At 60.1% G+C, this 46,808-nt stretch carries 48 protein-coding genes; 23 read left to right on the forward strand and 25 right to left on the reverse strand.

What is annotated here, in order from left to right; genetic code table 11:
* Nucleotides 1-127: 127 nt before the first annotated feature.
* Nucleotides 128-1,450, reverse strand: coding sequence for a putative porin (locus QLG12_RS05945; RefSeq protein WP_011332954.1), 1,323 nt, complete (start codon nt 1,448-1,450; stop codon nt 128-130).
* A 283-nt stretch (nt 1,451-1,733) separates the two neighbouring features.
* Between QLG12_RS05945 and QLG12_RS05950 the strand changes: the two genes are divergently transcribed.
* On the forward strand, nt 1,734-2,858 hold the full coding sequence (locus QLG12_RS05950; RefSeq protein ID WP_197871755.1) for a GNAT family N-acetyltransferase: 1,125 nt from the start codon (nt 1,734-1,736) through the stop codon (nt 2,856-2,858).
* A 15-nt stretch (nt 2,859-2,873) separates the two neighbouring features.
* On the opposite strand, the gene aqpZ is transcribed toward QLG12_RS05950, so the two are convergent.
* The 5 genes from aqpZ to QLG12_RS05975 all read right to left on the reverse strand — a co-directional run bounded on the left by aqpZ (nt 2,874) and on the right by QLG12_RS05975 (nt 7,986).
* Nucleotides 2,874-3,569: an aquaporin Z gene (aqpZ, locus tag QLG12_RS05955; RefSeq protein WP_197871753.1), complete on the reverse strand. Its 696-nt coding sequence runs from the start codon at nt 3,567-3,569 to the stop codon at nt 2,874-2,876.
* Between the two features lie 188 nt (nt 3,570-3,757).
* Nucleotides 3,758-5,590, reverse strand: coding sequence for an ABC transporter ATP-binding protein (locus QLG12_RS05960; RefSeq protein ID WP_085655495.1), 1,833 nt, complete (start codon nt 5,588-5,590; stop codon nt 3,758-3,760).
* Between the two features lie 87 nt (nt 5,591-5,677).
* Entirely contained in the window at nt 5,678-6,241 is a 564-nt protein-coding gene (locus QLG12_RS05965; protein WP_064383181.1) for a peptidylprolyl isomerase, read from the reverse strand.
* A 3-nt stretch (nt 6,242-6,244) separates the two neighbouring features.
* A complete protein-coding gene (locus QLG12_RS05970; protein ID WP_197871751.1) occupies nt 6,245-7,048 on the reverse strand; it encodes an alpha/beta hydrolase in 804 nt (267 codons plus the stop codon).
* 14 nt (nt 7,049-7,062) lie between these two features.
* Nucleotides 7,063-7,986: a LysR family transcriptional regulator gene (locus QLG12_RS05975; protein ID WP_011332960.1), complete on the reverse strand. Its 924-nt coding sequence runs from the start codon at nt 7,984-7,986 to the stop codon at nt 7,063-7,065.
* Between the two features lie 49 nt (nt 7,987-8,035).
* Between QLG12_RS05975 and QLG12_RS05980 the strand changes: the two genes are divergently transcribed.
* From QLG12_RS05980 to QLG12_RS06015, 8 genes are all read left to right on the forward strand, one after another.
* A complete protein-coding gene (locus QLG12_RS05980) occupies nt 8,036-8,350 on the forward strand; it encodes a hypothetical protein (protein WP_011332961.1) in 315 nt (104 codons plus the stop codon).
* Nucleotides 8,351-8,509: 159 nt separating this feature from the next.
* On the forward strand, nt 8,510-9,109 hold the full coding sequence (locus tag QLG12_RS05985; RefSeq protein WP_011332962.1) for an FMN-dependent NADH-azoreductase: 600 nt from the start codon (nt 8,510-8,512) through the stop codon (nt 9,107-9,109).
* 212 nt (nt 9,110-9,321) lie between these two features.
* Entirely contained in the window at nt 9,322-10,188 is an 867-nt protein-coding gene (locus QLG12_RS05990; RefSeq protein ID WP_282474120.1) for a carboxylate/amino acid/amine transporter, read from the forward strand.
* Nucleotides 10,189-10,286: 98 nt separating this feature from the next.
* The gene (locus tag QLG12_RS05995; protein ID WP_282474121.1) at nt 10,287-12,866 is read left to right on the forward strand and encodes an S-type pyocin domain-containing protein; all 2,580 of its coding nucleotides are present in this window, start codon (nt 10,287-10,289) and stop codon (nt 12,864-12,866) included.
* Nucleotides 12,866-13,333, forward strand: a complete 468-nt coding sequence (locus tag QLG12_RS06000; RefSeq protein WP_192560049.1) for a DUF6392 family protein — start codon at nt 12,866-12,868, stop codon at nt 13,331-13,333. Before QLG12_RS05995 ends, QLG12_RS06000 begins: the two co-directional genes overlap by 1 nt.
* A 40-nt stretch (nt 13,334-13,373) precedes the next feature.
* Nucleotides 13,374-13,649 carry a bacteriocin immunity protein gene (locus QLG12_RS06005; protein ID WP_197871745.1) on the forward strand — a complete coding sequence of 92 codons (276 nt, stop codon included), beginning with the start codon at nt 13,374-13,376 and terminating at the stop codon, nt 13,647-13,649.
* A gap of 25 nt (nt 13,650-13,674) precedes the next feature.
* On the forward strand, nt 13,675-13,950 hold the full coding sequence (locus QLG12_RS06010; protein ID WP_192560051.1) for a bacteriocin immunity protein: 276 nt from the start codon (nt 13,675-13,677) through the stop codon (nt 13,948-13,950).
* A gap of 83 nt (nt 13,951-14,033) precedes the next feature.
* Nucleotides 14,034-15,608: a bacteriocin immunity protein gene (locus QLG12_RS06015; RefSeq protein WP_282474122.1), complete on the forward strand. Its 1,575-nt coding sequence runs from the start codon at nt 14,034-14,036 to the stop codon at nt 15,606-15,608.
* Here QLG12_RS06015 and QLG12_RS06020 read toward each other — a convergent pair.
* Nucleotides 15,568-16,458, reverse strand: coding sequence for a LysR family transcriptional regulator (locus QLG12_RS06020; RefSeq protein WP_197871741.1), 891 nt, complete (start codon nt 16,456-16,458; stop codon nt 15,568-15,570). The genes QLG12_RS06015 and QLG12_RS06020 overlap by 41 nt on opposite strands.
* A gap of 169 nt (nt 16,459-16,627) precedes the next feature.
* Here QLG12_RS06020 and QLG12_RS06025 point away from each other — a divergent pair, with 169 nt between their 5' ends.
* Entirely contained in the window at nt 16,628-17,269 is a 642-nt protein-coding gene (locus tag QLG12_RS06025) for a hydrolase (protein ID WP_007956548.1), read from the forward strand.
* Between the two features lie 64 nt (nt 17,270-17,333).
* On the opposite strand, the gene QLG12_RS06030 is transcribed toward QLG12_RS06025, so the two are convergent.
* Nucleotides 17,334-18,632, reverse strand: coding sequence for a mechanosensitive ion channel family protein (locus QLG12_RS06030; RefSeq protein WP_011332965.1), 1,299 nt, complete (start codon nt 18,630-18,632; stop codon nt 17,334-17,336).
* A 191-nt stretch (nt 18,633-18,823) separates the two neighbouring features.
* On the opposite strand from QLG12_RS06030, the gene QLG12_RS06035 reads away from it, so the two are divergent.
* The gene (locus QLG12_RS06035; protein ID WP_011332966.1) at nt 18,824-20,164 is read left to right on the forward strand and encodes a DEAD/DEAH box helicase; all 1,341 of its coding nucleotides are present in this window, start codon (nt 18,824-18,826) and stop codon (nt 20,162-20,164) included.
* A gap of 62 nt (nt 20,165-20,226) precedes the next feature.
* On the opposite strand, the gene QLG12_RS06040 is transcribed toward QLG12_RS06035, so the two are convergent.
* The 3 genes from QLG12_RS06040 to QLG12_RS06050 form a co-directional block, all read right to left on the reverse strand.
* Entirely contained in the window at nt 20,227-20,826 is a 600-nt protein-coding gene (locus tag QLG12_RS06040) for a hypothetical protein (RefSeq protein ID WP_282474123.1), read from the reverse strand.
* Entirely contained in the window at nt 20,823-21,422 is a 600-nt protein-coding gene (locus QLG12_RS06045; protein ID WP_236193889.1) for a papain-like cysteine protease family protein, read from the reverse strand. The genes QLG12_RS06040 and QLG12_RS06045 overlap by 4 nt, the downstream gene beginning before the upstream one ends.
* A gap of 250 nt (nt 21,423-21,672) precedes the next feature.
* Nucleotides 21,673-21,948 (reverse strand): hypothetical protein, encoded by a 276-nt coding sequence (locus QLG12_RS06050; RefSeq protein WP_007956561.1) that lies wholly within the window; start codon nt 21,946-21,948, stop codon nt 21,673-21,675.
* 164 nt (nt 21,949-22,112) lie between these two features.
* On the opposite strand from QLG12_RS06050, the gene QLG12_RS06055 reads away from it, so the two are divergent.
* The 3 genes from QLG12_RS06055 (at nt 22,113) to QLG12_RS06065 (ending at nt 23,402) form a co-directional block, all read left to right on the forward strand.
* On the forward strand, nt 22,113-22,541 hold the full coding sequence (locus QLG12_RS06055) for an Sbal_3080 family lipoprotein (RefSeq protein WP_197871735.1): 429 nt from the start codon (nt 22,113-22,115) through the stop codon (nt 22,539-22,541).
* On the forward strand, nt 22,538-22,969 hold the full coding sequence (locus QLG12_RS06060) for a DUF2846 domain-containing protein (protein ID WP_232253993.1): 432 nt from the start codon (nt 22,538-22,540) through the stop codon (nt 22,967-22,969). Before QLG12_RS06055 ends, QLG12_RS06060 begins: the two co-directional genes overlap by 4 nt.
* 79 nt (nt 22,970-23,048) lie before the next feature.
* Nucleotides 23,049-23,402, forward strand: a complete 354-nt coding sequence (locus QLG12_RS06065; protein WP_197871733.1) for a hypothetical protein — start codon at nt 23,049-23,051, stop codon at nt 23,400-23,402.
* Nucleotides 23,403-23,505: 103 nt separating this feature from the next.
* On the opposite strand, the gene QLG12_RS06070 is transcribed toward QLG12_RS06065, so the two are convergent.
* Entirely contained in the window at nt 23,506-24,240 is a 735-nt protein-coding gene (locus QLG12_RS06070) for a thioredoxin family protein (RefSeq protein WP_282474124.1), read from the reverse strand.
* Between the two features lie 177 nt (nt 24,241-24,417).
* Here QLG12_RS06070 and QLG12_RS06075 point away from each other — a divergent pair, with 177 nt between their 5' ends.
* Complete coding sequence (locus QLG12_RS06075; protein WP_197871729.1) at nt 24,418-24,810, forward strand: transcriptional regulator; 393 nt, start codon at nt 24,418-24,420, stop codon at nt 24,808-24,810.
* 62 nt (nt 24,811-24,872) lie between these two features.
* Here QLG12_RS06075 and QLG12_RS06080 read toward each other — a convergent pair whose 3' ends face one another.
* From QLG12_RS06080 to QLG12_RS06090, 3 genes are all read right to left on the reverse strand, one after another.
* Nucleotides 24,873-25,742: a DUF6279 family lipoprotein gene (locus tag QLG12_RS06080; protein WP_236193880.1), complete on the reverse strand. Its 870-nt coding sequence runs from the start codon at nt 25,740-25,742 to the stop codon at nt 24,873-24,875.
* A gap of 77 nt (nt 25,743-25,819) precedes the next feature.
* Complete coding sequence (locus QLG12_RS06085) at nt 25,820-26,536, reverse strand: TorF family putative porin (RefSeq protein ID WP_197871725.1); 717 nt, start codon at nt 26,534-26,536, stop codon at nt 25,820-25,822.
* 215 nt (nt 26,537-26,751) lie between these two features.
* Nucleotides 26,752-26,940, reverse strand: coding sequence for a hypothetical protein (locus QLG12_RS06090; RefSeq protein WP_016985943.1), 189 nt, complete (start codon nt 26,938-26,940; stop codon nt 26,752-26,754).
* Between the two features lie 351 nt (nt 26,941-27,291).
* Between QLG12_RS06090 and QLG12_RS06095 the strand changes: the two genes are divergently transcribed.
* From QLG12_RS06095 to QLG12_RS06105, 3 genes are all read left to right on the forward strand, one after another.
* A complete protein-coding gene (locus QLG12_RS06095; RefSeq protein ID WP_197871723.1) occupies nt 27,292-28,128 on the forward strand; it encodes a S1-like domain-containing RNA-binding protein in 837 nt (278 codons plus the stop codon).
* A 45-nt stretch (nt 28,129-28,173) separates the two neighbouring features.
* A complete protein-coding gene (locus QLG12_RS06100; protein WP_197871757.1) occupies nt 28,174-28,578 on the forward strand; it encodes a DUF2177 family protein in 405 nt (134 codons plus the stop codon).
* A gap of 295 nt (nt 28,579-28,873) precedes the next feature.
* Nucleotides 28,874-29,806: a DMT family transporter gene (locus tag QLG12_RS06105; RefSeq protein ID WP_282474125.1), complete on the forward strand. Its 933-nt coding sequence runs from the start codon at nt 28,874-28,876 to the stop codon at nt 29,804-29,806.
* Here the strand turns inward: QLG12_RS06105 and QLG12_RS06110 are convergent.
* The gene (locus QLG12_RS06110) at nt 29,751-30,932 is read right to left on the reverse strand and encodes an MFS transporter (protein WP_282474126.1); all 1,182 of its coding nucleotides are present in this window, start codon (nt 30,930-30,932) and stop codon (nt 29,751-29,753) included. The genes QLG12_RS06105 and QLG12_RS06110 overlap by 56 nt on opposite strands.
* A gap of 104 nt (nt 30,933-31,036) precedes the next feature.
* Here QLG12_RS06110 and QLG12_RS06115 point away from each other — a divergent pair, with 104 nt between their 5' ends.
* A complete protein-coding gene (locus tag QLG12_RS06115; protein ID WP_282474127.1) occupies nt 31,037-31,930 on the forward strand; it encodes a LysR family transcriptional regulator in 894 nt (297 codons plus the stop codon).
* Nucleotides 31,931-32,072: 142 nt separating this feature from the next.
* Entirely contained in the window at nt 32,073-32,201 is a 129-nt protein-coding gene (locus QLG12_RS06120) for a PA1414 family protein (RefSeq protein WP_003184145.1), read from the forward strand.
* 94 nt (nt 32,202-32,295) lie between these two features.
* On the opposite strand, the gene QLG12_RS06125 is transcribed toward QLG12_RS06120, so the two are convergent.
* The 6 genes from QLG12_RS06125 to speB all read right to left on the reverse strand — a co-directional run bounded on the left by QLG12_RS06125 (nt 32,296) and on the right by speB (nt 37,808).
* Complete coding sequence (locus QLG12_RS06125) at nt 32,296-32,544, reverse strand: phosphopantetheine-containing protein (RefSeq protein ID WP_039772540.1); 249 nt, start codon at nt 32,542-32,544, stop codon at nt 32,296-32,298.
* A 45-nt stretch (nt 32,545-32,589) separates the two neighbouring features.
* Nucleotides 32,590-33,315 carry an MBL fold metallo-hydrolase gene (locus QLG12_RS06130; RefSeq protein ID WP_197871717.1) on the reverse strand — a complete coding sequence of 242 codons (726 nt, stop codon included), beginning with the start codon at nt 33,313-33,315 and terminating at the stop codon, nt 32,590-32,592.
* 84 nt (nt 33,316-33,399) lie between these two features.
* Nucleotides 33,400-34,779: a sodium:solute symporter gene (locus QLG12_RS06135; RefSeq protein ID WP_197871715.1), complete on the reverse strand. Its 1,380-nt coding sequence runs from the start codon at nt 34,777-34,779 to the stop codon at nt 33,400-33,402.
* Between the two features lie 79 nt (nt 34,780-34,858).
* Nucleotides 34,859-36,370, reverse strand: coding sequence for a cytosine permease (locus tag QLG12_RS06140; protein WP_108560181.1), 1,512 nt, complete (start codon nt 36,368-36,370; stop codon nt 34,859-34,861).
* 54 nt (nt 36,371-36,424) lie between these two features.
* Complete coding sequence (locus tag QLG12_RS06145) at nt 36,425-36,847, reverse strand: nuclear transport factor 2 family protein (protein WP_085683062.1); 423 nt, start codon at nt 36,845-36,847, stop codon at nt 36,425-36,427.
* 10 nt (nt 36,848-36,857) lie between these two features.
* A complete protein-coding gene (gene speB, locus QLG12_RS06150; RefSeq protein ID WP_282474128.1) occupies nt 36,858-37,808 on the reverse strand; it encodes an agmatinase in 951 nt (316 codons plus the stop codon).
* 430 nt (nt 37,809-38,238) lie between these two features.
* Here speB and QLG12_RS06155 point away from each other — a divergent pair, with 430 nt between their 5' ends.
* A complete protein-coding gene (locus tag QLG12_RS06155) occupies nt 38,239-39,132 on the forward strand; it encodes a LysR family transcriptional regulator (RefSeq protein ID WP_039772530.1) in 894 nt (297 codons plus the stop codon).
* Nucleotides 39,133-39,136: 4 nt separating this feature from the next.
* On the forward strand, nt 39,137-39,733 hold the full coding sequence (locus QLG12_RS06160; protein ID WP_282474129.1) for a DTW domain-containing protein: 597 nt from the start codon (nt 39,137-39,139) through the stop codon (nt 39,731-39,733).
* Between the two features lie 160 nt (nt 39,734-39,893).
* Here QLG12_RS06160 and QLG12_RS06165 read toward each other — a convergent pair whose 3' ends face one another.
* Genes QLG12_RS06165 through QLG12_RS06175 form a run of 3 tightly spaced genes read right to left on the reverse strand, consistent with a single transcriptional unit; the run spans nt 39,894 to nt 44,817 of the window.
* Nucleotides 39,894-41,255 carry an HlyD family type I secretion periplasmic adaptor subunit gene (locus QLG12_RS06165; protein ID WP_011332984.1) on the reverse strand — a complete coding sequence of 454 codons (1,362 nt, stop codon included), beginning with the start codon at nt 41,253-41,255 and terminating at the stop codon, nt 39,894-39,896.
* A 10-nt stretch (nt 41,256-41,265) separates the two neighbouring features.
* Entirely contained in the window at nt 41,266-43,425 is a 2,160-nt protein-coding gene (locus tag QLG12_RS06170; protein WP_197871711.1) for a type I secretion system permease/ATPase, read from the reverse strand.
* A gap of 33 nt (nt 43,426-43,458) precedes the next feature.
* On the reverse strand, nt 43,459-44,817 hold the full coding sequence (locus QLG12_RS06175; RefSeq protein ID WP_282474130.1) for a TolC family outer membrane protein: 1,359 nt from the start codon (nt 44,815-44,817) through the stop codon (nt 43,459-43,461).
* A 531-nt stretch (nt 44,818-45,348) separates the two neighbouring features.
* Here QLG12_RS06175 and QLG12_RS06180 point away from each other — a divergent pair.
* Nucleotides 45,349-46,808 (forward strand): retention module-containing protein (locus QLG12_RS06180; protein ID WP_282474131.1); only part of this gene is annotated, 1,460 nt, incomplete at its 3' end.

Genomic DNA, 46,808 nt, shown 5'->3' on the forward strand with positions numbered 1-46,808 from the left:
GAACGGATGATGGGGATCGCTGCGGCCGCGCCAGTCTGTTGAACAAAAGCAGCTTCAAGCTGCGAGCCTCAAGCTGCAAGTGAGGCATTCACTTGCAGCTTGAAACTTGCCGCTTGTCGCTGATTTTTTAGAACTTCGCTTCCGCGTCCAGCTGCAGGGTGTTGGTGTCTGCATCACGCTGGGTACGGCTGGAGAAGTCGGCCTTGGTCAGGAAGTAAGTCGCGCCAATGGCGAAGTTCTTGTCGATGTCGTAACCGACCTTGAACTTGTGGCCACGGGAACCGGTGGTGCCGTTGGCGAAGTCCGAATCGGTGAAGGCGCCGACCACAGCGTTGCGCTGAACATCACGATAGTTGTAGTCGAGGTTCAGGCCGAAGACTTTCGACTTGGCACCCACCAGCCATGCGGTGTCCTGATCGGTCACTGCATCGTTGTTCTTCACGTACTGACCGTAGAACGACAGCGGCATTGGCAGGCCGCCGATGTCGACCTGGCTGAAGCCTTCGTACAGACGGAATTCGTTGTTCGCCGAGTTGCCGTTGACGGCCAGGGCGCACGGCGTGGAGGTGCCGGTGCAACGGCTGTCTTCGTCGTTCTGGTAAGCGTAGACGCTGCCGCCCAGGGTCAGTTTCAGGTTGTCGGTGATGGCGAAGCGGCTGCCCAACTGGCCGGCGGTCAGACGCAGGTCATGACGGAATTGCACGCCGTCGCCGTCGACGTTGTCCTTGAGATTGTAGTTACCCAGGCTACCGAACAGCTCGACGCTGCTGCCCAATGGATACTTGTAGGTAACGGCCAGACCTTCCGGGTTGATGTCGCTGTCCCAGATCACGTCGCCCATGCTCACCCACGGTTGCAGCATCTTGCCGCCGATGATGTGCAGGTTCTTGATCTGATCCGGGTGGTAGTCGATATAGCCCAGGTCGAGCCAGATTTGCTTCTTGTCGAAGTAGTTGTCCTGGTCCTGGTTGGTCGAACGGGCGTCGTCGCCGCCGCCGGTGGCGATACGGATGCCGGTGTCGACTTGCGGGTTGATCTCGGTGTACGCACCCAGACGGGCACGGATGCGCTGGCGATCCTTGTCGCGGCCGCCGTTATTCGGTTCGCCATCGATCTTGATGGTTTCCTGACGGATACGCACATCGCCCTTGAACTGGGTCTTGGCGGCCCAGGCCAGTTTCTGGTCGAAACTGCTGAGCTCGTTGGTTTTCTTCGCGGTCGCCGCGATTTGCTCGTTGGTCTCTTGCTGCGCCTGCTGCGCGATTTGCTGAGCCTTCTGATCCTTGGCCAGTTCAGTTTGCAGCTCAACGTACTGCGCCTGGGAAATCGAACCGTTGGCCTTGAGCATGTCGAGCAGTTTGGCGTCGACTGCGGCACTGGCCGGTACACTCATGGCCAGCAACAGGCCACCGCACAGGGCCGCCGCAGTTTTCGTGGAAGCAAGACGCATAGCAATCTCCGAAGATGAAAAGGGGATGGCTGAACCATCCTGGGCACAACCGACGGTTTGACGGTCGGAAAACAGTGTCCGGGGTAGAACCCGGCGCTCTAAAAACAGGCGCCAGTATCGCGATGGTTTATGACAGAGCAGTGGCACGATGATGGCAGGTTGATGACGATACAAAATGGCCGTGAACTATTGATCCAGAGCGCTGTCGCGCAATCTGACGTGGGCAACGCCCGGCCGATCAGCGATACTCGCCGGGCGTTCACGCCCGAAAGTGGAGAGGAAAATGCCGCTGCAACGTCTGCACAAACTGTCGGAAATTCCAGCGTCCGACTGGGATGTTCTGGTCCCGCAAAACCAGCCGTTTCTGCGCCATGCGTTTCTTTCTGCGCTGGAGGACAGCGGCAGCGTCGGCCCGCACACCGGTTGGCAAGCGGAGCATTTGCTGCACGTCGAAGCGGGGCGGGTGATCGCGGCGTTGCCCGGTTATCGCAAATGGCATTCCTACGGCGAATACGTGTTCGACCACGGCTGGGCCGATGCCTGCGCCCGGGCCGGCATCGATTACTACCCCAAATTCTTGAGCGCGGTGCCCTTCAGTCCGGTCAGCGGCCCACGGTTGCTGGCAGCGAATGTCGAGGACGGATTCGAACTGCTCAAGAGCCTGCCGGGGTATCTGGAAATCGAAGCGCTCTCCAGCGCCCACATCAATTTCACCGACGCGTTCACCGATGCCGCCATGGCCGAGCAACCGGGCTGGCTGCAACGCATCGGCTGTCAGTACCACTGGCAGAATCGCGGCTACCGCGACTTTCAGGACTTCCTCGACGTGCTCGCCTCACGCAAGCGCAAACAGATGCGCAAGGAGCGCGAGCAAGTGGCGGGGCAGGGCTTCGAGTTCGAATGGCTGGAAGGCCGCGAGCTGGACGAGGCGCAGTGGGATTTTGTCTACGCCTGTTACGCCAATACCTACGCGGTACGCCGGCAGGCGCCGTACCTGACGCGGGAATTCTTCAGCCTGCTGGCCGAGCGCATGCCGGAATCGATTCGCGTGGTCCTGGCCCGGCAGGGCTCACGGCCGGTGGCGATGGCGTTCAGCCTGGTGGGCGGCGACAGTTTTTACGGACGCTATTGGGGATGCCTGGCCGAGTTCGACCGGCTGCACTTCGAGACCTGTTTCTATCAGGGCATGGACTATGCGATTGCCAATGGATTTCAACGTTTCGATGCCGGTGCCCAGGGTGAGCACAAACTGATTCGCGGCTTCGAACCGGTGATCACCCATTCCTGGCATTACCTGCGCCATCCCGGTTTGAAAGCCGCGGTCAAAGACTTTCTGCACCAGGAGCGCGCCGGTGTACTGGCCTATGCCGAAGAGGCGAGGAGCGCCTTGCCGTATCGGCAAGCCTGATCCTCGCCGGCTCCTTCAGCTGTCTTCGTTGCCCAGCCAGCGATAGAGCACGCCGCCGACCACCGCTCCCAGCAGCGGCGCGACCCAGAACATCCACAACTGGGCGATGGCCCAGCCGCCGACCATCAGCGCCGGGCCTGTGCTGCGGGCCGGGTTGACCGAGGTGTTGGTGACCGGGATCGAGATCAGGTGAATCAGCGTCAGGGCCAGGCCGATGGCGATCGGTGCCAGACCTGCCGGGGCGCGTTTGTCGGTGGCGCCGAGGATGATCACCACGAACATGGCGGTCATCACCAGCTCGGTGACGAAGCCGGATGCCATCGAGTATTTGCCCGGCGAGTGTTCGCCATAACCGTTGGAGGCAAGGCCTGCGGCGATGTCGAAACCTTCCTTGCCGCTGGCGATGTGGTAGAGCAGGGCCGCAGCCAGAATCCCGCCGATTACCTGGGCGATGACGTAGGCAGGCAGTTCCTTGGCCGGGAACCGACCGCCGACGACCAGACCGACCGACACGGCCGGGTTGAGGTGACAGCCGCTGATGTGGCCGATGGCAAACGCCATGGTCAGCACCGTCAGACCAAACGCCAGGGCGACCCCCAGCACGCCGATACCCACAGGTGAAGACGCGGCGATGACCGCACTGCCGCACCCGCCCAACACCAACCAGAACGTACCCAACAACTCAGTGACTGAACGTTTGAACAGAGACATGACAGAGTCCTTGATAGGCGTGCTATCGAGACTGCATCCAGTGGTGCGTCCCTGCAGACTTACGACAGGTTCCGTTCCGGAGCCTTCGCTGATTACAGCAGGGTTTCAGGGGATTTCCAGCAGGCGATAAAAAACCGCCAGAGCCCGTGGTTAAAGGGCTCTGGCGGTTTTTGTGTTTTGACGCAGGATCAATCGATGCCGACAAACCCTCCGGTCTGGTGCGCCCACAACCGCGCATACAATCCGCCGTGGGCCAGCAGTTCGGCATGGTTGCCGCTTTCGGCGATCTTGCCGTTTTCCAGCACCACCAGCCGGTCCATGCGGGCAATGGTCGAGAGGCGGTGGGCGATGGCGATCACGGTCTTGCCCTGCATCAGGGTTTCCAGGCTTTCCTGGATCGCCGCTTCGACTTCAGAGTCCAGCGCCGAGGTCGCTTCGTCCATGATCAGGATCGGCGCGTCCTTGAGCAGCACCCTTGCAATGGCGATCCGCTGACGCTGACCGCCGGACAGTTTCACCCCGCGTTCGCCGACATGCGCATCGAATCCAGTGCGTCCTTCGGCGTCCGACAGCAGCGGAATGAACTCATCGGCACGGGCCTTGCGCACCGCTTCCCAGAGTTCGGCGTCGGTGGCGTCGGGCTTGCCGTACAGCAAGTTGTCGCGGATCGAACGGTGCAGCAGCGAAGTGTCCTGGGTGATCATGCCGATCCGCGCGCGCAGGCTTTCCTGACCGACTTCGGCGATGTTCTGGCCGTCGATCAGGATCCGCCCGCCTTCGACGTCGTACAGGCGCAACAGCAGGTTGACCAGGGTCGATTTGCCGGCGCCGGAGGGGCCGATCAGACCGATTTTCTCGCCGGGTTTGATGGTCAGGTTGAGGTCGCCGATGATGCCTTTCTTCTTGCCGTAGTGAAAATCCACATGCTCGAAACGCACTTCACCACGGGCCACGGCCAGTGGTTTGGCTTGCTCCCGATCGGTGACGCTGACCGGTTGCGAGATGGTCTGCAGACCGTCCTGGACCATGCCGATGTTTTCGAAAATGCCGGTGACCACCCACATGATCCAGCCGGACATGTTGACGATGCGAATCACCAGACCTGTGGCCAGGGCGATGGCGCCGACGCTGATCAGCGATTGCGTCCACAGCCACAGGGCCAGCGCGGTGGTGCCGACGATCAACAGGCCGTTCATGGTGGTGATGGCCACGTCCATGCTGGTGACCACGCGGCCGGCCAGTTGGGCTTTTTCGGTCTGTTCCTGGATCGCTTCGCGGGCGTAGTGCTGCTCGAAGTTGGTGTGGGCGAACAGCTTCAGGGTGGCGATGTTGGTGTAGCCGTCGACAATCCGGCCCATCAGTTTCGAGCGCGCGTCGGAGGCTTCCACCGAACGGTCCTTGACCCGTGGCACGAAGTAATAGAGCGCGCCGATGTAGGCGGCGATCCACGTCAGCAACGGGATCATCAGGCGCCAGTCGGCCTCGGCGAACAGCACCAGCGAACTGATCGCGTAGATCAGCACATGCCACAACGCGTCCACCGCCTGCACGGCGGAATCGCGCAGCGAGTTGCCGGTCTGCATGATGCGCTGGGCGATGCGCCCGGCGAAGTCGTTCTGGAAGAAGTTCAAGCTCTGCTTGAGCACGTAACTGTGGTTCTGCCAGCGAATCAGGCTGGTCATGCTCGGGCTAAGGGTCTGGTGTACCAGCATGTCGTGCAGCGCCAGAAACAGCGGGCGCAGCAGTAACGCTACCACCGCCATCCACGCCAGTTCGACGCCGTGCACCTTGAAGAAGTCGACGTTCGGCGTGCCCTGGGCGAGGTCGATGATGCGGCTCAGATAACTGAACAGCGCCACTTCGATCAGGGCTCCAAACAGGCCGACGATCAGCAGGGCGACGAAACTCGGCCAGACCTGCTTCAGGTAATAGGTGTAGAAGGGCAGAACGCGGTCCGGCGGAGAGGCCGTCGGAGCATCGCGGAATATGTCGATCAGTTGTTCGAAACGGCGATAGAGCATCAGATAACCGCCCGGAGCACGGGCTCTCCTTTTATCAGTGTGAGCGGCGTGACATCAGCCAGCGCCGCTCGATATGCCCTGTAAAGCTTAGTCGATGCGCTTGGCCGACTTGATGATCACAGGGTCGATCGGCACGTTTTGCATGCCCTGTTTGGTGGTGGTCTGGGAGTTGACGATGATGTCGACTACGTCCATCCCCTTGACCACTTTGGCGAACACCGCATAACCGGCGTCGCGGCCCGGATCGAGGAAGGCGTTGTCGGCCACGTTGATGAAGAACTGGCTGGTGGCCGAATCCGGGTTGGAGGTACGGGCCATCGACAGGGTGCCGCGAACGTTATGCAGGCCGTTGCTGGCCTCGTTCTTGATCGGGGCCTTGGTGTCTTTCTGTTGCATCTGCTGGGTAAAGCCGCCGCCCTGGGCCATGAAACCCGGGATCACGCGGTGAAAAATCGTGTTGTTGTAAAAGCCGCTGTCGACGTACTCGAGGAAGTTCTTGGTACTGATCGGCGCCTTGACCGGGTCCAGCTCGATTTCGATCTGGCCGTTGGTGGTGTCCAGCAGCACGTGCGGCGCTTTTGCCGGCGTGGCAGCCATCAGGTTGGCGGCGAACAGCACGGTGCCGGCGGCGAGGGCGAGTTTTTTCAGCATGGGTCAGTGATCCTGAGGGTGATTATCGGCTGTGGCGAGGAACTCCAGCAGCGTTTGATTGAAGCGTTCGGGCTGGTCGAGCGGGGTGGCGTGGCGTGAATCGGCGATCACCACCAGCCGCGCATCGGGCAGCAGTCTGACATAGGTTTCTTTCAGCGAAACGGGGGTGTAGTCCCGGTCGGCGCTGACGACGAGGGTTGGACAGGTGATCCGGGAAAGGTGTTCCTGAACCCCCCAGCCAACAATCGCATCGAAGCTGGCGAGATAAGCACGTTTGTCGTTTTTTGCCCAGCGCTCTGCCATCTTCTGGCACAAATCCGCCTGCTCCGGTTTGGGGAAAAGCCTGGCGCCAAGGGCCTTGCCGATGGTGGCGAGGCTGAGCAGGCGCATCAGGCTCCAGCGCTTGAACCACTGCCAGTAATCGTCGCGGCTGCGCAACTTGACCTCGGGGGCACTGTTGACGATGGTCAGGCTTTTGAGCATCCGCGGCTGATCGACAGCGAACTGGAAGCCGATCATGCCGCCCATGGACAGCCCGACGTAGTGCACCGGGCCGAGTTTCAAATGCTCGATCAGGGCGACAATGTCGGCACTGAAGCCGGCGATGCTGTAGCGCTCGCGGGGTTTGTCGGAGCGGCCGTGACCGCGCACGTCCGGGACGATCACCCGGTAATGCGCGGCCAGCGCGGGAATCTGCATTTCCCAGTCCAGCGTGCTGGAGCCCAGACCGTGAACCAGCAGCAACGGATCGCCGTGGCCATATTCCTCGTAGTGCAGGTTGCAACCTTCATGCTCGAAATACGCCATCGGTGAACTCCGTGTCAGGCTTGTTCGGGGGCGGCGAACGGTGCGTCCAGCGGCAGGGTGTCGAAGGTGCGCAGCAGTTCGATCAGGATTTGCGTGGCTGGGCCCAAGGGTTTGTCCTTGTTCGAATACAGATAGAAACTGGAGTTGCGGTTGCCGCCTCTGTCCAACGGTAGCAGTTTGAGTGAGCCGTCTTTCAGTTCCCGCTCGATCATGTGGCGTGGCAGCCAGGCGAATCCCAGGCCGCTGCTGACGAACGTCGCGGCCGTGGCGAGGCTGCCGACGGTCCAGCGCTGTTCGGCGCCGAGCCAGCCGACGTCCCGGGGTTGCTGGCGGCCGGAGTCGCGGATCACCACTTGCATCTGGGTTTCCAGGTCCTGAAAGCTCAGCTCGCGGTTGAGCCGGTGCAGCGCATGGTCAGGATGGGCGACGGCGACAAATTCGACATCGCTCAATTCCGCGCCGAGGTAACCGGGAATGCTCAGACCGGTGATGGCCAGATCGGCCACACCTTCGAGCAGCACTTCTTCGACGCCCGACAGCACTTCCTCACGCAGACGCACGCGGCAGCCACGGCTCTGCGGCATGAAAGCGGTCAATGCGCGCACGATACGGGCGCTGGGGTAGGCGGCGTCCACCACCAACCGCACTTCAGCTTCCCAACCCTGCTCCATGTGATGGGCAAGGTCTTCCAGCTGGCTGGCCTGTTTCACCAGCTGTCGCGAGCGGCGCAGCAGCACGCCGCCGGCTTCGGTCAGTACAGCCTTGCGCCCGTCGATGCGCAACAGCGGCACGCCGAGCTGATCCTGCATGCGGGCGACGGTGTAGCTCACCGACGATTGCGAGCGGTGCAGGGCCTCGGCGGCCTGGGCGAATCCGCCGTGGTCGACCACGGCCTGCAACGTTCGCCATTGATCAAGGGTCACGCGGGGCGCTTTCATCAATAGCTCCTCTTGTCCTAAGCTGGCGGTCCCTCATGGAGACTGCCGAATGAAAAAATTCTGTTGTGTGTTGCTGGCGCTGCTTCCGCTGACTGCGTTCGCGTACCCGATCGATGTGGAGAAAGATCTCAACGGCCTCAAGATCGACTACAACGCGTTCGACACCGATAACGACATCGGCTCCATCCAGGTCAACAACTACGGCGACGTCGACGCGACCTGCAAGGTGGTGTTCACCAACGGCCCGGAAGCGCCGCGTACCCGCAACATCGAAGTGGCTGCGGGAAAGCATAAGAACGCCACGGCCAAGTTCACCCGGACCATCATCAAGCTGCGCATCAAGCTGAGCTGCACCCCGAAATAGCGTCAAGGGCCTGTGGGAGCGGGCCCCCACAGGATAAGGCTTGCATCTAAACGAATTTTTCGATGCTTTGCAGCAATTATTTGCGCTTTTTCATCGATACGGCACTGTTTAACCTTCACTCCATCGACTTACAACATTCTCGGATGGAGGCTACACAACATGTCCCGCGTTCTGATCATCGAAAGCAGCGCCCGCCAGCAAGACTCGGTTTCCCGTCAACTGACCCAGACCTTTATCAGTCAATGGAAAGCAGCGCATCCGGCCGATCAGATCACCGTACGTGACCTCGCCGTGAACCCGGTGCCGCACCTGGACATTAACCTGCTGGGCGGCTGGATGAAGTCCGCCGAGCAGCGCAACGACAGCGAGCAGGCCTCGCTGGACCGTTCCAACGAATTGACCGATGAATTGCTGGCCGCCGACGTGCTGGTGATGGCCGCCCCGATGTACAACTTCGCCATTCCGAGCACCCTGAAGGCCTGGCTCGACCACGTACTGCGTGCCGGCGTGACCTTCAAATACACCGAAACCGGCCCGCAAGGCCTGCTCAGCGGCAAGCGTGCCTACGTGCTGACCGCTCGCGGCGGCATCTATGCCGGTGGCCCGGCGGATCATCAGGAACCGTACCTGCGTCAGGTGATGGGCTTCATCGGCATTAATGACGTGACCTTTATCCACGCCGAAGGCATGAACCTGGGCGGCGACTTCCAGGAGAAAGGCCTCAACCAGGCCAACGCCAAACTGTCCCAGGTCGCTTGATATGTTAATCGCCAGATAATCGCCGATTGTTCTAGTGACCTGGCGCAACCCCTTCAAGGCTCTACGCGCATCGAACCTCCCTTTGCACTTGTTGCTCCTGAGTGCTGTAGCCCGATTGAACGCTTTAGCGAGATCGGGCTTTTTTTTGCCCGGGATTTAGCGATGGCCGGCAAAAAACGCTATCGTCGCCGCCATTCGAAATCGAGGCGAGCATGGGCTATCTACTTTTTGTCACGCTGATCCAGGCGTTTTCCTTCAGTCTGATCGGCGAATACCTGGCCGGTCATGTCGACAGCTACTTCGCGGTGCTGGTGCGTGTGGTGCTGGCCGGGCTGGTGTTTATCCCGCTGACCCGCTGGCGTTCGGTGGAACCGGCGTTCATGCGCGGAATGCTGCTGATCGGCGCGTTGCAGTTCGGCGTGACCTACGTCTGCCTGTATCTGAGCTTCCGGGTGCTGACGGTGCCGGAAGTGCTGCTGTTCACGATCCTTACGCCACTGCACGTGACGCTGATCGAAGATGCGCTCAGCCGACGCTTCAACCCGTGGGCGCTGATCGCGGCACTGGTGGCGGTCGCAGGCGCGGCGGTGATTCGCTACGACCGGATCAACCCGGACTTCTTCATGGGCTTTTTGCTGCTGCAACTGGCCAACTTCACCTACGCCGCCGGGCAGGTGCTGTACAAGCATCTGGTGGCGAAACACCCGAGCGATCTGCCGCATTACCGGCGCTTCGGTTTCTTCTACCTCGGTGCACTGGCGGTGGCGCTGCCGGCGTTCCTGCTGTTCGGTAAATCCAACTTCCTGCCGGAAGCGCCGCTGCAATGGGGCGTGCTGGTGTTCCTCGGCCTGGTCTCGACCGCACTCGGTCTGTACTGGTGGAACAAGGGCGCGTGCCTGGTCAACGGCGGCACCCTGGCGGTGATGAACAACCTGCACGTGCCGGTGGGGCTGCTGCTGAACCTGCTGATCTGGAATCAGCATGAAGAACTCGGGCGGTTGTTCCTCGGTGGCAGCGTGATTCTGGCGGCGGTGTGGATCAGCCGGTTGGGGATTCGCAAGCCGCAGGCTATTGGCTGAATCGTCCATCAACCCCTTATTTCCACCGCGATAACTATGTACCGCACCTGACTACCGCTTGATCGACACGCTGTGCCTTACAGACAAGGAGTGACTGTATGGCACAGAACAATTTCAACGATGGAACGTCGGGAAGCGTCGTCATCCGAACCGGGCCGCCCGCTTCGGGTGGCGGATCGGGCGGTGGTTTTGGGGGCGGTGGCGGGGTATCGGGCGGCTTCGGCAAGGTCAGCAAGAGCAAGCAAAAGGCTCGGGCGCGGGCCAAAGCGGCACACCGGCAAAAACAACAGCAAGAACAAGCTCAAGCGGCGGCTCAGGCACAAGAAGCAGCAGCACAGGCACAGGCCGCTGCCACGCAGGCTCAGGAACAGGCGCGTCATCAAGCGCTGATGCAGTTCCTGGCGGGATTGGCGCAGCGACATGACGCCATCAGGGCCGAGGTCGATCGTCGCTTTGCCGAAAGAGCCAGGCAACTTGCGCCGCTTCTGGATCAGGAGATTTTGGCGGCGCGCAGGGCCCCTGACAGCCGCTACAGCGAGCGCTGGCAGCTTTACCTGATCACGAAGGAAAAAGGCGAAATCGACGGGCTGCTCGCTCGTAAATCCGCAGATCTCAATTTAAAGAACGCGGCAGCCCTTTCCTTTGATGGTCATGACCCGCTGACGCGCTCGTCCCATGACTATCTGACTCGAATCGCCCAGTTTGGCCAAGCGCTTGATGACGGCCACCGGATCTGGGAAACCGCGTACAACGCCGCTCATGAAGCGCAATTATTGACCTCGCAGATCCATACCCTGCGGGAAAAGTCTGCTGCGCTAGCCAGGCATCATGCCGAGCAGACCGTGGTCTGGCGTGCGAGGGAAGCGGTTTGGGAGGCTCAGCGTCAATACGCTGCGCAGCGCGAGGCACGGGTTCGATTCAAGCAACAGGCTGATGAAGATGCTCGGGTCAGTCGCACCCGGCAGGCCAACACGCTGACCGTCCCGCTGTCGTCGATGACGCACGGCGCGATGGTGTTGACGCGTTCCGGGGCACTCGTTGCCCAGCAAGCGGGTGCACTCATCGAGGCAGGTGTACGGCAAGCGATCAAACACCTTCCCCTCGCCATGCTGGTTCCCCATCCCTCCACGGTGTTGATCGGCGGGTTGGTGTATTCGCCAACGCTGGGCGATGGAGAACTGACACCGGAGCAGCGACGACGATTGTTTCAGTCTGTCGCCGTGCCTGCCCAAGCGCTGGGGCTTTCTGATGAGCGGGCGCTGCGCTCGATCGCCGATTCCGGCGGCTCGGTGGACATGCCTTATCGGCTCAAACCCGATGCCGTACCACAAGGCACCGCCGTCATTGCGGTCACCACCGGCAAGGAGATCAGCGCCAGTGTGCCGGTCATCAACGCGGTGCCTGATCCGCTGACGGGAAACTACACCGCAGAAGTCCCCGGTTCACCGCCCCGGCACCTGCAGTTCACGTCCGATGCGAGCATCACCAAAGAGGTTCCGAGCCAGGGCCGGATAGCATTGCTGCCACCGGTTGTTCAGGACTTGCCGAAGGGCGCCGACCTGCGCATTCAGGACTGCATCATCTGCGTGCCGGGTTCGGCGCCGATGTACCTGTCCTTCAACCTGCCACCGTTGGGCGCGGGTGTCGTCACCGGTAACGGTCAACCCGCGACGGCTGACTGGTGGAACACGGCCATCCGCAGCACCGGTGCAGCCATTCCCAGTCAGATGGGCGACCAGTTGCGCGGGAGGGAGGTTCAGTCGTTCGGCACGTTTGAGCAAGTGTTGTGGCAAACACTCGGCGAGCATTCCGCGTTGACCAGCCAATTCGACAAGGTCAACAAAAAACGCGTCGAGCAAGGTTTCGCCCCTTATGCGCCGAAAAGCACATGGGTGGGCGAGCGCCGCGAGTTCGAACTGCGCTTTCAGGATGATGCATCAGTCGGCGAGAACCCGTTCAACCTCGACCGGATCAGCATCGTCGCGCCGCAAAGTGCCCACGGACGACGTGGCGTTCTACCCGCCGTCCAGCCTTGGCCGATTCCTCCAGTGGGCATTGGAACCTGGATCCCGTTGGTGCCGCCGGGCAGCGAACTCCTCGGACCGACCACCACACCGATTTCCCCCTCGACACCCACGGCTTATCCCGGCAACCCGCTCATCCCGATCCTACCGGCAAACGAGACGTTTCCGGCTGTTGATGAAGGGCAGGCGGGTGCGAGTATTCCGGGGTTCCCGGGGGATATGGAGCTGCCGTCGCCGGATCTGGTGTTTGCCGGGCCGCCAGTTGAGCCGCTGGAGGTGGGGCCCTATAACGAACTCAGTGGGCGAAGCAGGGGGGATGGGTTGGATATTGACCATATTCCTTCGCAGAAGGCGTTGGAGTTGTACCTGCGGAATAATTTTCCCCATATGACGCCGCGTGAGCGTCGAAATTTTCTTCAACGGGCTCCTAGCATTGCCATACCGTTCAATGTGCATAGAAAATTTAGTGAAACCTACGGAGGGCGTAATACATCTTCAAAACAAGGGCAAGATGCGATCGATATAGAGAGTTCAGTCGATCAGAATTTTGATGCGATAAAAACTGGATTGTTGGAAGCAGGGTTTGCTGAGGCGGAAGTTGAAGCTGGACGTAAAAAACTACATGTTCTTCACAAAGAGCAGGGGTGGTATTGATGAATTCTTTGAAGGTTAGTGAGCTTATTGCAGGCGTAGGGCTTCCTTTTGGGGCTCTAGTCACACAGGGATTGCTTGATGAACAACCTCTGGTGGAGCTATATCCGGGGTGTGACTTGCAAGATCTTGAGATTGAAAACGGTGTGGAACTGACATTTCTGGCTGAGTCCAAGAAGCTGGAGAGCGTATTCATCACCTTGGTCAAGACGATGCCTATGACTGTCATGTACGAAGGTGATCTTCCAACGCCTTTTAAGTCGGTTATGACACAAACCGATGTTCATGCAATTTTTGGAGCGGCTATGGAGACCCGGGGGCCAATAAAAATGCCCAAGCCAATGGGGCAAACTGGAGGTTGGGAGTCCTATCTACTCGATCAAAATACCTATCCAGGTAAAAAGGTGGTGTTTCAATATACCGCTGACATGCAAGTCAAAACGTTAGTTTTCACCTTGGTGGAAAAGTAGTAAAGCTAAGTGACTGAATGGTGTTTGCCGGAGATCTATTGTGATTTTTAAAGACAGCCTTGAAGACTACACAGAGGTGGAGTTTTTAGAGTTTCTGCGCGCTCTTTATGAAGAAAGAGATGATATGTCTGCTGACAATTACGACGCCTTCATACTCAAGGGAGTAGAGCACTTCGAGCGGGTGGCGCAGCATCCTGATCGCTCGGATGTGATTTTTTACCCGAAAGAGGGGCAGGAAAGTTCGCCTGAAGGTGTTCTGCGTGTCGTGAAAGAATGGATCGTGCTCAGCGATAAGCGGGGATTTAAGCCGGAATGATTTTTCATAAGGAAAGGGATATGCGATGAAAAATACTGCACGTATCGAAGACTACACAGAGTCCGAATTCCGAGCGTTTCTTACAGAACTTTTTGAGGGCGGGGAGGAACTGTCAGGTGACGAGTTTGATCGCTACATGATGAGGCGCGTAATACATTTCGAGTTAGTCACCGAACACCCCGACCGCTCGGACGTCATCTTCTACCCCAAGGAAGGACGTGAAGACAGCCCCGAAGGCATCCTGAAAGAAGTGAAAGAGTGGCGCGCACTCAATAACAAACCTGGCTTCAAACCTGAGTAACTTTGAAGCAAGTGACCAAGGATGGAGGGCATTCGCTTGAATGCCTTCCGGTGTCATGCGGACCTACAAGGAAGTTTAAATCCATGAAACTCAAATCAACGCTCGGCGATTACACCGAGCCGGAGTTCCAGGCACTGGTCGACCGGATCTGGGCCGTCGATGTGCCCAAAAAGGATCACGATCGATTGATCAATCACTTCGACCAGATAGCGGGTCATCCCCAAGGTGCCGACCTGCTGTTTTATCCGCCACGGGATGAGTTCGACAACGTTTATCAGGCCGACACGGTGGTGTATTTCGTCAAGGACTGGCACCAGCAACAGGGCCGCGCCGCGTTCAAGGGACAAGCGATGCCTGCTGCCAATCTGTCTCACGCTCGCCCGAATGCTCCGTTCGATTGGGCACAAATCACACAGCAGCGCATCGCGCAAAACCTTGTGGACATCAAGACGTTTTCCACTGATATGTCCATCGCGGAGCAAAAAGTACAAACAGCCTTTGCAGCCCAGGAGCAATGCTTCAAACATTTGCTTGAACAACAAGGTTCTCCATCTGGAGTAGATGTAAGTGCAGCGGCTATCCGAGCGCTGGAGGCGGCCGAATTCGGTGCGAGGTCTGCCGTTCGCCGCTTTGTTACCCTGCAACTACGCATCAAGTTTGCAAGGGATGGCGCCCGCAGTGATGTGGTGCACGCTCAAACCTTGCATGTGCAATGGCAAGGTATCGCCCAGCAACTCTCGACGATCTACGACAGTTCCATCGCGAAGGTGAACGTCTTCAATCAGCGTCTCGCAAACGTGCAGAGCGAATCATTGCTGGCAACGGCCCAGAGTCGACTTGTCGATTTGCGTCGTCAGGCGGGGGGTGACCCTGCGCGGCTCTTTGCGCCGCTTGCTTTCGTCGACGCGCGCCCGGCGATCCTTGTCGAGGATGCACTTTCGCCGTCATTGGAAAACCATCGTGTCGACCTGCAAAAAGCCATTCGTTCGGCGGTGGCTGAGTTTACCTGGCAAGTCACCTCGGGCGACGCAGTCCATCAAGGTCAATATGCCGCGATACTGGAGTTCGACTTTTTCAGCCGTGCCGAATCGGGGCTCTATGGGATTTGCCTTCCAGTGTCCGAATTTATTCCGGTTGAAGGCGTGGATTGGCAATACCTGTCTGCGACTCGGGCAGAGAAAGACTTGCCATTTCGAATGAGCAGCGGAACCTGTTCGGTACCGACTCGAAGATTGTCGCGAAGTCTGCGAGAAATAAAAACGCTGCATCAGGTGCTCATTACGCCGACGAATGGCTCTGCGATATCGCCCGGTGTCAGGGTGCGATCTGCTGCCTGGAATGAACACTCGCAGACTTACGATTTCACCGCAGATGGCGCTTCAGCGGTTTCGGTGAGCTGGAGTACGCCCACCCCTTTGGACACCACAATGTTGTTTGCTCCTGATGTTGAAAACCGGTTGGAATTCGTTCAATCCAGCGCCGTGCCTTCGCTCGAAAACTTCCAGGATCTCTCAACGGTTAGCTTTGACGACTATGTCGTGGTTTTTCCACAGGGTTCTGGGCTCGAACCGCTTTACCTGATGTTCAGGGATCCGCGTGATGCAGCCGGGCAGTCGCTCATACCTGAGGCGCCAATTGCTCCACCAGAAACTCGATAAACGCCCGAGTCTTCTGTGGCACTCGTCGCGCTGACGAATACACCGCGTTGATGGTGATCGCCGGCGCCTGCCATTCGCACAGCACCGGCACCAGCCGCCCGGCCGCCAGTGCCTCTTCGACGATGAAGTCCGGCAGCAGCGCAATGCCCATTCCGGCCTCGGCCGCTTGCGCCAGCAGGTCGCCGTTATTGGCATGCAGCGGCCCGGTCACGTTGACGCGCTGCGTTTCTTTGCCGTTGCACAGGTGCAGGCTGACGCCGCTCTGCAGATAGCCGTAGTTCAAGCATTGATGTGAGCGCAGATCCTGCGGTGACTGCGGCGTGCCCGCGCGTTCGAGGTAAGCAGGGGAAGCGACCATGATTCGCGGCGCGGGCGCCAGTTGCCGGGCGATCATGGTCGAGTCGGGCAGGCTGGCGATGCGGATGGTCACGTCGAACCCGCCGCGTACCGGATCGACCTGCTGGTCGCTGAGCACCAGTTGCAGCTCGATGTTCGGGTGCTGCTCGTGGAACAGCGGAATCAGCTTGCCGAGCCGCCGCAAGCCGAACGACATCGGCGCGTTCACCCGCAACACCCCGCGCAATTCGCCAACTCCGTCCCGCGCCCGCTGCTCGGCCTCGTCCAGCGCCGCAATCACTTCCCGCGCCGCTTCGAAATATTCGGCACCGGCCTCGGTCAGGTGCAGGCTGCGGGTGGTGCGTTGCAGCAGTTGCACACCGATGGCTTCTTCCAGCGCCTGAATCTGTTTGCTGACTTTCGAGCGTGGCACGTCCATGGCCCGGGCGGCGGCCGCGAAGCCGTTTTCGCCGACCGTCACCACGAAGGCGCGCATGCATTCGATGCGATCCATGATTGTCCCTATTTTAGAATCAATGATTCTCGAGTTTAGGGAATTGTCCCTTTATCGGCTAGCCCCTAAAGTGACATCCAAGCCGAGACAACAACGCCGCAGACGGCAAAGCGCCTCGACTCACCAATACCTGATCGAAACTTTGAATCGACATCAAAAGGAACGCGCCATGTCTATCCGTGAACTGCTGAACCCAACCAACTCCGCCCTGATCCTGATCGACCACCAGCCGCAAATGGCTTTCGGCGTACAGTCGATCGACCGTCAGACCCTGAAGAACAACACCGTCGGCCTGGCCAAGGCAGCGAAGATCTTCAACGTACCGACCATCTACACCTCGGTCGAAACCGAAAGCTTCAGCGGCTACATCTGGCCGGAACTGCTGGCGGTACACCCGGAGCAGAAGCCGATCGAGCGCACCTCGATGAACTCCTGGGAAGACAAGGCGCTGGTTGACGCGGTCAAGGCCACCGGTCGCAAGAAACTGATCATCGCCGCGCTGTGGACCGAGGTCTGCCTGACCTTCCCGGCCCTGGAAGCCCTGGCCGAAGGCTACGAGGTGTACATCGTCACCGACGCGTCCGGCGGCACCACCAAAGAAGCTCACGACATGTCGGTACAGCGGATGATTCAGGCCGGTGCTGTACCGGTGACCTGGCAGCAAGTGCTGCTTGAGTACCAGCGTGACTGGGCGCACAAAGACACTTATCAGGCGGTGATGGACCTGGTGCTGGAACACAGCGGCGCGTACGGCATGGGCGTCGACTACGCCTACACCATGGTGCACAAGGCACCGCAACGGCAGGCCTGATAAATCGGCGGGACAAAAAAAGACGCAACCAAGGTTGCGTCTTTTTTTGCATTTGAAGAAAGCGCTACATCAGATGTTTTTCGGCTTCTGGAATATGGCTCGCGCCAAGGACTGCCGGCAACAACCCCGACCGCAAATCCCCACCACTGGGCTGCTGATACAGGCTCAACCCGAACTCCGGCAGCACCGCCAGCAGGTAATCGAAAATATCCCCCTGGATCCGCTCGTAGTCGGCCCACACCGTGGTGGTGGTAAAGCAGTAGATTTCCAGCGGAATGCCCTGGGCCGTGGTCTGCATCTGGCGGACCATGCAGGTCATGTTCGGCTGGATTTCCGGGTGGCTCTTCAGGTAAGCCAAGGCATAGGCGCGGAAGGTGCCGATGTTGGTCATGCGCCGGCGGTTGGCCGACATCGCCGCGACGTTGCCCTGGGCTTCGTTCCAGGCCTTGAGCTCGGCTTTCTTGCGGCCCATGTACGCGGTCAGCAGGTGCACTTGGGAGAGTTTTTCTTCTTCATCGTCGCGGATGAAGCGCACACCGCTGGCGTCGATGAACAGACTGCGCTTGATCCGTCGCCCGCCGGACTGCTGCATGCCGCGCCAGTTACGGAACGACTCGGACATCAGGCGCCAGGTCGGGATCGAGACGATGGTTTTGTCGAAGTTCTGCACCTTGACCGTGTGCAAAGTGATGTCGACCACGTCGCCATCGGCGCCGACTTGCGGCATTTCGATCCAGTCGCCGACCCGCAGCATGTCGTTGCTGGTCAGTTGCACGCTGGCGACGAACGACAGCAGGGTGTCCTTGTAGACCAACAGGATCACCGCCGACATCGCACCGAGACCGGACAGCAGCAACAGCGGCGAACGGTCAATCAGGGTGGCAACGATGATGATCGCGCCGAACACGTACAGGACCATTTTCGCCAGTTGCACATACCCCTTGATCGAGCGGGTCCGGGCATGTTCGGTGCGGGCGTAGATGTCCAGCAATGCATTGAGCAGGGCGCTGACCGACAGCAGCAGGAACAGAATGGTAAACGCCAGTGCCACGTTGCCGAGGAACACCGTGGCGGTCTTGCTCAGTTCCGGCACCAGGTGCAGGCCGAACTGGATCACCAGCGACGGCGTCATTTGCGCCAGACGCTGAAACACCTTGTTATGGCGAAAGTCGTTGATCCAGTGCAGTGCGGGCTGGCGACCGAGCATGCGGCTGGCATGCAGGATCAGATAACGCGCCACTCGTCCGAGCACCAGCGCGATCACCAGCAGCAGGAGCAGCGCCAGGCCGGCGTGCAGGAGCGGGTGCTGTTCGAGGGCACCCCAGAGGTCTTGGGCGTTGAGCCAGAGCTGTTTGAAATCCATGAGTGAAACGATTCTTCTGTAAGACGCGATGGGCGATTAGAGCATTTAAGACGCTGTGTATTACCGTTGGTGACAAATCGAGCAACAAAAAAGCCACTGATTACGGCGGATTTCACAAAGAAACTCGGCCTGAGCGCTCGAAACCGGTAACCTATGCAGCTGATTTTTTGCATATCTTCGAGGTAGCACCCGTGTTTTCCCAATTCGCCCTGCACGAACGCCTGCTCAAAGCCGTGGCCGAGCTGAAATTTGTCGAGCCAACGCCTGTGCAAGCCGCGGCCATTCCGCTGGCGCTTCAGGGGCGTGACCTGCGGGTGACGGCGCAAACCGGTAGCGGCAAGACCGCCGCTTTCGTCCTGCCGATCCTCAACCGCCTGATCGGCCCGGCCAAGGTTCGCGTCAGCATCAAGACCCTGATCCTGCTGCCGACCCGCGAGCTGGCCCAGCAGACCCTGAAGGAAGTCGAGCGCTTTTCGCAGTTCACTTTCATCAAGTCCGGCCTGATCACCGGCGGTGAAGACTTCAAGGTCCAGGCCGCCATGCTGCGCAAGGTGCCGGACATCCTGATCGGCACCCCGGGCCGGATGATCGAGCAACTGAACGCCGGCAACCTCGACCTGAAAGAAGTCGAAGTGTTGGTGCTCGACGAAGCCGACCGCATGCTCGACATGGGTTTCGCCGAAGACGTGCAGCGTCTGGTCGACGAATGCCCGAACCGTCAGCAGACCATGCTGTTCTCCGCCACTACCGGCGGTTCCGGCCTGCGCGAGATGATCGCCAAGGTGCTGAACAACCCTGAGCACCTGCAGCTCAATGCGGTCAGCCAACTGAACGACACCACCCGTCAGCAGATCATCACCGCCGACCACAACCAGCACAAAGAACAGATCGTCAACTGGCTGCTGGCCAACGAGACCTATCAGAAGGCCATCGTCTTCACCAACACCCGGGCCATGGCCGACCGCATCTACGGTCGTCTCGTCGCCCAGGAATACAAGGCGTTCGTGCTGCACGGCGAGAAAGACCAGAAGGATCGCAAGCTGGCGATCGACCGTCTGAAGCAGGGCGGCGTGAAGATCCTGGTGGCCACCGACGTGGCGGCCCGTGGTCTGGACGTCGACGGCCTGGATCTGGTGATCAACTTCGACATGCCACGCAGCGGCGACGAATACGTGCACCGCATCGGTCGTACCGGCCGTGCCGGCAACGACGGTCTGGCGATCTCGCTGATCTGCCACGGCGACTGGAACCTGATGTCGAGCATCGAGCGTTATCTGAAGCAGAGCTTCGAGCGCCGCACCATCAAGGAAGTCAAAGGCACTTACGGCGGACCGAAAAAGGTCAAGGCCTCGGGCAAGGCTGTCGGCGTGAAGAAGAAAAAGACCGACGCCAAGGGCGACAAGAAGAAAACCGCCGCCAAGACCCCGACCAAACGCAAGAGTGCCAACCGTCCGAAGCCGGACGCTCTGGTGAGCAGCGATGGCATGGCCCCGCTGAAACGCCGCAAGCCGGCAGCGCCAGCGGCTGAGTAAGTCGTTTCAGGCAGGCAAAGAAAAACCCGGACATGGTCCGGGTTTTTTATTGCCAGCGTTTATCAACTGCCCAGCAGGCCAGTGGTGTCGGCATCAAAACGCCGCTTGGCCTGATCGGCTGCCGGTTTGAGTTGGGCGAGCAGGGCGGCCTCGCTGTACAGCCCGGTCAGCGCCAGTTCCTTGGGAGTTGGCTCGATCGGGATCAGCACGTCTTCACCCGCCGCGTGCAGCCAGATCGCCACAAGGTGCAGTGCCGACACAAACAGCATCCGCAGCTCAACGGTTTTGCCTTTCAGTTGCGGCGATTGCTCGGCCAGTTTCAGCGCATCGACCGTGGCGCTCGCCAGGTTGCCGTGGTTCAACGAGGCAAACTCGACGTGACCGCGTACTTCGGCCAATTGCGCATCGGCAATCGACAGACCGCCGGAAAATACCAGGTAATGCCAGTCGCCCACTCGGGCGTTTTTCAGGCCTTTGCCCTGGCTCAAGTCGTCCAGACTGAGCGAGTAGCCGCGATAGGCCTCGCTGAGGCTGATTCCGGCAGGCGCAGCACTGGCGAACTGGCGATTGACGCCGAAGCCCTGGGTCTGCAACGCGGCCTGCAAGGCCGGACGCAATGTCTGTACGCCGTTGGAAGGCGCCTTTGGATAAGTCAGTTTCATGCTGCCGCCCCCTGGTTTTTCGCCGTGAAGTAAGTGTGGGTCCAGTTGCCGCCACCGTTGTAGGAACCGGGGAAGGAATTCAGCGCGCGGGTCGAATAGCCGTAGATCGAGTCCGCGACCAGCACGTAATTGCCGTTGGTGCCGTAGATCGCCAGAAAGTGCGCTCCGCCGCCGTACCAGGCACAGCGCAGGCCGATCGGGCGGCCCATGTTGATCTGGTTCTGGATGGCCGACATCTGCAGCGAGCCCGAATTCATGCCGTTGAAACTGCGGGTGATTTTCAGCGCAACGTCGAGATAGCCATACACGTTGCACGGCCCCGGTTGATTGCAGCAGTTGCGATCCAGCGCGGCGCTGGCAACGGCGCATTGGGTCCACGACCCGGTGCCGTAATAATTGCCGACCGAGGCGGAAGCCGCAGCCCAGCACCAGTTGGTCTGGGTCTGTTGCTGCATGGTGAAGTTCAGGCTGGCGGCCGCCAAGGCACGGTTTTGTACAGCCGCTTCGACCTCGACCAGTTGCGGGTCGAGCAGATGGCCGATCAGACATTCGGGCAGGGTATTGCCGGTGAATGCCGTTGTTTCAGTGGTTAACATTTTTCAATCCTCCATGAATGAAAACAAACGTTCCGCGTTTGCGGGATAACGCTATTGCCGAGCGATCGATGTTCAAGGGTTGCCATCTCCGATGGCCGGTTCCGATCAGGCTCGGGGTTAACCCTAGGTGCGAATATGCATTTGTGCAAATATTAAAATGCATTAGTGCAAATTCCAGGGCAAAAGGAAGCAGGCTTTGGCACCGATCCAGTCTGATCGATGCCAAAGCCTGCCGTTGTCTGCGCGGGGGCTATCCCTCGGTTTTCTTCTCGGCCGAACCCAGTTCCTTCAAGCGCTGATCGATCAACTGGCATTTGTCCGGCAGATCGGCGGAGGCCGTACCCAGATCCATTTTCTGCAACTCGGCGTTGATCTCCTTGGCCTTGGTCGGGTTTTGCTCAGTGAGCTTCGCGACTTCCTTGGCCAGTTGCTCGCGTTTGGCGGTGGCTTCTTCCGGCGTACAGGCCCAGACGGGCAGAGCGCAGGCGAGCGTGGCGGCGAGGGTGAGCTTGAGCAGCGTTTTCATGGGGCAGGCCTCAGTTCCGGTTAAGGCGGGTTAACCGGTTGAGGGTTTTGGTCGAGCGAAAGTTCAGTTTCTGTATTGAAGGTTTGCCCTGTAATTGACCGTTTTCGGGTGCTCCACTAGGATGCGCCACCATATTGATATCAACTGGCACTGAAGGATCGAACATGCTTTCTAGAGTTGTCACCGCGGGCCTGCTGCTGGCGCTGGCCGGTTGCACCAACGTCAAGGTCGAGCCGGTGGCTCCTCAATACAAGATCTCGACACTGTGCATCGAGGAAAATCCGAAAGTGGTCGTGGGCGACTTCGTTGCTGGCATTCAAACAGTGTTGCGTCGCCACGGCATCGACAGCCAGGTGTATACCGCTCCGGTTCCTGCCAACTGTGAATATCGCTTGAACTACACCGCCATCCGCTCCTGGGATCTCTCCATGTACTTGTCCGATGCCACCGTTCGACTTTACAAGGGCGAGCAGCAAATCGGTTTTGCCCATTACAACCTGACCAACGAGGGCGGTTTCGATTTGTCGAAACTGGCCTCGGTCGAGGAAAAAATGGCGCCGGTGTTCAACCAATTGTTGGGGCAAAAACAATGAGCCGGTTCATCCAGCGTCTCTCGGCCCTGTTGTTCCTGCTGATGCTGAGCGGGTGCAGCCACCATCAACCTGCTCAACCGTACTTCGAGCCGCCCCAGCCACCGCAGGGCAAGGCGCTGGTCTACATGATGCGTTCGCAGGTGATTCAGGGCAGTTTCTACGACAGTATTTTCAGCATCAATGACAGTGCGGTCGTGGCGCTCGGCAGCAAAAACTATTCGTGGGTGTATGTCAGCCCTGGTTTGCACAAGGTTTCCGCAGGGCAGCGCCCGAACCCCGGCAATGTCTTCCTGAACCTGCCCGTCGAGGCGGGCAAAGAGTACTTCGTCGAATACACGCAGGAAAACATGATGGAACTGATCCGGTTGCGCAAACCGGAGGAGGGTAAGCCCATGGTTCGCGCTTACGAGTACTTGCGGGTCGAGTGATGTTCTCGGGTAACGAATTCGAGGCGGACATGCTGGATGATCCGCCGCTTTGCTGCTGCGAACCCAGGAAGAACACGCGATGACCGAAGATGAGATTTACCAAAGGCTCGCACAGCTGTTGGTCGATGAGGCGCCTGAGTCAGCGATGACAGTGATCGTTGATGTCGAGCTTTCGCCCGAAGACGATCACTGTCAGTTGCTGTTTGATTATGTCGACGGGAAAGGCGAGCGGGACTGGTTCAGTCCGAGCAGCGGTGAGGTTGACGGCATTGTCATGAAAAGCCTGGTTGCCCTTAGAAAGTTGCACAAAGCGCAAAACCTTACGGCCGGACTACCCGCGTGGAACGCTTGTGAGATTGCCATGGACATTGTGGGCGGCAAGTTGAAAATCGACTTCAGGTATGACGAGACGCTCTATCTGCAGACTGACTGACGCAAAGCATCCTTGGCGACTGGCGTCGCTTTCCCGCGTTTGAAGCAAAGACAGATTCAAAAGGTGGAACAATCTGTCTCGCTTCATCGCAATCAAGTGGCGATCAGGTCGCGTGGCAGCAACTGGATTTCGTTTCTCCCTCATACCGGTCATGGTGCCGCACCCACTCCATGATCTCCTCCTCGTTCCGGCCCTTGGGCGTGAGGTCGAGGTAATTGTAGGCGCCGACCAGCAAGTCCAGGCCTCGCGCGTAGGTTGAGTAGGTGTGGAAAATGTCGCCGTTGTCGGCGCGATAAAACACACTCAGCCCCGGCATTTCTTCCTCGGCGCTGTCGGTCTTTTCGTAGTTGTACGTAGCCTTGCCAGCTTCGACATCCTCAGCGCGGGCGCACCCGCCAAAGTCGTAGTTGAAATCGCAACCGTTGGACGACACCCAGTCGAATTTCCAGCCCATTCGCCGTTTGAACGCCTGGAATTCGGCGAACGGTGCGTGGGATACCGCCACCAGCGCGATGTCGTGATGGGCCAGGTGCAGGTTGGCGCCGTCGATGTGGTCGCTGAGGAATGAACAACCCGGGCAGCCTTCCTCCCAGCCCTTGGCGAACATGAAGTGGTAAACGACGAGTTGGCTATGCTTGCTGAACAGGTCGGCGAGTTTCAATTCGCCGTTAGGCCCCATGAAGCGGTAATCCTTGTCGACCTTCACCCAGGGCAGGGCGCGACGTTTGGCGCTGAGGCGGTCGCGTTCCCTGGTGAAGGCCTTTTCATCGGCCAGATGCTGCTTGCGGGCGGCGAGCCATTCTTCGCGCGACACCACCGGATGATTCTCAACGTTCATGATGATTTCTCCTGCGGGGGTTGAAACCGTCTGTTTCAGACTAGTCGTTTAACACCCCGGGAAATCGACAGACCGCCGGTCGGTCGGGGCGCCGAATAATCCTGAACGGTGACGCCACGCACCGGTCACAACCTGTGAACGCGCCAAAAAATCAAGCGCACCGGAGGTTGAATCAGGATGACGACTTATAACTGGGATTTGATTGAACGCCTGCTGCATGAAGTGCAGAACGGCGCGGGCCACAGCTTTGCACCACGGTCTTTCGCCGAAGACTATGCGGCAGAGAAAGCGGCGGCGGGCGAGGCGATCGAGAATCTGGATCACCTGAAAACGCTCGCCTGCGACTACGAAAAGCTGCTACTGGATCGCGGCTACATAGAGCCCCGTGGCGAAGATGAAGGCAGTACCGGCAACAACTTCAGCCTGACCCCGCGTGGCTCCAGCCTGTTGAGCCTGATCGACAGCAGCATTCCCGGCAACGATCATCCGCGTCAGGTGCTCGATGAGCAGGAAGATGCGCTGGATGAGCTGACATTCGATGAGGTGGCCTCCAAAGCGCAGATTGCCTGAGGCTTTGCGCAAAAACATGTGAGAGCGAACTTTCTCGCTCCCACATGTTTTTTGCAGTGATCTCAGCTTTTTTGTGCGGCCTTCAGGCACTTCAAGTCATTGAAATCCTTGCGCACCCCCTCGATCTTTTTCAACAGGCGCTGGCGTTGCTGCGGGGTGCTGTCAGCCATTAGATCAACGAACAGCGAACGGGCCTGCGCTTCGGTATTGGCGTAGGCCTTTTGGTAATCGGCCGTCCATAAATGCTCGCGATTGACCAGAAGTGTCTCGATCCGTTGTGGGAATTCAGGACTTTTGCGTTGCGCCACCGCCGCGCTGAACTGCTTCTGCCAGTGAGCACGGTTGGCAATCCACTGGGTGTTCTGGTCGCCCAGAGCGGTCGACCAGGCCATCACCCGCTGTTCCTGTTTGGCGCTCAACGGGCCGAGCCAATCATTGAGACGCTTGTCCATGCGCGCGCCACGTTCGGCAATCTGCTGCGACAGCGGAGGCTTGAGGTATTCCTGCTGGCGCTTTTGCAGGTCTTTGGCAAAGGCCTCGTTCATTTCAGCGACCTGCCGATCATCCAGGCCTTGCAGCAATTCAATCGCCGACGGTGTGATTTCCCGGGCGGTTTCTGCGATTGCCTGCTTGGCCTCTGCGGTGCGGGCCTGAAGTGCGGCGTCGGTGACCTGATTGGTCTCGACCATGGTTTGCAGGCGATCGAGCCAGTCCAGATAACCCGGCAACTGCGTGGTGCAGTGCCAGCTCAGGTGTTCCCTGAGGCGTTCGTTGAACCAGCCTTTCTGCTCGCCGTTCATGTCCAGGTAGTCGCTGAGCGTCCACGGAATGATCACATCGAGATTGCGATAGGCCAGGCCGACGCGGCTGCAAGCGCCAAGGGCGAGGGTCAGGATCAGTAGAACGGCGAGGCGTTGGAACCAGCTAGACATGGGCGAATCCTTGCGAAAGCCAGCCTTGAGGGTCTGATTCTCATGTGAACACAGGAGGGGCCCGGCAGTTCAGCCCATCAAAAGAACGGGCGTTCGGCCTTGAGTGTGACCAGTCCGTCGCACTGACTGTTATGCCCGGAATAGGCCGAGCAATCGCTGCCGCTGAGGCTCGAATTGCTGTAGATCAGGTCAAGATCGATGCCCATGAACGGCCGGGAAAGTTTCACCGACCAATCGGTAAAACTGCTCACATAACCGCCGTCCACCGAGACCGGCGTGTTGAGCTGATGGGTGGTGTATTTCATGCTGATCCCGATGCCGAACGGCTGATTGCCGCCCAGGTCGGCAAACAGGGTGTTGTTCTGTTTATCCGGATCGTTGCTCAGGGCGATGCCGATCCGGCTGCCGAGCAGGGTCAGGCCACCGAACAGTTCCTGGCTGTCGAGGGTGTCGACCTTGGGATAGCTGTAATGGATCATCCCGACTTCGTAGCCGAGGGTTTGATCGAAAGGTTGTTTGAAGCCGACGTAGGAATCGATTTCGAGATTCTTCCCCGGCGTGAGGCCCATGCTCGGTGCGTACTGGCCGACATACAGGCCGCTGTCGTGACTCAGGTCCAGGCCGCCGTGGAACGAACCGACCGCCGAAGGCTTGACCAGCCCTTGGGCCATGCTGCGGCTGGGCGTGGTGCCGAGTTTGAGGTCGAAGTCGCCGAGCTCACGCTGGAAAATCTGCGCATGCGCCGCCGGGCTTGTCAGCAGGCCTGCAAGTAATAAACAGAAGGGTTTGAGCATGCGTCACTCCTTGAATAGCGAGCGCAGGCTGGTAAACCTGCTGAAACGCTTGATCCAGACGCGTGCAAGGATACCGGCGAATGATCGGCATCGAGGGCCGTTCGTCGATTTCTGCGGTTTTGAATGTTTGATTAAACGCGAGAAGGGTCTTGCGAGGGATCCGGTCCAGACGCTTCGAAGCTCAAAGCGCCTTTGGACTGGTGTGCTGCGGGGTGTTACTTCTTGCCCAGGCTGATCTGCTTGGACGGGCCGAACGTCTGGCCGCTGACGCCCTTGGCAATTTGCTGAATCTCGCCGCCGGACTTGAGGAATGCCGCGATCTGATCGTTGATCGATTCGCTGGTTTCAACGGCTGGAGCTGGCTTTGCTTTGCTGGTGGATGCTTTTACACGCATGGCGGCCATTAACCTGTAGAAAAGTAACTTGGCCAGGCATCGTACAGGAATAACTTGACAATTGCTTGGTAAATATCCCCCGGAATAACCCAGCTTGCAGGTGGATTATTCTCGATTAATTATTCGAAATATCTCGCTAACCTGCTGTTTTAACTAACAACATTTAGGCGATTCCATGATGTTCGGCGGTGTCGGGAACGCGTGAAAGCCATCACGCTGGCCTGACGAGCGGCGCCCATCCAACGCAAAATCCAGGAAAATCAAGGCTTCCCACAGATTTTCGCGCGGCCGGCCGATCGGACGGCCAACCAGCACGGCAAAACCGGGTAGAATGCCGCCCACGCAATGAGGGTATTGGAAATGGCTTTAGTCGGGCGTTACAACAGTTTGCAAGTGGTTAAACACACTAACTTCGGTTTATATCTGGACGGCGGTGCGGACGGCGAAATTCTTTTGCCCAACCGTTATATCCCCAAAGATATTCCCAGCGAAGATGAAGACTGGCTCAATGTTTTCATTTATCTGGACAGCGATGACAAACTTATTGCCACCACTGAAAAACCAAAAGTTCAGGTTGGTGAATTTGCCAGTTTGAAAGTTGTTGAAGTCAACAGCATCGGCGTGTTCCTCGATTGGGGCCTGCCGAAGGATCTGCTGCTGCCTTACTCCGAAGAAAAACGCCAGTTGACCGCCGGCGAGTACTGCGTGGTGCATGTCTACCTCGACAAGCACACCCGCCGCATCACCGCCACCGCGCGCCTGGATCGTTATCTGGACAAGACCCCGGCCAACTACAGCGCGGGCCAGGAAGTTGATCTGCTGGTCGCCGAAGCCACTGACATGGGCTTCAAGGCGATCATCAACAACAAGCACTGGGGTTTGATTCACAAGAATGAAATCTTCAAGTTCATGCGTGCCGGCATGCGCGAGAAAGGCTTTATCAAGGAAGTGCGCGCCGACGGCAAGATCAGCCTGAGCCTGCAACCGGTGGGGCAGGAAGCGGCCAGCAGCCTGAACTCGAAGATTCTCGCCAAGTTGCGCGAAAGCAACGGCACCCTGGCCGTCAGCGACAAGAGCGATCCGGCACTGATCAGCAGCCTGTTCGGTGTCAGCAAGGGCAACTTCAAGAAGGCCATCGGTTCGTTGTACAAGAACGGCCAGATCGTCATTCACGCCGATCGCATTGAACTAACCTGAGTCTCCCGTGGCCCATGTTGCATGGGTTCACTTGAGGTCGGGCAGATGAAAAAAGCGCTGATTGCCTACGTTGCCACATTGCTGGCGTTTCTTCTGCTCGACGGGCTCTGGCTCGGCGTGTTGATGGCGCCGACCTATCGCGAACTGCTCGGTTCGCTGATGCTTGAAAAACCGTTGCTGGTGCCGGCAGCGGTTTTTTATTGCCTGTACGTTTTCGGCTGTGTGGTGTTTGTGGTGCTGCCGTCGCTGACCTGGCAACGCGCCGCCCGGATGGGGGCGCTGCTCGGGCTGGTTGCCTATGGCACTTATGACCTGACCAACTGGGCGACCTTGCGCGGCTGGTCAGCACAGGTGTCGCTGATGGATTGGGCCTGGGGGACGTTTGCCACGGCGCTGGCCTGTATGGTCGGATTTTTTGTGACCGGCCGGGTTGGTAGATCAGTCCGTTGATTTCGGTCGCCTGAACTGACGCCATCGCTGGCAAGCCAGCTCCCACAAAGTCTGTGTCGTGTTCAGGTTTGCAGAACCTTCACATCATCTGTGGGAGCTGGCTTGCCAGCGATTGACGGCGCAGCCGTGAGCCATTCGCCGCTGACGTTGCAGAAGCATCAAATGTCTTTTTCAGACGGCTTTTTCTGGCTGACTGGTTAATAATCCCCTCACTATTTTTCGCCCCGGACAAAGAGCCGGGGCATTGTTTGACCATTGGAAAAACTGCCATGTCGTGTGTGTTCGAGGTGTCGAGGTGAGCGTCAGTCGGCGCAGTGCCGACGGGTTCGCCCTGCAAGTGATGATCGGCCTGTGCCTGATCTGGGGTGTGCAGCAGGTGATGATCAAATGGGCGGCGACCGACATTGCGCCGGTGATGCAGGCGGCGGGGCGGTCGGGGATTTCCGCGTTGCTGGTAGGAGTGCTGATCTGCTGGAAGGGCGGCTGGGATCAGGTCGGCAACACTTGGCGCGGCGGCTTGCTGGCCGGTGCCTTGTTCGGTCTGGAGTTCCTGTTCATCTCCGAAGGCTTGCAGTTGACCACGGCGGCGCACATGTCGGTGTTCCTCTACACCGCGCCGATTTTCACCGCGCTGGGCGTGCATTTCCTGTTGCCGAGCGAGCGCTTGCGGCCGGTGCAATGGCTGGGGATCTTCATGGCATTCGTCGGGATCGCCGTGGCGTTTGCCGGCGGTGTGTCGTGGGACAACCTCGACCGCCGGATGTTGATGGGCGATGCCCTCGGCGTGCTGGCCGGTGCCAGTTGGGGCGCGACCACCGTGGTGGTGCGCGCCTCGCGTCTGTCGGAAGCGCCGGTGACGCTGACGCTTTTTTACCAGCTGATTGTCGGCTTCATCGGCCTGTTGCTGATCGCGCTGCTCAGCGGCCAGATCACCCACGTCAGCCTGACCGCCGTAGCCGTGGGCAGCGTGCTGTTCCAGGGGCTGGTGGTGTCGTTCTTCAGTTACCTGACCTGGTTCTGGCTGCTGCGCCGTTATCTGGCGGCCAACCTCGCGGTGTTTTCCTTCATGACGCCGTTGTTCGGCGTCACGTTCGGCGTGGTGTTGCTCGGCGAAGAGTTGAGCCTGAACTTCATCATCGGCGCCGTGCTGGTGTTGCTCGGCATCACCTTCGTCAGCGCGGAACAGTGGGTGCGTCGGCGTTTGCGCAAAGCCCTCGGTCAGCCGTAACGGATTTGCACGCCAGACCGCCGGCAATCAGCAGGCCGCTGCCGGCGATCACCAGCGCCGGTTGCAGGCCACCGCTGAAATGGCTGCTGACCGCCGCCAGCAACGGCCCGCTGAGCTGACCGACGGCGAAGCACGCGGTGAGCAGGCCGGCGTTGCGCTGGGTGGCGTGGGGCGCCAGTTCCCGGGAGCGTTGCATCACCAGTTGCATGCAGGCCAGGAACGGCGTGCCGCAGAGGATCACACCGAGTGCCAGGCCGAGGCCGCTGCCCAGCAGGCAAGCGAACACACCGGCGGCTTGCAGCCATAACGTCGCCATCAGCCAGTGCCGGGTGGTATCCGGATCGTGCCGACGCAAACTCACCAGAAACACGCCAATGGCGGCGCCGAGTCCGAAGCACGGCCAGAACAGATCCGCCTGCCACTGTCCGTGAAACTGCGCGTTAGCCATCTGCGACAGAAACGTGGCCGGGATGATGTAGCCCACGCCATACAAGGCATACACCACTGCCAAACGTCCAATTCCACGATTTGACGAACCGACCGCAGTCGGCGCGGCCGACACACCGACACCCGGTTGCGGCAGGATCCGTACGATCCCCAGCAACATCAGCAGTGCCACGGCGGCATAGATCAGCCACAAGGTGGCGGAAGTCTGCCGCGCCAGATGTGAGAACAGCGCCAGCAACCCCGTCAGAAAAATCCCCAGCCCCGGTCCAGCAAACACCAGCGCGCCCAACCGTGGACGCCCCGCCGCCGCAGCCAGCGGCTGACTCAGCGCAGTAATCATCACCAGCACCCAGGCACTCGCCACACCCGTGCCGAAACGCAGCAGCAGGTGCGACCAGAAACCGTTGGCCCAAAACGATGCCAGCGTCAGCAACACACACAACCACAAGCCACCATGCAGGCGCCGCTGCACTTGATCCGGCCGCCGGGAAAACATCGCATCCACCGCGCCGAGCAGGTAACCGAGGTAATTGGCCGCCGCAATCAGACCGGCGGTGGTCAGGTCGATCTGGCCTTCGCTGAGCAGGTGCGGCAGTTGCGGGGTGAGGGCGAAACGCCCGATGCCCATGGCCGTCATCAGGGCAATGAAACAGGCGGATAAGCGAATCAGCGGGGACATGGTCTGAATTCCGTTGGAGGTTCAATGACCGTCAGGCTAGGACTGATTGACTTTCTTTAAAATTGAATAATAGTGAGTAACTTGTTCAGTTCAGGAGAAAGGTCGTGGAATTCAGCCAATTGCGGATCTTCCAGGCCGTGGCGGAGGAGGGCTCGATCACCCGTGCCGCCGAACGTTTGCACCGCGTGCCGTCGAACCTGTCGACCCGGCTCAAACAGCTGGAGGAGCAACTGGGTGTCGAACTGTTCGTCCGTGAACGTCAGCGTTTGCAGTTGTCGCCTGCGGGAAAAGTCCTGCTGGACTACACCGGCAAACTGTTCGCCTTGCGCGATCAGGCCAGTGCGGCGGTGATGGGCGGGCAACCGGCGGGGGATTTCGTGCTCGGCACGCTGTACAGCACCGCCGCGATCCATTTGCCGGCGCTGCTGGCGCGGTATCACAAGCAATATCCAGCGGTGAATCTTCAGGTGCAGTCCGGACCCAGTGGTGAACTGCTTGAAGGCCTGCTCACCGGTCGCCTCGATGCGGCACTGGTGGACGGCCCGCCGCAACTGGCCGGGATCGACGGGGTGGCGCTGTGCAACGAGCGGCTGGTGCTGATCAGCGAGGCCGATCACCCGCCGATACGCAGCGCGAGGGATGTCGAAGGTCGGGCGGTGTTCACCTTCCGTCATGGATGTGCCTACCGCGCGCGACTGGAAGCGTGGTTCGCGCATTATCAGGCGGCGATGGGCCGGGCGATGGAGATCGAGTCCTATCAGGGCATGCTCGCCTGCGTGATTGCCGGCAGCGGCGTGGCGCTGATGTCGGAGTCGATGCTCGCCAGCCTGCCGGGGCGCGAAAGCGTGGCGGTGCACCCGCTGGCCGAGCCTTTCGCCAGTGCGACAACATGGCTCATGTGGCGGCGGGGCATGGTCGGTGCCAACCTCAATGCCTGGATCGAACAGCAGCAGGCGCTCTATCCCGTGGCTGGCGAAGACGTGCGGGAAACGGCTTGAACGAACGGTCAGGGATTTGGATCAATTCAGTAACAGATCATTGCGGATTTGGCCGAGCATTGCGTAGGACTTCGGACTATTATCAGTGCGAAGCGGCCTCAGAATTCCGGACGCTCAGCACCACCCTGAAGGGGGCATGACGATGAAAGAGAAAATTCAAAACTGGCTGCACGATTTGGGTGTTGCCCTCGGCTTGATCGAACCGCCTCTGCAACCGGTCCCGATTCGCACCGATGACGAACAGCGTCGGCGTCAGCCACGTCGGCGGTAATGCCCAGCTTTGAAGGGTCAAAGGTTTTAAACGACAAAAGATCGCACCCGGTCGTCACTCCATGGAGTGGCGGTCGGGGTGCGATCTTTTGTTTTCAGTGACGCCCGATTTCCATCAGAAACCGGCTCAGGTCATTCACGGTTTTCGCAGTCTTGAGCATCCGGTCCTCTTCGGCGGTGAAGGCCGTCAGTCCGAATTCATCTTCCAGGTGGAAGATCAGATCTTCGATATCCGCTTTTTCCAGTCCCAGTTGCGCGAGGCTGGTGTGGTCGTCGAATTCACGATTTTCCAACAGACGCAGGATGAACCGGTGCACGGCAGCACGTACGGCAGCTCTTCTCATGGCAGATGTTCAAAAGTGGTGGGGCTGACCTGAGTACAGCAGGCCTCAGGCGTGCCGGCGCAACCATTCGTCAATCATCCCGTGCAGGTGCTCTCCGGAAAAACTGCCGAAGTGCCCGCCATGCACCGTGCGGATCTTCAACTCATGCAAACGGCGCAGGCTGGCAGCGTAGTCGTCGAGGTTGGAATGGTAGGCGTCCTCGATCAGCGGCCCGTCGTAAATGATGTCGCCACTGAACAGGGTTTCGCTGGCCGCTTCGTAGAGGCTGATTCCGCCCGGTGAATGGCCCGGCGTGTGCAGCACCTGCAACGTGCGGTTGCCCAGGTCCAGCACATCGCCATCCTCGACAAACCCGGTGGCCGGCGCGGCCTTGACCCGGTATTCGGCGTAGCACAATGGGCAATCCGGGTGCGCCTCGAACATGTCGTCGCCGACGAAGGCCCGGCTCAGATCATTCTCACCATCCGGCGCCGCCAGAATGTCCGCCTCGGCCGGATGGACCAGTCGTTCGGCAAATTCGTGATGTCCGGCAATGTGATCGAAATGGCAATGACTGGCCACCGCCACCAGCGGCCGCTCGGTCAGCCACGGCAGTTGCTCGCGCAGGCTGACCAGCCCGGAACCGCTGTCGAGCAACAGATCCTTGTCCCGGCCCTGAACGTGCCACAGGTTGCATCGGTAGAACGGGCGGATGAACGGCTCGTGAATCAGCCGAATGCCGTCGCTCAGGGTTTGCACTTCGAACCACTGATCGCGAGAAACAATCTTCATCAAGCATTTTCTCCAGACGAAAAAAACGGGTGTGGCAACCGACGCCACACCCGCCGAAGAAAGCATCAAGTCGTTATAGCGAGCTTAGACCGCGCTGGCCACCGCGGCAGGGCGACGGGAAAACAGGCTGACCACCACAAAACTCACCAGCCCCACAGCCAGGCTGTAGTAGATCGGGGTGTTGGCATCCAGACCATCCTTGAACATGAACAGCAGTGCCGTGGCGAAACCCAGGCCCATGCTGGCGATGGCGCCGGCGGTGGTCGCGCGTTTCCAGAAGATCGCACCGATCAGCGGTATCAGCATGCCGCCCACCAGCAGGTTGTAAGCGAGGGTCAGTGCGCTGATCACGTCGTTGACCACCAGCGCGATGCCCAGCACCACCACACCGGTCAGCAGGGTGAACAGACGGTTCACCCCCAGGCTCGACTGTTTGCCGCCACGCAGTTTCGGCAGCAGGTCTTCGGTCAGGGTGGTGGCGGCGGCGAGCAGGCCGGCGCTGGCGGTGGACATCATCGCAGCCAGGGCAGCGGCGATCACCAGACCACGGATACCGTCCGGCAGCGACAGTTTGACGATCGCGGCGAAGGCGTTGTTGACGTTGTCCAGATCCGGGATCAGCACGTGTGCAGCCATGCCGATCAGGGCGCAGGCCAGACCGTAAAGGATGCAGTAGATGCCCGCGAAACTACCGGCGTACTGAGCCACTTTTTCGTTCTTGACGGTGAACACCCGTTGCCAGATGTCCTGACCGATCAGAATGCCGAAGAAGTAGATCATGAAGTAGGTAATGATCGTGTCCCAGCCGATGGTGGTGAAGTTGAATGCCGCCGCCGGCAGCTTCAGCACCAGTTCGTCCCAGCCGCCGACGCGGTACAGGCAGATCGGCAACAGGATGAACATCAGGCCGACGGTCTTGATGATGAACTGGACGATGTCGGTCAGGGTCAGCGACCACATGCCGCCGATGGCCGAGTACACCACCACCACGCCACCGCCGAGCAGTACCGAGACCCAGAACGGCAGGCCGAACAGCACTTGCAGCACGGTGCCGATGGCGAGGATCGAGGTCACGCCGATCATCAGCGCGTAGGCCAGCATGATCGCCGCGCTCGCCGAGCGGGCCATCGGGTTGTAGCGTTTTTCCAGGACCTGGGTAACGGTGTAGATCTTCAGTTTCAGCAGCGGCTTGGCCAGGAACAGGTTCAGCGCCACGATGCCGCAACCCAGCGCCGCGCACAGCCAGAAACCGGAAATGCCGTGCACGTAGCCCAGACGCACGGTGCCGACGGTGGACGCGCCACCGAGAACGGTCGCGGCCATGGTGCCCATGTACAGGCTTGGCCCGAGGTTACGCCCGGCGACCAGGAAGTCCTCGTTGGTCTTGGCCTTGCGCATGCCAAAGTAGCCGAGCAAGAGCATGCCGGCGGCGTAGATGAGGACGACGAATAAATCCAAAGCCATGATGGCGTGTCTCCGATTGTCTTTTTTATGGGGTGGAACACTGTGGGAGAGGGCTGACCCCCACAGGCAATTCGTTTATTCAGGCAGCCTGACGCAGCGCCGCTTCAGCCGGCGCATGCGCGCCTTTGCTGCGGGGATCCTTCGGGCCGTAGACCAGCGCCGGTTCCGGGAACAGGCTCAGCAACATCAGGTACATCACCGAGGCCAGACCGAGGGTCACCAGCAGGCTGATGTCGATGCCGCCGGCCAGTTCACCGAGCGGGCCGACGAACTGCCCCGGCAGGTTGACGAAGCACAGCCCGACCGCCGCGCTCGGAATCCACGCGCCCAGACCACGCCAGTTCCAGCCGTGGCTGAACCAGTAACGTCCACCTTGCTCGCCGCGCGTGAACACTTGCAGGTCGTCCGGGCAGTAGAAGCCGCGACGCACCACCAGGCCGATGATCATGATCACCATCCATGGGGTGGTGCAGGTGATGATCAGCACGGCGAAGGTCGACACGCTCTGCACCAGGTTCGCCGCGAAGCGCCCGATGAAGATGAAGGCAATTGACAGCACGCCGATCAGCAACGTCGCCTTGACTCGCGACAGCAGACGCGGGAACACGCTGGACATGTCCAGCCCGGTGCCGTACAGCGACGTGGTGCCGGTGGACATCCCGCCGATTACTGCAATCAGGCACACCGGCAGGAAGAACCAGCTCGGCGACACCGCCAGCAGACCGCCGACGTAGTTGTTGGCCGCGATGTAGTCCGGCGCCTGGATCGCCACGATGGTCGCGGTGGTCAGGCCGAACAGGAACGGGATGAAGGTAGCGATCTGCGAGAAAATCACCGCCGCCATGATCCGCTGACGCGAGGTCTCACGCGGGATGTAGCGGGCCCAGTCGCCGAGGAACGCACCGAAGGAAATCGGGTTGCTCATCGCCACCAGCGCGGCGCCGATGAACGCGGCCCAGAAGCCCGGCTGGCCGAGGCTGACGGTACCGGCGTAGTGCGAATCGAAAGGACCGGCGAAGGCGAAGATGCCCAGCAGGAACAGCAGGCTCGCGCTCCACACCGCGACCTTGTTTACCCACAACAGGAAGCGGAAACCGTAGATGCACACGGTCAGCACCAGAATCGCGAACAGACCGTAGGCCAGGCCCAGGGTCAGGTCGGTTTCCGGCAGGCCGATCAGGCGTTTGGCACCACCGATCAACGCATCCCCCGAACTCCACACCGAAAGCGAGAAGAAGGCGATGGCAGTCAGCAGCGACAGGAACGAACCGACGATCCGCCCGTGCACGCCGAAGTGCGCACCGGACGACACGGCATTGTTGGTGCCGTTGAGCGGACCGAACAGGCCCATCGGTGCGAGGATCAGCGAGCCGAGCAGCACGCCCGAGACAATCGCCCAGACGCCCGCCTGAAAGGACAGGCCGAACAGCACCGGGAAACTGCCGAGCACGGCGGTGGCAAAGGTATTCGCGCCGCCAAAGATCATGCGGAACAAGTCCACGGGACCGGCGGTGCGTTCGTTGTCCGGGATCTGTTCGACCCCGTGGGTTTCAATCTGCGTAAGGCTTTGGTCGTTGTTGTTGTTATTCATGATCTGCTCCGATCATAAAGGCGCGCTCATCGTGCGTGAGCGTCACCTGTTTGGCTAAGGGGGTGGCAGCCCTTCCGGCATTGCGGACAAATGTTCGTGGCAGGCCAGCCAATGGCCTTGTTGTTCTAGGCTCGACGCTTGTTTGCGGAAAACAATCGTCTCGCGCTCCTGGCTGAAGTGTTGCTCCCCTTGCATGCGCAGCTCGGTGGCCACGTCATGGATGAAAATCGCCACGTCACCCTGCAGGCTGACGAAGGCGTTGCTCGAGGTGCAGGACAGCACCTCGAAGCCATCCTCGGCGCGCCAGCTGTCCCACAACGCCTGATAGGCATCGCGCGACAGCAGGGGCTGTTCGAGGGTGTAGAACACGAAGCTCGCATCGGCGCTGAACGCGCCGAAGTAGGCTTCGCGATCGTTGCGGGCGAAGGCGGACACCAGATCGGCGGCCGCTTTCAGAACCTGATCACGTTCGTTCATGACCCGACCCTCAGCGGTGGACCACGCCCGGCAGTACGCAGAGCATTTCGTACAGCAGGTTGGCGGCCAGCAGCGAGGTGTTGCCGGTGGTGTCATAAGCGGGCGAGACTTCTACCAGATCGCAGCCGATCAGGTCGAGGCCCTGGCAGCCGCGAACGATTTCAATCGCCTGAATGGTCGTCAGACCACCGATTTCCGGGGTGCCGGTGCCAGGCGCCCAGGCCGGGTCAATGCCGTCGATGTCGAAACTCAGGTACACCGGGCCGCCACCGACTTTCTCGCGGACTTCGGCCATCAGCGGTTCCAGCGACTTGTGCCAGCACTCTTCGGCCTGCACCACGCGGAAACCCTGATCGCGGCTCCAGTTGAAGTCGTCAGCGGTGTAGCCCTGCGCCCGCAGACCGATCTGCACCACACGGTCGCAGTCCAGAAGACCTTCTTCGACCGCACGACGGAAGGTCGTGCCGTGAGCGATCTTCTCGCCGAACATGTGATCGTTGACGTCAGCGTGGGCGTCGATGTGTACCAGACCGACCTTGCCGTGCTTTTTGTGGATCGCACGCAGGATCGGCAGGGTGATGGTGTGGTCGCCACCCAGGGTCATCGGGATCACGTTGTACTCGAGGATGTTGTCGTAGGCCTCTTCGATGATGCGCACGGCGTCGAGCAGGTTGAAGGTGTTGATCGCTACGTCACCGATGTCGGCAACCGACAGCGAGTCGAACGGCGCAGCGCCGGTGGCCATGTTGTACGGGCGGATCATCACCGATTCGGTGCGGATGTCGCGCGGCCCGAAGCGGGTGCCGGGGCGCAGCGAAGTACCGATGTCCAGCGGCACGCCAACGAAGGCAGCGTCCAGGCCGGCAGCGGTCGGTACATGGGGGAGTCGGAGCATGGTGGCGATGCCGCCGAAGCGCGGCATTTCGTTGCCGCCCAGTGGTTGGTGAAGAATCTTGTCCACGGGTAGGGCCTCATCGTCTTTGTTTTATTTATGTCGGCGCACCGCATTCGCAAGGTCACGGGCACCGCTGTGGGCCGATTCTGCGAAATGTAGTGGGGCGGAAGAATCGCTACGGGCAAATACTTAGTTCAGATTTTTCTAAACTAATAGCGACGCTGGGATTAGACTTTGCGGTCTCGGGATTCTTGCCTGGCTGAACATTGCTGCCCTCACCCCAGCCCTCTCCCGGAGGGAGAGGGAGCTGATATTCATAGCTTTCAAACCCGGCGCTCGACACCGGATCGCCTCGAGACGGGCCTGAGTTCGACTCGATGTTTCAGGTCGATGTAGATCCTGAGAACCCCTCGGTCGGCTCCCTCTCCCTCCGGGAGAGGGCTGGGGTGAGGGTTCGATTGATCAAGCGACACATCTCTACTGCCGGGAGTAACCCATGGCCAACGCTTTACCCGACCTGAAACTGTTGCGCATCTTCGTCAGCGTCGTGCGCCATCAGGGGTTTGCCAACGCGCAGCAGGAACTCAACCTGTCGACCTCGGCGATCAGCACCTACATGAGCCAGCTCGAGGCCGCGCTGGGTCTGGTGCTGTGCCATCGCGGGCGCGGTGGTTTCAGCCTGACCAGCAAGGGCGAACTGTTCCATCAGGAAACCCTGCGCCTGCTCGCCGAGCTCGAAGGTTTCGAGCAATACGCGGCAGCACTCAAGGGAGAACTGCGCGGCACGCTCAACCTCGGGGTGATCGACTCGACGGTCAGCGACAAGGCCCTGCCGTTCGCCGAAGCCATCGGTGCCTACAGCCAGGAACACCCGGCGGTGCATTTGCACTTGTCGGTGATGAGCCCGTATGAACTGCAACTCGGTGTGCAGGACAACCGCCTCGATCTGGCGATCGGCGCGTTCTCCACACGCATGAGCGGTCTGGTGTACATGCCGCTGTATCGCGAACAGCACTGGCTGTATTGCAGCAACCGGCACCCGCTGTTCAACGAACGGCGGATTCCCGAACAGGTCATTACCCAGCAACGCATGGTCGGGCGCGGTTACTGGAGCCAGGCCGAACTGGCGCGCCACGGCTTCAAACACAGCGCCGCGACCGTGGAAAGTATGGAAGCGCAGCTGATTCTGGTGCTGTCCGGGGCCTACATCGGTTACCTGCCGGAGCACTACGCCCAGGCCTGGGCCGACAAGGGCGACCTGCGGGTTTTGCTGCCGGCAACCTTCGGCTATCAGGCGCCATTTTCCATGATCATGCGCCGTGGCCGCAGCCGCGAGCCGCTGATCCAGACTTTCCGCGATCTGCTCAAAGCGCAGCTCAATCAGGCATAAGACAATGTCCAGACCCCAATGCCCGCGCTGCCTGCGCCCACAAACCCATTGCCTGTGCCCGCTGATCCCCAGCCTCGACAGCCGCACCCGGGTGTTGCTGTTGCAGCACCCGAGCGAGGTCAATCACGCACTCAACACGGCTCGGCTGGCGGCGCTCGGGTTGAACAATGCCGAACTGATCGTCGGCGAGGTTTTCGAGGATTTGCCCGCGCTGCTGAACCGACCGGGGTATCGGGCACGGTTGTTGTTTCCGGCGGACGATGCGCAACCGATGCAGGCTTACGCCGCGTCCGATGAACCGCTGTTGCTGGTGGTGCCGGACGGCACGTGGCGCAAGGCGCGCAAGATGTTGCACCTCAATCCCTTGCTGGCGGCGTTGCCACGGGTGACGCTGGCCGAGGGCGGAGTTTCACGGTATCGGCTGCGCAAGGCACCGGAGCCGGGGGCGTTGTCGACGATTGAGGCGATTGTTCAGGCGTTGCAGACGCTGGAAGCGCCGGCCTCTTTCGAGCCGTTGCTCAAGCCGTTCGAGGCGTTGATCGAAGGGCAGATTGCGGCGATGGGGGAGGCGACTTTCCAGCGCAATCATTCTGGAAAGTAAGCGGTGTTCTTATCGGCCCCATCGCTGGCAAGTCGAATCGTCGCACCGCAGCTCCCACAGTGTCCGTGTCGTACACAAAGTTTGTGACCACTACAAAGCCTGTGGGAGCTGGCTTGCCAGCGATGGGGTCAGATTATTCACCGCAAAGTCCGGATCATCACTAGCGCTCGCGCATCGCCTCGGTCCGGGCTTTCAACACCGGTTTGAGCAGGTAATCCAGCACGCTTTTCTCCCCGGTAATAATGTCCACCGTCGCCACCATCCCCGGAATGATCAGCAACGGTTTCACATCCCCGCCCAAATGGTTTTTGTCGGTACGCACCTGGATCAGGTAGAAGCTGTTGCCCTTGTCGTCGGTGATGGTGTCGGCGCCGATCAGCTCAAGCTTGGCGCTCAGCCCGCCGTAGATCGTGTAATCGTAGGCGCTGAACTTGACCATGGCTTTCTGGCCCGGATGCAGGAACGCCACGTCCTGCGGCCGGACTTTGGCTTCGATCAGCAGGTTGTCTTCCAGCGGCACGATTTCCACCATGTCGCTGCCCGGCTGCACCACGCCGCCGATGGTGTTGACCTTCATTTGCTTGATCACCCCATGCACCGGCGAGGTCACCGTGGTGCGGCTGACGCGGTCGTCGATGGCGATGCTCGAAGCAGTGATTTTCGACAGGTCGGTACGTTTCTCGTTGAGCTCCTTGGCCGCTTCGGAGCGGAAAGTCTGTTCCGATTCGTCGATCTTGCTGCGGATCTCGGCGATGGCCGATTCGGCGCGGGGAATGGCCAGTGTCGTGGCGTTCAGGGAACCGCGGATTTCCACGGCACTGCGCTTGAGCCGCAGGATCTCCACCGGCGACACGGCGCCAGTCTTGACCAGCGGTTCGGACATGTTCATTTCCTGATTCACCAACGCCAGGCTTGAGCTGTACTGACCCTGTTTCGAGCGAAACTCCGCCAGCTCCTGAGTCTTCTGCCGCAGCTGTTCGCTGAGGGTTCTCTGTTCGCTGGCCAGCCGCCGCTGCCGTTGTTCGTACAGCGAACGCTCGTCCTCGGCCACTTGCGGGGCCTTGGCGATCACTTCGTCCGAGAGCTTGAATGGCCGGCCTTCGGCTTCGGCGGACAAGCGTTCGACCTGCGCGGTCAAGGCATAACGATCGGCCTCGCTCTCACCCTTGTTCGACAGAAACCGCGTGTCGTCCAGGCGCAGCAGTTTGTCGCCCTTGTCGACCATCTGCCCTTCGCGCACGAAGATCTCGGTGACGATCCCGCCCTCAAGGTTCTGGATCACTTGGACCTTGCTCGACGGAATCGCCTTGCCTTCGCCCATGGTCACTTCCTGCAACACCGCGAACTTGGCCCAGACCAGCGCACTGATCAGTAGCGCCGCCGCCAGCCACACGGTGATGCGCGACCAGCGTGGCGAGTCCTGCAGCGAGGCGCCGGCGGTTTCCGGCATGAATTCGGCTTCGGCGCTTTTACCGAAGCTGTCGAAATAACCGCGCGGTTTTGAAGAGGAGGAAGCAGACATGGGGCAACTCCTAGACCGCTGCCGAGCCGACCCGGCCCTTGCGCAGCGCATCGATGACCGCTTCTTTCGGACCGTCGGCGACGATCCGGCCGTTGTCCAGCACCAGCAACCGGTCCACCAGGCTCAGCATCGAGGTGCGGTGGGTGACCAGCAGCAAGGTTTTGCCCTGCACCCAGCCGTGCAGCTTCTGGCGCAGGACGTCTTCGCTGCTGTTGTCCATGGCGCTGGTGGGTTCGTCGAGCAGCATGATCGGCGGGTCGAGCAGCAGCGCCCGCGCCAGTAACACCGCCTGGCGCTGGCCGCCGGAGAGCAATTGCCCGCGCTCGCCCACCGGCCGGTCGAAGCCTTGCGGGTGCTGCCGTGCAAGCTCGGTGACGCCGGTCAGTTCAGCCACTTCGAGCATCCGCGAATCGCTGATATAGCGGGCGCCGAGGGTCAGGTTGTCGCGCAGGCTGCCGGCCAGCAGCGGCAGGTCATGGGCGACGTAGCCGATCTGCTGGCGCAGGTCGGCGACATCCAGTTGCCGCAGGTCGAGGCCGTCGAGCAGCAACTGGCCTTCTTCCGGTTCGTAGAAGCCCATCACCAGCCGCGCCAGGGTGCTTTTGCCCGAGCCGCTGCGGCCGATGATGCCGATCCGCTCGCCGGGTTTGACGCTGAAGCTGACGTTGCTCAGGGCCGGGGTGTTCTGGCCGTTGTAGTGGAAGGTCACCGCGTTGGCGTCGAGTCCCCCTTGCAGTTGCGTGCGCTCCAGCGGTCGTTGTTTGCCGTCGCGCTCCTGAGGCAGGGACATCAACGCGTCGGTGCTTTTCATGGTCAGTTGCGCTTGCTGGTAGCGGGTAATCAGCCCGGCGATCTGGCCCAGCGGCGCGAGCACGCGGCTGCCGAGCATGTAACTGGCCACCAGCGCACCGACGCTGAGGTTACCGGCGATGATGCTGTAGACCCCGGCCACAATCGTTGCCATCCCCGAAAACTGCTGGATGAACAGCGTGCCGTTGGTGGCCAGCGCCGAGAGATTACGGGCGTGGCTGTCGAGGCGGGTGAGGGCGCCGTGGGTGCTTTCCCATTTATGCTGGCGCTCGCTCTCGGCGCTGCACGCCTTGAGGGTTTCCAGGCCGCCGAGGGTTTCGATCAGCAACGCCTGACGCTCGGCGCCGAGGCTCAGGCTTTTCTGCACGGTGTCACGCAGGCGGGCCTGAATGATCATCGCGAACACGATCGTGATCGGAAACGCGAGCAGCGGAATCACCACCAGCCAGCCACCGAGCAGGCCGATCACCACCAGCATCAACACCACGAAGGGCAGATCGATCAGGCTGGTCAGGGTGACGGCGGTGAGGAATTCCCGCAGGCCCTGAAAGTCGTGAATGCTCTGGGCGAAGCCGCCGATGGTCGCTGGCCGGGCCTTCATCGCCATGCCGGTGATGCGCTCGAATAAAGTCGCGGAAAGGATCACGTCGGTCTTCTTGCCGGCGGTGTCCAGCAGGTGCGCGCGCACCACCCGCAGCACCAGTTCGAACCCGGTGCCGATCAACAGCCCGATGGCCAGCACCCACAGGGTCGACGTGGCCTGGTTCGGCACCACGCGGTCGTAGGTCTGCATGACGAACAGCGGCACCATCAGGCCCAGCAGGTTGATCAGGAAACTGGCGAGGATCGCGTCGCTGTACAGCCATTTCGACAGCTTCAGGGTGTCGCGAAACCACGCCTGCACCCGTGGCACCAATGGCGAGCGCAGGTCTTCCAGTTCATGCCGTGGCCGGGCGAACAAGGCCTGGCCGCTGTAGTGTTCGGTGAGTTCTTCACGGCTGACCCATTGCTCGCCGCCGTCGGCTTCACTGGGCAGGATCAGCGCCTTGCCATCTTCGCTAAAACGCCGCAGCACTGCCGTGCGCCCGTTGCCCAGCAGCAACAGCACCGGCAGGTTCAGCGGTGAGATGTCTTTGAGTTCCCGGCGCAGTAACCGCGCCTGCAACCCGGCCCGGGCTGCGGCGCGGGGCAGCAGGTCCAGGCTCAGGCGTTGTTTGTTCAGGGGCAGCCCGGCGCTCAGGCTGGCGCGACTGACCGTCGCGCCGTGGAGCTTGCAGAGGATCAACAGACCGTCGAGCAACGGGTCATCGAAGCTCAGCCGCGGATCGATCCCGGTGTTACCGGGTTGCATGCTGGTCATATTGATCGCTCCCCTGGCACTACATCATCGGGACTACTTCAGTTCAGGCAAGCGCGCTTCGTTCTTCACCTCGTTCGCGGCAATCGCATCGGCCGGCAGCACCACCCGTTGCTTGCTCAACAACTGGCCCATGTTCGCCAGCACGCGGTACATCGAGTATTCCTCGGTGTAGCGGATTTCGGTGTAGCGACGGTTGGCGTTGTACAGCTCGTTTTCACTGTCGAGCACGTCCAGCAGGGTGCGCTGACCGAGGCCGAACTGATCCTGATACGCAGCCCGCACACGCTTGGTGGTCTCGGCATATTCGCGGGCGGTCGGGGTCTGTTTCCTGGCGTTGAGCATGGCGTTCCACGCCAGATGAATGTTCTCGTTGAGTTGGCGCAGGGCATTGTTGCGGATGTCCATCGCCTGGTTGATCTGGTGCGCGTCGGAGGCCAGTCGCGCCTTGTCGCTGCCGCCACGGAACAGGTTGTAGTTCATCACCACGCCGACCCGCCATTCGTTGTCGTGGCCCTCGTCGCCCTGCACGTTGTTGTTGGCGCCGACGGCGGCTTCTGCGTCGAAGCGTGGATAGAACGGCGACTTGGCAACTTCATACTGGCTCTCGGCCGATTGCACGTCGGCCTGGGCGGATTTCAGGTACGGGTTGTTCTCGACCATGCTCTGCTGGGCTTCGGGCAGGGTGGCGGGCAATTCGCCGCGGGTCGAGACGGGTGCTTCCAGCTCATCGGGCATGCGCCCGACCACGCTGTAGAAGTTCGACTCGGCGTCGGCCAGATCGACTTCGGCGGTGTCGAGGTTGTTCTGGGCCAGCGCCTTACGGGCGACCGATTGATCGGAGTCGGCGGTGCTGCCCACGCCGCGCTCGGTGCGCAGGCCGATCTGGTCGTTGACACGCAAGTGCGCCTGCAGGTTGTTCTTGGCCAGGGTCACCAGTTCACGGCGCTTGAGCACTTCAAGGTAGACCTCGATGGTGCGCAGGGCCAGATCCTGGGCGGTGCCCTGGGCGTAATAGGCGCGCGAGTTGGAAACGCCCTTGGTGCGCTCGACTTCGTTTGCAGTGTTGAAACCGTCGAACAGCATCTGCCGCAGCCGCAGTTCGGACTGGGTGTAATTGAGGATTTCGGTGTGGTGGTTACCGAAGGCCCGGGTGTTGGTGTTGTCGCTGTAACCGCGCCCGTAAGCAGCGTTCAGATCCACCGACGGATAGAAGCCACCCTTGGCGACCTTCACCTGTTCATCAGCCGACAGGCGCGCATCCACGCGCGAGGCCAGTTCCGGGTGGGTGGCGATGGTGCTCTGGATCGCTTCGGTGAGGTTCATGGCCTGGGCTTGGGAACTGCAAGCCATGGCCAGCAAAACCGCGCTGCAGAGGGGGGTTAGTACGCGCATGGGTGCATCTCCCTGAGTCCTGATGGTGTTTCGCTGTCGCCAATTTATTGACGATATTTTTAGTAGAAAGCGTTTCATGCCTGTAACAACAGAGCTAAGAACATCCTGAAGCGTAGCTAAGAAAAAATTTTCATAAGGGTTATGCCAAAAAAAACTTATGCGCTTCGCCAAATCCAGCACATTGTTCCACTCGAAAGCCTTTGTTTTATGCGCTTTAGGGAGCACAGAAAGGCTTGAGGAAAGTTCCACTCACTTTGCGACATACGGCGAAGTACTGCTAAAGGGGAGGGACGCGTAGCGGCTGATGAGCGACAGTTTTTTGTCACTCAGGTGATTCACCACCGTTACGTAGCGCTAGTGGGCGTGCTGCATCGAATAGAGATTCCAAGTGCTTGATGGCACTGGCGTTTCTGGATTTGCGCAACCTGCGAAACGAACTGTCGAGGTGCGAGCGTCGCCCCGACAACCCGCTTGAGCCATGGGCTGCTTCGCGAACCAGCGCCGACGGTGGTCGGCAGCGGAGGAATGCACATGGCAACGCTCATCGGGACCGTCACTAAAGTCATTGGTCAGGTTTTCGCTCAATCGGCAGACGGCAGTCGGCGCCCATTGGTCGAAGGCGATCGGCTGTTTGCAGGGGATCAATTGATCACCGGCGCGGAGGGCGCGGTTGCCGTCCATCTGCAAAATGGCCAGGAGCTGACCCTCGGTCGCGACAGCAGCCTGACCATGACCGGCCAGTTGCTCGCCGATCAGGCGGCACACGTCAATGCACCGGAAGCGGTGACCCCGAGCGAGTCGCAACTGACCGACGTCGAACAGATCCAGAAAGCCATTGCCGCCGGTGATGACCCGACCCAATCCGCCGAAGCGACCGCGGCCGGCCCCGGAGCCACCGGTGGCGCGCCGGGCGCGCTGGGTGGCGGTCACAGTTTCGTGTTGTTGACTGAAGTGGCGGGCCGGGTCGATCCGGTCATCGGTTTCCCCACCGCCGGTTTCAACGGTATTCCCGAGTTTCCCGAAGAGCGGCTTAATGCCGTGATCGACAACGGTGACGGCCAGGCCGCCCCGATTGTTCCGCCTCCACCCCCAGTCAACAATCCGGTCACACTCACCGGGCTGTCTGTTGCCGGTGGCGAATTGAATCTCAACGAAGCCAATCTGCCCGACGGTTCCGCCGCCAACCCTGGTGCGCTGACCCAGACCGGCAGCTTCACGGTGTCGGCGCCGGACGGTCTGAGCAGCCTGAGCATTGGCGGTATCAACGTGATCGTCGGTGGCGTGCCGATCGGTTTCCCGCAATCGATCACCACGCAACTGGGCAACACCCTGACCATCACCGGCTACAACCCGGCCACCGGCACGGTCAGTTACAGCTACACCCTCAACGGCAACGAGACCCACGCAGCGGGCGACGGCGCCAACAACCTCAGCGAACAATTCACCGTGATCGCCGGTGACAGCAATGGCGACACGGCCACCGGCACGCTGGACGTCAACATCACTGACGACGTGCCGAAAGCGTTCGATGACAACAATGGCACGGCCTCAGAGACCCAACTGACGCTGACCGGCAACGTGCTGACCAACGACGTGCAAGGCGCCGACCGCGTACCCGTCGGCGAAAACGCCGGCCCGATTACCCCCGGTACCTTTGTCGGGACTTACGGCACCCTGGTGCTCAACGCCAACGGCACCTACACCTACACGCTCAATACCAACGATGCGGACTTCAAAAACCTGCACGGCGGCGGCAACGGCACCGAAACTTTCACCTACACCATCACCGATGCCGACGGCGACACCAGCACCGCGAACCTCGTCTTGCAGATTCATAACAACGACGACCCGGTGATCATCAACGGCCTCGACGTGAATGGCGGCGAGCTCACCGTCTACGAAAAAAACCTCGGCGACGGCAGCAGCCCTGATGCTCCAGCCCTGACCCAAAGCGGCACCTTCACCATCACCGCGCTGGACGGCGTCACCAC

The sequence above is a fragment of the Pseudomonas sp. V88_4 genome (genome assembly GCF_029967985.1).
Classification (GTDB): domain Bacteria; phylum Pseudomonadota; class Gammaproteobacteria; order Pseudomonadales; family Pseudomonadaceae; genus Aquipseudomonas; species Aquipseudomonas glycinae.

What these genes read in the sequence shown, in the direction of transcription:
- QLG12_RS06090 (WP_016985943.1), bottom strand. Translation starts at nt 26,940, where the DNA reads ATGGCCGCCATGCGTGTAAAAGCATCCACCAGCAAAGCAAAGCCAGCT.
- QLG12_RS06095 (WP_197871723.1), top strand. Translation starts at nt 27,292, where the DNA reads ATGGCTTTAGTCGGGCGTTACAACAGTTTGCAAGTGGTTAAACACACT.
- QLG12_RS05960 (WP_085655495.1), bottom strand. Translation starts at nt 5,590, where the DNA reads ATGCTCTATCGCCGTTTCGAACAACTGATCGACATATTCCGCGATGCT.
- QLG12_RS06135 (WP_197871715.1), bottom strand. Translation starts at nt 34,779, where the DNA reads ATGGCTTTGGATTTATTCGTCGTCCTCATCTACGCCGCCGGCATGCTC.
- QLG12_RS06070 (WP_282474124.1), bottom strand. Translation starts at nt 24,240, where the DNA reads ATGAACGTTGAGAATCATCCGGTGGTGTCGCGCGAAGAATGGCTCGCC.
- QLG12_RS05970 (WP_197871751.1), bottom strand. Translation starts at nt 7,048, where the DNA reads ATGGCGTATTTCGAGCATGAAGGTTGCAACCTGCACTACGAGGAATAT.
- QLG12_RS06050 (WP_007956561.1), bottom strand. Translation starts at nt 21,948, where the DNA reads ATGAAAACGCTGCTCAAGCTCACCCTCGCCGCCACGCTCGCCTGCGCT.
- QLG12_RS06125 (WP_039772540.1), bottom strand. Translation starts at nt 32,544, where the DNA reads ATGAGAAGAGCTGCCGTACGTGCTGCCGTGCACCGGTTCATCCTGCGT.
- QLG12_RS05945 (WP_011332954.1), bottom strand. Translation starts at nt 1,450, where the DNA reads ATGCGTCTTGCTTCCACGAAAACTGCGGCGGCCCTGTGCGGTGGCCTG.
- QLG12_RS06025 (WP_007956548.1), top strand. Translation starts at nt 16,628, where the DNA reads ATGTCTATCCGTGAACTGCTGAACCCAACCAACTCCGCCCTGATCCTG.
- QLG12_RS05990 (WP_282474120.1), top strand. Translation starts at nt 9,322, where the DNA reads ATGGGCTATCTACTTTTTGTCACGCTGATCCAGGCGTTTTCCTTCAGT.
- QLG12_RS06080 (WP_236193880.1), bottom strand. Translation starts at nt 25,742, where the DNA reads ATGTCTAGCTGGTTCCAACGCCTCGCCGTTCTACTGATCCTGACCCTC.
- QLG12_RS06000 (WP_192560049.1), top strand. Translation starts at nt 12,866, where the DNA reads ATGAATTCTTTGAAGGTTAGTGAGCTTATTGCAGGCGTAGGGCTTCCT.
- QLG12_RS06140 (WP_108560181.1), bottom strand. Translation starts at nt 36,370, where the DNA reads ATGAATAACAACAACAACGACCAAAGCCTTACGCAGATTGAAACCCAC.
- QLG12_RS06060 (WP_232253993.1), top strand. Translation starts at nt 22,538, where the DNA reads ATGAGCCGGTTCATCCAGCGTCTCTCGGCCCTGTTGTTCCTGCTGATG.
- QLG12_RS06170 (WP_197871711.1), bottom strand. Translation starts at nt 43,425, where the DNA reads ATGACCAGCATGCAACCCGGTAACACCGGGATCGATCCGCGGCTGAGC.
- QLG12_RS06175 (WP_282474130.1), bottom strand. Translation starts at nt 44,817, where the DNA reads ATGCGCGTACTAACCCCCCTCTGCAGCGCGGTTTTGCTGGCCATGGCT.
- QLG12_RS06160 (WP_282474129.1), top strand. Translation starts at nt 39,137, where the DNA reads ATGTCCAGACCCCAATGCCCGCGCTGCCTGCGCCCACAAACCCATTGC.
- QLG12_RS06015 (WP_282474122.1), top strand. Translation starts at nt 14,034, where the DNA reads ATGAAACTCAAATCAACGCTCGGCGATTACACCGAGCCGGAGTTCCAG.
- QLG12_RS06065 (WP_197871733.1), top strand. Translation starts at nt 23,049, where the DNA reads ATGACCGAAGATGAGATTTACCAAAGGCTCGCACAGCTGTTGGTCGAT.
- QLG12_RS05965 (WP_064383181.1), bottom strand. Translation starts at nt 6,241, where the DNA reads ATGCTGAAAAAACTCGCCCTCGCCGCCGGCACCGTGCTGTTCGCCGCC.
- QLG12_RS06075 (WP_197871729.1), top strand. Translation starts at nt 24,418, where the DNA reads ATGACGACTTATAACTGGGATTTGATTGAACGCCTGCTGCATGAAGTG.
- QLG12_RS06020 (WP_197871741.1), bottom strand. Translation starts at nt 16,458, where the DNA reads ATGGATCGCATCGAATGCATGCGCGCCTTCGTGGTGACGGTCGGCGAA.
- QLG12_RS06100 (WP_197871757.1), top strand. Translation starts at nt 28,174, where the DNA reads ATGAAAAAAGCGCTGATTGCCTACGTTGCCACATTGCTGGCGTTTCTT.
- aqpZ (WP_197871753.1), bottom strand. Translation starts at nt 3,569, where the DNA reads ATGTCTCTGTTCAAACGTTCAGTCACTGAGTTGTTGGGTACGTTCTGG.
- QLG12_RS06085 (WP_197871725.1), bottom strand. Translation starts at nt 26,536, where the DNA reads ATGCTCAAACCCTTCTGTTTATTACTTGCAGGCCTGCTGACAAGCCCG.
- QLG12_RS05975 (WP_011332960.1), bottom strand. Translation starts at nt 7,986, where the DNA reads ATGAAAGCGCCCCGCGTGACCCTTGATCAATGGCGAACGTTGCAGGCC.
- QLG12_RS06055 (WP_197871735.1), top strand. Translation starts at nt 22,113, where the DNA reads ATGCTTTCTAGAGTTGTCACCGCGGGCCTGCTGCTGGCGCTGGCCGGT.
- QLG12_RS06045 (WP_236193889.1), bottom strand. Translation starts at nt 21,422, where the DNA reads ATGTTAACCACTGAAACAACGGCATTCACCGGCAATACCCTGCCCGAA.
- QLG12_RS06110 (WP_282474126.1), bottom strand. Translation starts at nt 30,932, where the DNA reads ATGTCCCCGCTGATTCGCTTATCCGCCTGTTTCATTGCCCTGATGACG.
- QLG12_RS06010 (WP_192560051.1), top strand. Translation starts at nt 13,675, where the DNA reads ATGAAAAATACTGCACGTATCGAAGACTACACAGAGTCCGAATTCCGA.
- QLG12_RS06030 (WP_011332965.1), bottom strand. Translation starts at nt 18,632, where the DNA reads ATGGATTTCAAACAGCTCTGGCTCAACGCCCAAGACCTCTGGGGTGCC.
- QLG12_RS05950 (WP_197871755.1), top strand. Translation starts at nt 1,734, where the DNA reads ATGCCGCTGCAACGTCTGCACAAACTGTCGGAAATTCCAGCGTCCGAC.
- QLG12_RS06165 (WP_011332984.1), bottom strand. Translation starts at nt 41,255, where the DNA reads ATGTCTGCTTCCTCCTCTTCAAAACCGCGCGGTTATTTCGACAGCTTC.
- QLG12_RS06145 (WP_085683062.1), bottom strand. Translation starts at nt 36,847, where the DNA reads ATGAACGAACGTGATCAGGTTCTGAAAGCGGCCGCCGATCTGGTGTCC.
- QLG12_RS06155 (WP_039772530.1), top strand. Translation starts at nt 38,239, where the DNA reads ATGGCCAACGCTTTACCCGACCTGAAACTGTTGCGCATCTTCGTCAGC.
- QLG12_RS05980 (WP_011332961.1), top strand. Translation starts at nt 8,036, where the DNA reads ATGAAAAAATTCTGTTGTGTGTTGCTGGCGCTGCTTCCGCTGACTGCG.
- QLG12_RS06040 (WP_282474123.1), bottom strand. Translation starts at nt 20,826, where the DNA reads ATGAAACTGACTTATCCAAAGGCGCCTTCCAACGGCGTACAGACATTG.
- QLG12_RS06120 (WP_003184145.1), top strand. Translation starts at nt 32,073, where the DNA reads ATGAAAGAGAAAATTCAAAACTGGCTGCACGATTTGGGTGTTGCCCTC.
- QLG12_RS05995 (WP_282474121.1), top strand. Translation starts at nt 10,287, where the DNA reads ATGGCACAGAACAATTTCAACGATGGAACGTCGGGAAGCGTCGTCATC.
- QLG12_RS05985 (WP_011332962.1), top strand. Translation starts at nt 8,510, where the DNA reads ATGTCCCGCGTTCTGATCATCGAAAGCAGCGCCCGCCAGCAAGACTCG.
- QLG12_RS06130 (WP_197871717.1), bottom strand. Translation starts at nt 33,315, where the DNA reads ATGAAGATTGTTTCTCGCGATCAGTGGTTCGAAGTGCAAACCCTGAGC.